Here is a 54,867-nt window from a genome sequence, read left to right as displayed (position 1 = left end):
CCGGCGGCATCCGCTCCAGCAGAAAGGCGCCGAACAGGCCGACAAGCAGCACCAGCCCGATCACCGGCCCGTAGGCATCGCGCCAGTCGAGGAGAGCATCGAGCATCGAGGCTCGTCTACTGTGTTGCAGGGCAAGCGGGAAGCGCCATTTGCAAGCCGCGCTTGAAGCAGGCGCGCGCCGCGCCTAACAGCCGGGCATGAGCACCTATCCCAAGACATCCGCGCTGATGGCGCGTGGCAGCGATTTCCTCGGCTCCGACTACGCGATCATGTGCGGCGCGATGAGCTGGGTTTCGGAGCGTAACCTCGTCTCCGCCATCAGCAATGCCGGAGGCTTCGGCGTGATCGCCTGCGGCGCGATGACACCCGAACTGCTCGACAACGAAATTGCCGAGACGAAGAAGCTGACAAACAAGCCCTTCGGCGTGAACCTGATCACCATGCACCCGGACCTTTTCGACCTGATCGACGTGTGCGCGAAGCACGAGGTCGGCCACGTGGTGCTGGCAGGTGGCCTGCCGCCCAAGGGCAGCGTGGATGCCATCAAGCAGAAGGGCGCGAAGCTGATCGCCTTTGCCCCGATGCTGGCGCTGGGCAAGAAGCTGCTGCGCTCCGGCGCCGATGCCCTGGTGATCGAGGGGATGGAAGCGGGCGGCCACATCGGCCCTGTCTCCACCAGCGTGCTGGCGCAGGAAATCCTGCCCGAACTGGCGGGAGATAATCTCGTCTTCGTGGCGGGCGGAATCGGCAGGGGCGACATGATCGCAGGCTACCTCGAAATGGGCGCGGCGGGCGTGCAGCTTGGCACCCGCTTCGCTTGTGCGACCGAAAGCATTGCCCACCCCGATTTCAAGAAGGCTTTCTTCCGCGCCAGCGCCCGCGATGCCGTGGCATCTGTGCAGGTCGACCCGCGCCTGCCGGTGATCCCTGTGCGCGCTTTGAAGAACAAGGGCACCGAGGAATTCACCGCCAAGCAGCGCGAAGTCGCCGCCGTGCTCGACCGCGAGGAAATCGCCATGGCCGAGGCGCAGTTGCAGATCGAGCACTACTGGGCAGGCGCCCTGCGCCGCGCAGTGATCGATGGCGACGTGGAGAACGGCAGCCTGATGGCAGGCCAGTCGGTCGGCATGGTGAAGGCGGAGGAGCCCGTGGCCGACATCATCGCGCAGCTGATGCAGGAAAGCGAAGCCGCGCTGACGCTGCGCAACAGGGTCTAGCGCGCCAGCCCCAGCAGCACCGCGACGGTCGTGTCCGGGTCGTTCTGCATCACGAAGTGGTCGGTATTCGTTTCGTGATAATCCCAACCGCTTGCCTTCGCCTTTTCGGCAAACCCGGCGAAGGGCGTGGGATCGTAGCCGGTGGCGAAGATGTAGCACTTCTTCGCGATGGCTTTTTCCTCGCCGCTGAAGGGAATGGCCTCCAGTAATGTCAGCAAGGGGTGAAACCCGACGACGCCCGGCACCTGCTCGAAGTCGATCGACCCGATGGGCGTGACGTAGCCCGGCTGGTGGCGCTGGGTGTCGATATACCAGTTGTGCTCGAACTCGCCGGTAATGTCCCACAATGACTGGTCGCTGTCGGGCATGAAGGCATCGACGTAACAGATCGCGTCGATTCGCCTGCCTAGGCGGGAGGCGACGGCGCTGATCACCATGCCGCCGTAGGAATGGCCTGCGATGATGAAACGTTCGAACCCAGCTTCCTCGATTTGATCGCACACATCGTCGACATGGTCGGTCAGCGTGATGCCGGGGTGCAGTTCGCCCTGCCGCGAGCCGAGGCCGCGCAGGGTGCAGTTGAGCACGCGGTGGCCTTCGGCTTCCAGCCTGGCCGGGACTTCGCCCCAGGTGTGGTTTCCACCCCAGGCGCCGTGAACGAGAACGAAATTGGCCATCGGCAATCCTCCTTTTCCTGCACGTTAGGGCCGCCCACGAAAAAGGGGAGGCAGTTTCAAGCTGCCTCCCCAAATTCCGTTCAGCCGATTGGCTGCGAAGACTTACGAGAAAGTCTTCGAGGTACGCCAGCCGGTGGCGTAGGTGTCGGCAGCCATCTTGCCGTAAGGCACGGGCGAGACGATGACCTTGACGTCCAGCTGCTTGTGCGGCTCGACGGTGGTCTTCTCGGTGCCGCCGTTTTCTTCACCCCAGGTGAGCGCAAGCTCGGTGCCCAGCGGAACGTCGGCGTCGACGAAGCCGAGCGACAGGGCCTTCTTCTCGTTCCACGAGTAGCCGGTGAACATCGACTTGCCGATCACGGTGCCGTCGGCATCCTTCACAGCGTCGAAGCTGGAGTTGCCGTAGTTGGCCAGCGGCAGGTCGAAGAACTTGTACTGCTCGCCTTCCGGATCGAACAGCGAACCCATGATCTTCTTCATGTCGTCGGCGTTCCACTCGAAGGTCACCTTCTTGTAGCGATCCTTGGTGCCGTCTTCTTCCATCTTCTTCAGCGCGTCGGCGCCGATGAAGTCATGGTCGAACTTCACGAACGGACCGTACCCCAGCTGGTAGGGGTTGGTGTAGTAGTCCTCGATCGTGTCGCCGATGAACGAACCGGCGATCGAGCCGGTGGCTTCGTAACCGTCGGCGGGCAGCCACTTGCGATAGTCTTCCAGCAGTTCGCCGGTGTAGATCGGAGGCAGCGGGCTGGGGATCCAGCCGGATTCCAGCGTGTTCGACGGGTAGGCGCGGCTGCCGACCGGGATGAGGCCGAATTCTTCGCCGGCTTCGAGGATCTTGTCGCGGACATACTCCTGGTCTTCGTACGGACCCCAGATTTCCAGGCCCGGCGAACCGGCCATGCCGTGGCGCAGGGTGCGGATCGTCTTGTCGCCGATCTTCATGGTCGACATGTTGAAGAACTTCAGCTTGTCCAGCGGTTCGCCGTTCAGCTTCTCGATCACGTCCCAGGCGCGCGGGCCCTGGATCTGGAAGCGCCAGGAAATGCGCTTTACCGGCTTGCCCATCGGACGCGAGGGCGAACGCGGATCGTTGATGATGTCGACGTTGTAGCCGCCCTTTCCGGCCTGGTACATCAGCCAGTTGGCAGCGGGCGCACGGCCCACGTAGACGTATTCTTCTTCGGCGAGGCGGAAGATGATGCCGTCACCGATCACGTGGCCGTAAGGCGTGGTGGGGACGTACTGCTTCGCCTTGTTGACTTCCCAGCCCTTCGACGAGTTGACCATCGTGTCGGACAGGAGCTTACCGGCGTCCGGACCGTTGATGTACAGGTCGAACATGTGGTGCGACTGGTCGAACAGCACGGCGCCGTGCTGCCAGGCCCACTGCTCGTCACGCCAGTTCGAGAATTCGGGTGCGACGACCGGATACACGTAGGCACCGATCTTGTTGTTGCGAAGCTGCTTGACGATGCCGCCGTCAGCTTTCGCCAGCACTTGTTCCAGATTGTCGGCCATTATGGCTCCTCTCCATGGTTGTGAATGAATCACGTATGCGAAATTAGTATGTGGTGCATACAATATTCGGCTACAGGTGCAAGGCGAATCCGCAGCAAAAAGACAGGAGGGGTTTCATGCAGGTCGAAGCGCTGGACCACGTGAACATCATCACCGACGATCTGGACGGCACGGCGAATTTCTATGCCGAGCTGTTGGGCCTCGAACGCCGCGACGCGCCGCCGCCGCTGACGCCGCAAACCGCGCAGTGGATGTTCGATGCAGCGGGGCGGGCGATTTTTCACATCAACTCGCTCGATTGCCAGCGCACCTACGACCGCGAGGTAACGCCCGGCGATGTCACCGGCGCGCTGCACCACGTGGCGCTGCGGCTGACGGGCTACGAGGAAATGAAGGCGCGGCTGGATGCGCGCGGCGCGGACTACCAGGAGAATCTGGTGGAAGCGATTGGCCTGAAGCAGATTTTCACCGCCGATCCCAACAACGTGCTGCTGGAACTCAACTTCTTCGGCAAGTGACTTGCAGGCCATGCAAGTTGATGAAGTACATGCAGGGAGCGGGCTAACTGCATTTCCATAACGCGCGCCGGAAACGCGAAAGCCCCGCACGGCGGCGGGGCTTTTTGATGAGGACGACTGACGGGTTCAAAGAGCGGGTGCGGGGTGTCCGTTATTGGCTGGCGTGTAGGGAAGCAGTTTCTTACTGGCCGCTATTAGGTGCAAATCGGAAAATCCGAAAGAGCGAACCGCTGTTCGCGTTTGAACCATCTGATGCTGCTCGCCGTGTCAGTCAAATATGCTCGATTGCCCTATGTTAGCGTCTCGCCATCGCATTTGGCGCTGCTTAAAACGCCAAGGCGGCTCAGGTTTGCGCGCCGCCCAAAGGCCACGCCGCATTCGCTTGGCATCATCCTGAGCTTCGAAGTATTTCTCTTCGTGATCAAACGCGTATTGCCGGACAACCCAAGCCCAGCCGTTTATGATCAGTTCAAGTTCGATGTTTCGCGTTAATAATCGAGCGCGTTTTGCGACGCCATCCTTGCATTCACCATCCAAGTAATAATGTTTCCTTCCGACTGGCATTTCCTCGGTTAGGTAGGCCATGCAGAGAAGTCTTTTGTACTGGTCGAGTGGGCTGTCAGGTGTGAACTCCTTCACTATCGGAACGACTTGGAGTATTTTGCCACCTATGAGCCATTCAAGCACATTGCGAGCTTCTTCTCCAAAGCGCTGATCCATCTCAGGAGCGTCGATGAACGCCAGCCGGAATGAAACAGATTCGACCCAAGCTTGACGAACCGGATGCCAGACCTTGGCAAGGAAACCATCGCCATCGAAAACCCTTGTGACTTTTACATCCAATGTCTCTGTATCGTCGAGGTTTTCGGGGGCAATGATGAATGACTGGTCGTAGGTCATGGAAAAAGCATCATAACAGCAGCGAATTTCGATGAGTAGCCAAGGCAGGTCTATTAAGCCCGAAAATCGGTTCCTTAGCAGCCAATCGCGATTTCAGGCCACGATTGGCCGGAATAGCAGTCACAGCTTACTGTCACCTATGCAGGACTGCGCCTTATTCGAACGGGCAGTACAGTCGTTCCCCAGATGCTAGCCTACACAAGCGAGTTGAAGCCCACCCCTAAACCGGCACCCCGCCCGCGATCGTCGTGCGGTACATCTCGCGCCGGAAGCCGTCGTAGTCGTTGGGGCCGAGATGCATGGTGGCCGCGTTGTCCCACATGCAGACCATGCCGGGTTCCCACCTCAGGCGGCAGGTGAAGGCGTGCTGGATGGTGTGCTGCACCAGGAAATCGATCAGCGGTTTTGCCTCGTGCGTGGTCATGCCGTCGATCCCGGCGGCGTAGGTGTCGCAGATGTAGAGCGAGGGTTCGCCCGTGTGCGGGTGGGTGCGGACAAGCGGGTGGACGGTGCCCTTGAGGCCCTGTTCGTGCTTTTCGGGGTCGCCGAACTGGATCGCGCCGCCTTCGCGCAGCAGGTTCTGCGTGGCGAAATTGTTGCGCGCACTCATCCAGACTTTCAGCGGGCGCAGCATGTCCTGGTAGACCTTGCTGAGGTGCCGGAAGGCGAGCGCCGTGTTCGTCCAGGTGGTGTCGCCGCCGTAGGGCGGGCCTTCCACCTGCCGCAGCGTGGTGATGCTGGGCGGTTCTTCGAGGAACGGGCTGTCGGTATGCCAGCCGCCGCCGAACAGGCTGGGCGTGACTTCGTCCGCTTCCTTGATGATCGGGTGCACGTCGCGGTGGCCTTCCACCCCTTGCGTGTAGGCATCGACGGCGAATGGGCCGAGGCGGCGGGAAAACTCCTCGTGCTCGGCATGGCTAAGGTGCTGATCGCGCAGGAACACCATCTTGTGCTTCCACAGCGCCTGCTTGAGCGATTCGATGCCCTCGTCCGAAAGGTCGGGCAGGCGCGCGCCGGTGATTTCGGCCCCCATCGCCGCGCCCAGCGGTTCGCAGGTGAAATGCTCCGACTGGAACGGGTGGTTATCGAAATCGCCGCACGGCGCTACGCGAACCTGCCACATGGCCCTGGCCTCCTAACCCAGTGAAATCACCGTCTTGCCGAAGCTTTCCGGCCCCCAGCCATAGGCGTAGGCCTTGTCAGCTTCCTCGAAAGCGAAGGTCTTGCCGACGGGGAAGGTGAGGTGATGCTTGTCGACGAAGGTGTTGAGATCGCTCGCCATGCGGGCGGAGCCGACGAAGATGCCGCGGATCGAGGAGCCGGTGAACATCAGCGCATGAGTATCGGGCGGGGTGCCCTGCGACAGCACGCCGATCAGCGCGATCTCTGCCAGCGGGGCGCAGGCCTTCATCGACTGTTCCAGCGTGCCGGTGCCGCCCACTTCGACGATCTTGTTCGCGCCGCCGAAAGTTTCCTTCACATGGTCGCCCCATTCGGGCGTGGTCTTGTAATTGATGACGTGATCGGCGCCGAGGTCCTTCACCTGCTCCAGCTTCTCGTCGGAGGAGCTGGTGGCAATCACTTCCGCTCCGAACGCCTTGGCCAGTTTCAGCGCAATCAGGGATACGCCGCCGGTGCCCAGCACCAGCACCTTGTCACCCGCCTTCAGCGGATTGCCGCCTTCGAACAGCGCGTTCCACGCGGTGACGCCCGCGCAGGGCAGGCAGGCGGCCTGTTCCATCGTCAGGCTGCGGGCGATGGGAATGACGCCGTGCTCGTCCAGCACCACTTTCTCGGCCAGCATGCCGGGCGCCTTGCCGTCGCCAAGCGCAGGCACGAACTTGGGCGGGCCGTTGTGCCAGCCCTGGAAGAAAGTGCTCTGCACCTCGTCGCCCACGCGCACCGATTTCACGCCTTCGCCCACGGCCACGACCTTGCCCGCGCCGTCCGACAGCGGAATGGAAGGCTCGGTTATCGGGCCGCCGAAATACTTGCCCGCGGCAACCGCGAAATCGCGGTAGTTGAGGGACCAGGCCGTAGGCGCGATCAGGATCTGGCCCGGACCCGGCTCAGGATCGGGCAGCTCGTCCATGTAGAGCTTGTCAAAACCGTCGGCGCCTTCCGGCAGCAACCATGCGCGCATTGTCTCTCTCCCCTGCGACCTGTTCAGTATCAGACTTCCAGCGTTTCCAGCGTGCCGCCGTCAACCGCCCAGTCCTGACCTGTGACATGGCTGGCGGCATCGGACAACAGGAACACGGCGACCTCCGCCATTTCCGCGACGCTGCCCATGCGCCGCTGCGGCACGCGTTTTTCTATCATGCCGCGCTGCTCTTCCGGGATGCGGGCGAGGGCCTCTGTCTCGATGAAGCCGGGGATCACGCAGTTGCAGCGCACCCCGTGCGGCGCCATTTCCATCGCCACCGCGCGGCTGAAGCCCAACAGGCCATGTTTCGAGGCGACATAGGCGGGGTTCATCGCCATGCCGCGCTTCGATGCCATGGAACCTGTGACGAGGATGGAACCGCCCTTTGCCTCGACCATTGCGGGCAGCACTTTCTGCACGGCCCAGAACACGCTGGTAAGGTTGACGCGCAAGGTGTCGTCCCACAGCTCGCCGGGGTATTCCAGCAGCGGGGTAAAGCCGCCCGTCAGGCCCGCGTTGGCGAATAGGCCGGTGATCGGGCCGTTCTGCTCAACTGCACTGTCGAGCGCAGCGTCCAGCTGCTCGCGCTCGCCAACGTCGGCAGCGGCCCAGGCGGCCTTGTCGCCCAGTTCCTTCGCCGCTTCTTCCAACTGCTCCGCCCGCCGGGCGATCAGCGTGACGGAGGCGCCGCGCTGCGCCAGTATCCGCGCCGTCTCCAGCCCGATGCCGGAGGACGCGCCGGTTATGGCGATGTGCTTGCCTTCGAAATCCATGGCCTCTCCCCCTGAGAGCTTACGCTAGGCCCAGTACGCGGGCGGCGTTGTCCTTCATGATGCCGGGCATCACCTCGTCGCGGAAACCCACTTCCTTGGCCGCCGCGATCCACTTGTCCGGGTGGATCAGCGGGAAGTCGCTGCCGAACAGCATCTTCTTCTTGAGCTGGGTGTTGGCGTAGGTGATGACCTGCTTGGGAAAGTACTTGGGACTCCAGCCCGACAGGTCGATGAAGACGTTGTCCTTGTGCAGCGCCATCGAAAGGCTCTGGTCCACCCACGGCCAGCTGGGGTGGGCAAGGATGATCTTCATGTCGGGGAAGTCCACCGCGACATCGTCGATCAGCATGGGCTCGCCGTATTTCAGGCGCATCCCGCCGCCGCCGCGCATTCCAGTGCCCATGCCGGAGTGGCCGGTGTGGAAGATCACGGGCAGCTTGTACTCGTTGATGACCTCGTAGATCGGATAGCCCATCCGGTCTGCCGGGTGCGCGTTCTGGGCGATGCCGTGGAACTTGAAACCCTTCACCCCATGGTTCTCGATCAGGTCGAGCGCCTCGCGCGCGCCGTACTTGCCCTTGTGCGGGTCGATAGAGGCGAAGGGGATGCAGATATCGTCGTTCTTGTTGGCGATCTCCGCCACTTCGTAGTTGGAGACGCGCTTTGCCCCCATGCCGCTCTCGCAATCGACGGTGAACATGCAGAAGGCGATGTTCGTCTCGCGGTAGAGCTCGATGATCTCGGGCATCTTGGGCCGTTCGCGCGGCGCCTTGAAATAGGCGCTGGCGGCGTCGAAGAACTTGCCCATCACCGGGTCTTCGGGATCGTGGCAGGATACCTCGGCATGCACGTGCACGTCGATGGCGCGGACCTTGTTGATATCTACGGGCAAGGCGGTTCTCCGGTTCGAATGCAAAAGAAAAGGCCCGCCCCGGTTCGTCCGGCGGCGGGCCTGTTCGTGTCAGCCGATCACAGCTTCATGATGACCGACTTGGTCTCGAGGTAGGCCTCGATCCCCTCGCGGCCCTGTTCGCGGCCGACGCCGCTTTCCTTGTAGCCGCCGAAGGGGATCGCGGTGTCGATCATGGCGTGGCAGTTCACCCACACCGTTCCCGCCTGCAGCTTGCTGGCGATGCGGTGCGCGGCGCTGGCGTCCTTGGTCCACACGCCTGCGGCAAGGCCGTACTGCGTGTCGTTGGCGTCCTTCACCACTTCGTCGAGGTCCTCGAACCGCTGGGCGACGACGACGGGGCCGAAGATTTCCTCGCGCACGACGCTCATCTGCGGATTCACGTCGGTGAGGATGGTGGGGTTGACGTAGTAGCCATCATCGGACGGCGCATCGCCGCCCATGAGGACGCTGGCACCGTCGCGCTTGCCCGCATCGATGTAGCCCATCACGCGCTCGTGCTGTTCCTTCGACACCAGCGGGCCCATGTGGGCGTCGGGATCGAGCGAGGGACGCGGTGCCCAGAAGTCCTTGGTCTGGGCCATGCCTTCCACCACGTCGTCGAACACGCTCTTGTGCGCGTAGAGGCGCGAGCCTGCCACACACACCTGGCCGGAGTTGAAGAAGATCGCCTGCGAAACGCCCGGCGCTGTCTCCTGCACGTTGACGTCCGGCATCACCACCACCGGGCTCTTGCCGCCCAGTTCCAGCGTGATGTGCTTCAACGTGTCGGTGACATTGCGGTTGATCAGCTTGCCGATCTCGGTCGAGCCGGTGAAGGCCACCTTGTCGACATCGGGGTGCTTCACCATCCGGTCGCCTGCGGTGTGGCCGTAGCCGGTGATGATGTTGACGACGCCTGCGGGAATGCCCGCCTCGGCGATCAGGTCCGCCAGGCGCAGCGCGGTGAGGCTGGTCTGCTCGGCAGGCTTCAGGATGGTGGTGCAACCGGCGGCGAGGGCCGGCGCGATCTTCAAACAGGCCATCAGCAGCGGGAAGTTCCACGGCACGATCTGCGCGCAGACGCCCACCGGCTCCTTCAGCGTGTAGGCGAACATCATGTCGCCCGGCATGGTGTAGGGCGAAATCGTCTCGCCGTTGATCTTGCCCGCCCAGCCCGCGCAGAAGCGGATGTGGGCGGCGGCACCCGGTACGTCGATCGCGCCGGCCATGCCCTTGGGCTTGCCCACGTCGATGGCTTCCAGTTCGGCCAGCTCGTCGGCGTGTTCCTCGATCAGGTCGGCAAGGCGGTTCATGATCTTCTGGCGGGCGACCGGCGGCATGTTGCGCCAGCGGCCATCGTCGAAGGCGGTGCGCGCGGCGGCAACGGCGCGGTCCACGTCCTTGTCGCTGGCTTCGACGATCTTGGAGACGACTTTGCCGGAGGACGGATCTTCGACGTCGATGGTCTCGCCACCGGAGGAATCCACCCATTCGCCGTTGATGTAGAGCTGCGGGCTGCGGCCCAGCGCCTTCTTCGCGGCTTCCGAATATTCGCGCTGGGTACGATCGATCGTGGTCTGTTCGTTCATTGTGGGGCTCCTATCCCGGGAGAATCGAAGAATTGTTGTCTATTATAGCAATCGTGGCGCGCCTTGGCCATGACTATCCGCCGCGCTGTTCCAACTCCTTGTCCTGGTTTGCGCGGAAGATGACGAACTGGCGGATCGCTTCGATCCGGTCCGCAGAAAGGCTCTTGGAAAAGCCGACCATGCCGCGCTGCTCCAGCGCGCCGTCGTGGACGATGGTCTGCCACACCTGCTCGCTCTGCAGCACGGCGCTGCGACGCAGGTCCGGCAGCACCGTGGAGCCGACGGCATTGTCGCCGTGGCATGCCGCGCAGTAGCGACCGTAGTCATAGGTGCCGGAGGCCACCTGCTCCTCGCTGCCGCGGAAGGCGGGCGGGTCCAGCGGCAGGCGCACCAGTTCAGGCTCCGGCGGCAGTTCGCCGCTCGCACCCAGCTTGAACACCAGCAGGCGCGAGATGTTCTGCACCGGCCCGCTCGTCTCGTTCAGGAAGCCGCCGGGTGCCAGCGGCCAGATGCCGCCCCAGCCCGCCAGCACGGCCAGGTACTGTTCGCCGTCGATCATGTAGGTGATGGGCGGGGCCACCACGCCGGTCTGCGCGCGGAAGCGCCAGAGTTCGGCACCGTCGGTGACGGAGTAGGCGGCCATGTTGCCCGCCGCCGTGCCCTGGAACACCAGCCCCCCGCCGGTGGCCAGCGCGCCGCCGTTCCACGGGCCGGGGTACTGCACGCGCCAGCGTTCTTCCTGCGCCACCGGATCCCACGCGATCAGCGCGCCCTTGGTGGCGGCGGCGGAAGCGGCGCGGATTTCGGGGTCTGCGGGCAGGAAGCCTGCCGACTGGTCGATGCCGACGTTGAAGCCGTAGTTGGGATCGGGCTCCCAGTCTTCCTCGGGAACGTAGGGGAAGGCCGCCTCGATCGCGGGGATGAACACCAGCCCTTCTGCCGGGTGGTAGGCCATGGGGTGCCAGTTGTGCCCGCCGCCCGCGCCGGGGGTGGATACGAAGGGCGCGCCGGTGTCGCCATAGCGCGCTTCGGGCACAACGATGGGACGACCTGTCTCCATGTCGATCCCGGTCGTCCAGTTCTGCGCCACGTAGTTATTCGCGCTGATCAGTTCGCCGGTCGCGCGGTCGATCACGTAGAAGAAGCCGTTCTTGGGTGCCTGCATCAGCACCTCGCGCACTTCACCGTCGATCTCGAGGTCGGCCAGCATGATGTGCTGCGTGGCGGTGAAATCCCAGGTGTCGCCGGGCGTGGTCTGGTAGTGCCACACGTACTCGCCGGTGGAAGGGCGCAGCGCCACGATGCTGGAGAGGTAGAGGTTGTCGCCGCCGCCGGGGCTGCGATAGGCCTGGTTCCACGGGGAGCCGTTGCCGACGCCGATGTAGAGCAGGTCCAGCTCCGCGTCGTAGGCCATCGAATCCCACACGGTGCCGCCACCGCCCAGCTTCCACCACTCGCCGTTCCACGTCTCGCGGGCGGCAGCAAGGTGGGCGGGCTCGCTCGCCGCCTCGTCGGGAGCGCCCGGCACGGTGTAGAAGCGCCACAGCATCTCGCCCGTTTCGGCATCGTAGGCGGAGACATAGCCGCGCGTGGTGTATTCCGCGCCGCCGTTGCCGATGATGACCTTGCCGTCGATCACGCGCGGCGCACCGGTGATGGTGTAGGCCATAGACTGGTCGACGGTGACTTCGGACCAGACCTCTTCGCCCGTCGCCCGGTCGAGCGCGATCAGCCGCCCGTCCAGCGTGCCGAGGAACAGCTTGTCGCCCCATGCGGCGACGCCCCGGTTCACCACGTCGCAGCAGGCCTTCACCGCCGTCGCGCCGGGCACCTGCGGATCGTATTCCCACAGCGGCGCGCCGGTGGTGGCGTCGTAGGCTTTCACCTTGCTCCATGCGGTGGTGACGAACAGTTGCCCGTCGATCACCAGCGGGGTCGCTTCCTGCCCGCGGGCGGTATCCATGTCGGCATACCAGGCGAGGCCGAGCTGACCGACGTTGCCGGCGTTGATCTGCGCCAGCGGGCTGTAGCGCTGCTCCGCATAGTCGCGGCCGTAAGTCAGCCAGTTGGCATTGTTGGCGGCGGCGGAAAGCAGATCCGCCCCATCGACCGAACCGACCTGCGCGGGCACGGCCTGCGCCAGTTCCTCGCCGGTGGTCTGGCAGCTTGCCAGTGCGATGCCCATGGCGGCACCGGCCGCCCACTTGCCCAAGTTCATCCTTGCCTCTCCCAAAGCATGTCCCCGCGCTCCCCATGGAAGGCGCGCAATCTTAACTGTCGTTAGTGTTGCCGTGGGCAAGGTGCAAGCGGGACGAAGGGCTGCTCGCGAAGAGAATCCATGTTGCACTTGCACAGGCGCAGCGCCTATGAAAGTCGCCGTCAGTCGAGCGCGAGCCCGCGTCATGACCCTGGCTTTTGCATTTCTTGCTACTGGCCAAGACAGGATTATCCGATGACTTTCAAACTACCCTCCCGCGCCGACCATGTCGGTTCGTTCCTGCGCCCGCGCTCGGTGATCGAGGCGCGCGAGCGCCACGCGAAAGGCGAAATTACCGCCGCCGACCTGCGCGAGGTGGAAGACGCCGCGATTGCCGACCTCGTCACCTGGCAGCAGGACCTCGGCCTCAAGGCCATTACCGACGGCGAATACCGTCGCTTCTTCTTCCACACCGATTTCCTCCTCCAGCTTTCGGGCGTCGAGGAAACCGGCGGGATCACCAAGGCGTTCAAGAACGACAAGGGCGTGGACGTGGAATTCGCGCCGCCCAAGATGGTGATTACCGGCAAGGTGCGCCACGAAAAGCCGATCCAGCGGGCGGACTATGAATACCTTGCCGGCCACGTGAACGCGCCGGGCGCGGTCGCCAAGGTCGCCATTCCCAGCCCCACCATGCTGCACTTCCGTGCAGGCCGCGCAGGCATCCCCGAAGAAGCCTATCCCGACATGCAGGGCTTCTACGACGACGTGGCCAAGGCCTACTCTGAAGAAGTGGCCGACCTGGTGGACGCCGGCTGCCGCTACATCCAGTTCGACGACACCAACCTCGCCTACCTGTGTGACACCGGCCACCGCGACGATGCCAAGGCGCGCGGGATGGACCCCGATTCGATCACGCACGACTATGCGAAGCTGATCAACGCCAGCTTCGCGGGCGCGCCCGATGACCTGGTGCGCACCATGCACCTGTGCCGGGGCAACTTCCGCTCCAGCTGGGCGGCGGAAGGCGGCTACGATCCCGTTGCCGAGGTGATGTTCAACGAATGCGAGATCGACGCCTTCTTCCTCGAATACGACGATGCCCGCTCGGGCGATTTCTCGCCGCTGCGGTTCCTGCCCAAGGGCAAGACCGTGGTGCTGGGCCTCGTTTCCACCAAGCTGGGCGAGCAGGAAAGCAAGGACGACATCAAGCGCCGGATCGACGAGGCGGCGAAGTATGCCGATCTGGACCAGCTGGCCCTCAGCCCGCAGTGCGGCTTTGCCAGCACCGTGCACGGCAACGACATCACCACCCAGCAGCAGGCCGACAAGATCCGCCTGTGCGTGGAAGTGGCCGAGGAAGTCTGGGGCTGATCGACCCGATCGATCGTTCGGAAAAGACAGGAAGGGCGGCCCATGCGGGTCGCCCTTCTTGCGTAACGGGCGGCCTCTCCCAATCGGAAGAAGGCCGCCCGCCCCCTGTTCGAAAGCGTGACGCGAAGGCGAAAATGGGGCGACGCCTTGGACGCCGCCCCCAGTTCCAAAGGCCGGACACGGCAGGGGCTACGCTTCGCAGCGTGTGCCACCACCTTCCGGCCTACGGGTCGCCTCGTGAAATCTTGCCCCCGATTTCGGTCGGCAGTTTGCAAACACGCTGTTGGATGGGCAACCTATGACAAGTTATAGGGCAGTCAGATACATCACCCGGGGGCACCGCATGTCGCCACAACTGGCGGACTTTCTTACCGATCTTTTTGCGACTGCTGCCAGCGGTCAGGCGATGCCGGAATCGGGCGACAGCTATTCGCGGCTGTTCTACCGCTATCTCGATGCGGTGGGGATCGAGCACTGCAACTTCGGCGGGTTCGAACTGGCCAGCGGGCTGGGGCAAGTGAACGAATTCAGCGGTTCGCGCCTGCCCGAGCCGTTCCTTGAGGAATTCGTCGCAGAACTCTCGGCGGATGATTACGCCCTGCTCAAGGCGAAGGAGCTTGGTCCCGACAAGCCGGCCATCGCGTTCAATGTCGGCCTGCCCTGGCTCGATGAACTGCGCGCTTTCAACCCCGGATCGGAGAAGGGGCAGATCGAATGCGCGCGCCACGGGATCGAGGACGGCGTTGCCCTGATCGGGCAGTCGCCGATGGCGCCGGGCTCGGATCGCGAACGGTTCTACGGCTTCGTCTTTGCAGGCACGGACGGCAGCGGCCAGCGGGCGCGGGAGAAATTCCACGAACTGCAGGTCGCCTCCTTCGCCCTGCTCGACAAGATGCGGCCCCAGTTCGAAGCGACGATAGAAGGCTTCGGCTACAACCTGACGGCGCGCGAACGCGAGGTTCTGGGAGCGCTGGCGATGGGTCTCCAGCGCAGCCAGATCGCCCATCGGTTGAACCTCTCGGTCCCCAGCATCGATTTCCACCTGAAGGCGCTGCGAGGCAAGTTGCAGGCGCAGACCCTGGCGGAGGCGGTGGCGAAGGGATATCGCTACGGCATACTCTAGCCGCCGGTCAGCCGGTGATGCCGAAGACGGTGCGCGCGTTGTCTTCCATCAGCATCTTCTTGGTCTGCGCGTCCATGTCCATCCGGTCGTAGGCGGCAACCTCGTCGGAGCTTTGCTGGTAGGGGTAGTCCATCGCATAGAGCACGCGGTCCGGCCCCAGCACCTGCTGGCAGAACTTGATCGCCGGTTCCCAGCCCACGCCGCTGGTGGTGATCCAGATGTTGTTCCTGAAGTAGTGGCTTACAGGGTGCTTCAGCTTCGGCTGGTTGCCGCCGCGCAGGTGGCTGCGCCCGTCGGCGTTCCCCTGCATCCAGTCGAACCGATAGAGGTGCAGCGGCAGGCATTCGCCCATGTGGCCGATCACCAGCTTCAGCTTTGGGAAGCGGTCGAACGCGCCGGAGAAGATCAGCCCCATCGTGTGCAGCCAGACGTCGTGCGGAAAGCCCGCCAGCGCGCCGAAGAAGCCGCGATCCTCGTAATGCGGTGCGTTGTAGGGCGCGGTGGGGTGGATGTAGAGCGCCGCCCCGGTCGCCTCCAGCACCTCGAGGATGGGCCAGTAATCCTGCTCGTCGAGGTAGTGCCCCTGGAAATGCGAATTGAGCACCGCGCCATTGAGCTTCAACTCGCCCATCGCGCGCTCGATTTCCCGGACGCTGCCGGACACGTCACGCGGGTCGAAGGCGGCGCAGGCGCTGAAGCGGTCCGGGTGGTTGCGACAGGCCTCGGCCGCAATGTCGTTCGCCTCGCGCGCCAGCGCATTGCCATCGCCGGGCCGCACCACCTGCACGCCGGGCGCGGTGAGCAGCAGGAGCTGCCGGTCGATGCCGAACTCGTCCATGTGCGAGAGACGAAGGTCTCCCAGATCCTGCAACATGTCCTGCAGGCTCGGCATCTTCGCAAACATTCCCGCCATCTTCAGCGAATCGTCGTACGGTGCATCGCCGCTTTCGAGGTATTCGACCTGCGCCTTCACGAGCGCCGGGAAAGTCCAGGCTTCCTCCGTGGCGATGCGCTTGTACGGCGCCTCGCGGTCGATCTCGCCCGCAGGCGGAGCCAGTCCGATGCGGGTGCGGTGGGAAAAGTCCTCGCGGAAATGACCCTTCAGGCCTTTCTCGCTGCCGTCTTCCAGTTTGCCCGAAGCCATCGCCCGCTCCTGCTCAGAACATCGTGTTGTCGTTCAACGCCTCTTCGGGCACCGGCTGGATCACGTCCCAGTGTTCCACCAGGTAGCCGTCCTGAACGCGGTAGATGTCCACCACCGCGCTGCCACGATCGTCGGGCGCGCGCTTGAAGTGGTAGTGCACGGCCACCAGCGTTCCGTCCTCGCCCTCGTCGCCGTAGATCACCCGCTTCACGTCGTGGGTCATTTCGGGGTTCGCCTGCATGTGCGCGGCCAGCACCTCGATGGTCGGGTCGCGCCCGGTGGGCGAATTGGGATCGTGCTGGATGTAGTCGGGATGCACCCACGCCTCGAACCCGTCGGTCAGGCGGTTCTGGTTGTAGAACACCTCGATGAACCGCTCCGACACTTCGCGGTCGGAAAGGCTGGCGCGGTCCGAGGTGTCCATCGGATCACCCATCGCCGTCGCTTCTTCGCCCGTGTCCATGTCGGGCGGCCCCGTCCCGGCCTGCTCGCAGGCGGCGAGCGCGAGGCCCGCCGCCAGCACTGTCGCCGTGCGCCAGGTCAATTGCCGTACTCGTCTTTCACCATCATGTCGGTGAAGTGGCCGACCTTGAACGCCTCTCCCAGCACGGGGTGGGCGAAGCTCATCTCCACCGGGTGGCGGTTGGGCCAGGTGGTGCGCCATTCTTCCTCGGGCAGGATGCGATCGGGGCCGAGCGGGTTTTCCGGATAGGTCTGGGTCGCGGGCTGGAGGTGCGCGGTGGTCTTCGCCCAGCCGGTCTCGTAGTCGCCCTGCCACTGCATCAGGTAATTGAGGCGCTTGATCTTCCACACGCCGTCTTCGCGCACGTAGTCGTTCTCGTAGATGCCTGCTTCCCAGAACTGCTGCGGCGGTCCTTCGGGCTTCCAGTCCATCGCCTCGTCATGCCAGCCACCGGCCAGCATTCCGCGAAACCGGCCCTTGGCGGTCTTGCGATCCTCGGCCACGGTGATGACCGGCTGGAGCTGGAAGTGATCCAGCAGCAGGCCGTGCACCGGCCCGCGGCGGCCACGGGTGAACAGGTTCTGGAACCAGGTGCCGTAAAGCCGCATCACGCCTTCGGGGCCGACGTACTCGCCCGATAGGAACACCACCACGCCATCGTCGGCAAACAGGCCCGCGACTTCTTCCGGGCGGTTGTAATCGATATAGTAGCCATAGGCCATCTGCAGGCGCTGGATCGCGGCCTCGTCTTCCAGGCGGTGGACGCTCTTTTCCAACGCTGCCAACCGGCTTTCGGTATCACTCATTTGAACTCTCCCCATCTCATTCTTTGTATGCAACACTAACGAATGATACGATCATGAAAAGCCCGTTTAGGGCAGGGAGAGAAAAATGCGCGTCGATCCGGCGGACTACAAAGAGCAATGGCAGGGCCGCGTGGCTTTCATCACCGGTGCGGTGACGGGCATCGGCCTCGGCACGGCGCAGGCCTTTGCCGATGCGGGGATGCGCCTCGCGCTGTCCTACCGCAACGAGGACGACCGGGCGCAGACCGAAAAGTGGTTTGCCGACAAGGGTTACGAGACGCCGCTGTTCTGCAAGCTGGACGTGACCGACCGCGAAGGTTTCGCGAAAGTTGCGCAGCAGGTTGCCGACCATTTCGGTGAGGTGCACGTGCTGGTGAACAACGCGGGCGTTTCCGTGTTCGGCCCGACTGACGAGGCCAGCTACGACGATTACGACTGGATCATGGGCGTCAATTTCGGCGGCGTGGTGAACGGGTTGCAAAGCTTCATGCCGCACCTGAAAGCTGCCCGCGGTCGCCGCCACGTCGTCAACGTTGCCAGCATGGCGGCTTTCCTGCCGGGGCCGCAGGCGGGCATCTACACCGCCAGCAAGTTCGCCGTGCGCGGGCTGACGGACAGCCTGCGCTACAACCTTGCGCCCCACGGCATCGGCTGTTCGCTGTGCTGCCCCGCGCTGACGCGCACCAACGCCTGGGCAAGCGCGCACAAGCGGCCCGAGCAGTTTGCCGAAGCGGGGTTTGCGCCGCCGAAGGAAGGCGAACTGGAGCAGTTCGGCAGCGCTTTCGAGCAGTACGGCATGGACCCTTACGAAGTGGGCGCGAAGATCCTGCGCGGGATGAGCCAGCAGGACGGCCTGATCCTCACCCACCCCGAACATGGCGTGGACCTGACCGAGGAATTCGCCAAGCAGATCGCCGCCCTGCCGGTGGAAGACTGCCCGCCGGGCCGCGCTCATATCGAGAACTTGCGCCGCAAGGCGGGCAAGGACGCCGAGGCCGGGCTGAAAGTGGCGATGGACGATCTGACGTGATTTGTTTTTCGATTGCGCCTCCGCGCAATCGTCCTCGCTAGACGCGCTCCGCTTCGCTGCTCGCCCGCTGCGGGCGGCCATTCGGCCTTGCGGCCCGCTAGTCGCAGGCCGTGTCCCGTGCTTCGCTTGCCAGAGCGCGCTAGGTTCGATCGCGACCAGCGACCGACAGCGCGCGAACGCGCAGCCCGGAGGTGCCGCGCAGTCCGAAGGACAGAGCGAACAGCACCGAGGACGAAGCCGCGGAGGCGGCTTCGCAAACAAACGATCCCAACCCTGGCGCCTCCCCATTGAGGGGCACAGTAAAAATGCTATCGTTCCTACCAAGACGGGGACAATCGAGAGGAATTCGCAGCTATGTGCACGCAGGAACAAGCCAGCAATATGCCGACCATCAACCGCCGCCAGTTCGGCGCGCTGGCAGGGGCGGGGGCGGTCGCGGCCTGTGCTCCGATGGATACGAGTGCGCAGGCGAGCGGCTCCCTGGTGGAGAACACCGTTACCTTCGCAGCCCCCGGCGGCACCTTCGACGGCGTGTTCATCCATCCCGCCAGCGGTTCGCACCCTGCCGTGATCCTGTGGCCCGACATTGCCGGGCTGCGTCCTGCGAAGGTGCAGATGGGCGGGCGACTGGCTGAGGCGGGCTATGCCGTGCTCGTCGCCAATCCCTATTACCGCAGCGTTGCGGGCCAGCAGTTCGAGGATTTCGACGACTGGCGCAACAACGACGGCTGGAACAAGGTGACCCCGTGGCGCGAGAAGAACACGCCCGAAGCGGTGCAGGAAACCGCCCGCGCCGTGGTCGCCTGGCTGGACGCGCAGGACGCGGTCGACAGCTCTCGCGGCATCGGCAACCAGGGTTATTGCATGACCGGTAGCTGGACGATCTTCACCGCCGCTGCCGTTCCCAGCCGCGTGAAAGCCGCTGGCAGCTTCCACGGCGGCGGATTGGTGGGTGACGGGCCGATGGCGCCTGTGAACCTGCTCGATGACATGGCCGACGATGCCGCTGCGATCATCGCCATCGCGCGCGACGACGATGCCCAGGCCCCCGACGCCAAGGTTGCCCTGCGTGCCGCTGCGGAAGAAGCCGAGGCCGATATCGACGTGGAAGTCTACGACGGCGACCACGGCTGGACCGTCCTCGACAGCCCCGTCTACGCCCAAGCCGAGGCCGAGCGCGCGTGGAGCGAACTGCTGGAAATGTATTCCGAGACGCTGTGATCGCCGGCGATCAGGTATTGCGCGAGATCAATGTGAGCCTCGCGCTGCCTGCCTAGTCCTGATCCTCGATGGCCCCGCAAGCGGGGTGACGAGGGGATTAAGTGACTATGGCAAGACGAATTCTGGCAATGGCGATGGGCGCACTCGCGCTGGCGGGCTGCGGCGGCGGGGCGGACCCTGCGGCGGTGGTGGACACCGTGCGGCAGACCGAGCAATCGCAGTTGCAGTCCATCGCCAGCGACGACGTGGTGGGCATCGCGCGCCTCTATGCCGACGATGCGGTGCTGGTGCGACCGGACGGCACGGTGTTGCACGGCGGGGCCGAGATCGGCGCGGAATACGCAGCGCTTATCGACGACCCGAACTTTGACCTGACCATAGAGCCGACCGGCGGCTGGGCCAGCGCCAACGACGATCTCGCCGTGCTCACCAGCCAGGTGCAGTTCACCACCAGCGACCCGGAAACGGGCGAACCGGTGACGCTGCCGATGAACAGCCAGACCGTATGGACCAAGGATCCCGGCGGCAGCTGGATGATCCGCTCCGCCTACAACGTGGCGCAGGAAGTGCAGGCACCTGCCGCCGAGTGATTCGGCGCGGGCCAGTGCGGCAAACAGGCGCGTCGCGGCGACAGGCTGCGGCGCGCCTTTCCATGTCCGGCACCCGGTGACAGCGGTTCGTCGCAAGTGGCGAACACAAGACGCCCCTGGTCCTTCGCCCGCAGCGTTCCGGCGCGGGCGCGCTTGCCCTGGCGACGGCCCCGACGCAGCGTTGCGGCGGGGGCGTGACCACGTTGGGAAGGACCACGCACATGATTACCGTTACCACTCTCGCATCCGGCGCATTGCTGTTCGGACTCGCAGGCCAATCCGCGCATGACGATCCTGACCCGCTCGACCCGGCAGGCATGGAGCAGGTCGCATCCGATCCCGCTCCGGACACGGCGACGGAGGAATTCACCGACGACGAGATCGACGCCTTCGTAGCCTCCGGCCTCGCGATTCGTGCCCTGCGGCAAGACGGCGCGCAGGACCGGGATGCGGTGCAGGCCGAAGCGGAGGCGATCATCGCCGCGAACGGACTGGACCGCGCGATATACAGGGCCATCGGCACCGCCGCACAGGAAGACCCGGCGCTTGCCGCGCGGGTGCAGCGCGCCATCGGGGAAGCGCGGCAGAGCGCCGAAAGCTAGCCGCGCCTAGCCAAACCAGTACGCCGTGCCGCGCATTTCCAGCGAAATGCGCGGGGCGGCGTCTGCGGGCGCGTGCGGGTTGTCGAACGCGCCGTGCGGCATCAGTTGCGCACGCTCCGGATCGCTCTCGCTGGTCTTGAACACCAACGCCTCGCCGGGATGCATGTTCGAATAATGGAACCAGCGGTGCGCCGGGTTGTGCGCCAGCAGGTAGTTCGGGAAACCCCATTCGGGCGAACCGTCCAGCGGATCGAAGATCGCATCGCAATCGATGAGGTCCGCCGCCTCCAGCGAGGTATAGTCGCACAGGCCCAGCGGCACGTCCTGCGGCGGCGGGCTGAGCACGCGCCACACGTTGTACTGCGCGCTGCGTGCGATCGTGCGGCCTACGGGCGCAGTCTGCGCGCGCGCCTTTGCAGCCGCTTCCTTCGCCATGTCGACGTGAACGAAGCGGGCGGGGTGGGAATTGTCGTGCGCGGCATTCGCGCCCGCTTTTTCGGAGAAGCGCAGGATGCCCATGGGTGCCATCGCCACATGGTCGCACCCGACGAGGCCGGTGAGCATTTCGGCAATTTCGCCAGAGTGGACGCGCTTCACCTCGGCAAGGTCGGTGAGGTCGGCCAGCGCGGTTTCGTGTTCGACGAGCGTGAAGCCCTCGACATCGAGCGAACAGTCACGCCCGCGCGCGTCGGCGATGTCCACCTCGACGGGCGCGAGCGGGACGAAGTCCTTCTCGTGCGCGTTGGCATAGAAATAAGGGCGCTTCCCGGTGCGTTCGCAATATCCGATCCGCGCCCTTATCCCGTTCATGTCAGGCGTCCTCGAATTCCTCGGTGTCGATCGTCGGGCGGATCGCGTCGTGATAGCGGTGGCCGTGGACCGTGGAATGATTCACGATCTCGCCCGCCTTCGCGATGGCATCTGCCGGGATGTCGACGGTCGCTGCATGGAAGTTCTCTTCCATGTGCGCGATGGAGGTGGTGCCGGGGATCACGTGGCAGTTGTCGCCCTGTTCCAGCACCCAGCGGTTGGCGAGCTGAGCAGGCGTGACGCCGACCTCTTTCGCCAATGCTTCGAGCTGCTCGATCACCTTGAGGTTCTTCGGCCAGTTCTCGGCATTGAAGCGCGGCATCTTGGTACGCAGGTCCTTCTCCTCCAGCGTGGAGGGATCGCGCAGCACGCCGCCGAACGCGCCGCGGCCCGTGCTGCTGAAGGCGACAAGGGCGATGCCCAGTTCCTTGCAGGTGTCGAGCACGCCGAGTTCCACGTTACGGGTCCACAGCGAGTATTCGGGTTGCACGGCGGCCACGGGATGCACGGCGTGCGCCTCCCGGATGTGCGCGGCATTCCATTCGGAGACGCCGTAGGCCCCGATCTTTCCCGCTTCCATCGCCCGGACCATCGCGCCCACGCTGTCCGCAATCGGCACCTTGGGATCGAAGCGGTGCATGTAGAACAGGTCGATATGGTCGGTCTTCAGCCGCTTGAGGCTCGCATCGAGGTTCTCCTCGATGCTGTCCGGCGCGCAGGAGACGCCGCGCTTCGCGCCGTCCACCACGATGCCGCACTTGCTGGCCAGCAGGAATTCGCTGCGGCGGTGCATCACCGCCTCGGCCAGCAGTTCCTCGTTCTTGCCGCCGCCGTAGATGTTGGCGGTGTCGAGGTGATCGTAGCCAAGGTCCAGCGCCTGGTTGAGCAGCTTTACCTTCACATCGTGTTCGGGCGGGGTGCCATAGGCCCACGAGAGGTTCATGCAGCCGAGGCCGACTGGATGAACCTTACGCCCGGCGAGTTCGCGCTTTGCGAGGGCCATCAGGACCAGCCGTCCTGTTCTTCGAGGCTGGCGGCCAGTTCGCCGATCACGCGGTAGCAATCGAGCACGCCGTGGACCGAGCTGTTCGGCTCGCGCCCTTCGCGGATCGCGGAGATGAATTCGCGGTCCTGCAATTCGATGCCGTTGTTGCTGGGCACGTCCACGCCGGACAGGTCGATGGGCTCGTCCTTGCCGTTGAACAGGTCGTCGTAGCGGGCGAGGTAGGTGCCGGTGTCGCCGATGTAGCGGAAGAAGGTGCCGAAAGGCCCCTCGTTGTTGAACGACAGCGACAGGGTGAGGATCTGGCCCTTGTCGGTCTTCATCTGGATCGACTGGTCCATGGCGATGCCCAGCTTGGGGTGCTTGGGCCCCTGCAGGATGTTGGCCTTCACCACCTTTGCGCCGGTCATGTACTGGAAGATGTCGATGGTGTGGGCGGAGTGGTGCCACAGCAGGTGGTCGGTCCAGCTGCGCGGCTCGCCCTTGGCGTTCTTGTTCTCGCGGCGGAAGAAGTAGGTCTCCACGTCCATCGAAAGGATTTCGAGGTCGCCTGCGTCGATCTGCTGCTTCACCCACTGGTGGCTGGGATTGAAGCGGCGGGTGTGGCCTACCATGCACACGAGGCCGGTTTCTTCCTGCTTCTTTGCCACGGCCTGGGCGTCGGCCCAGCTATCGGCCAGCGGGATTTCGACTTCGACGTGCTTGCCCGCGTCCATCGCCTTGATCGCCTGGTCGGCGTGCATCTGGGTGGGCGTGCAGAGGATGACAGCGTCGATCTCGTCGTTCTCGAGCATTTCCTCGTAATTGGTGGTGGCGTGGCCGATGCCGTACTTGTCGGCCATTTCCTGCGTCTTGTCCTGCGTGCGGCCGACGAGGCTGACGACTTCGACGCCGTCGATGTTCTTCAGGCCGTCGAGGTGCTTTTCACCGAATGCGCCGCCACCGGCGAGTGCGATTTTCATGGGGGGTCTCCCTATCGAGAGTTGATGTCGAGTGGTTCACATAATCAAAGGGCGCCCGCGGCGAATGTTCCGCGGGCGCCCTTCGTCTGTCAGGCCTTGGCGAAGGTGCCGCCGCTCAGCACGCGGCGCGGCTCCAGCGGTTCGCCCGCTGTTTCCTCCGGCTGCAGGATCAGCGCACCCAGCGCCGTGTTCGAGGCCGGGATGTGGTAGAAATTGTAGAGGTCGCGTACCTTTTCCGGCAGCGCGCCGCGCATGATCAGCCACATCACCAGCTCGATGCCTTCGCTGCCCGCTTCACGCAGGTAGTCGATGTGCGGCTTCTTGGAGAGTGCCTCGGGATCGTTGATCAGCTGGTCGATGAAATCGAGATCGAACTCCTTGTTGATGAGACCGGCGCGCGGCCCCTGCAACTGGTGGCTCATGCCGCCCGTGCCCCAGACGTGCACGTTCAGGTCTTCCGGGAAGCTTTCCACCGCAGCGCGGATCGAATCGCCCAGCGCATAGCAGCGCGCGCCCGAGGGCGGCGGGTAAGTGACGACGTTCACGGGCAGCGGGATGACCTTGCACGGCCACTGCTCCGGCTCGCCGAACATCATGGTGAGCGGGATGGTGCAGCCGTGATCCACGTCCATCTCGTTCATGATGCACATGTCGAAATCGTCGAGGATCAGGCTCTGCGCGATGTGCCAGGCGAGATCGGGATGGCCTACCACGTCGGGAACCGGGCGCGGGCCCCAGCCTTCGTCGGCGGGCTTGAACTTTTCCGCGCAGCCGATGGCGAAAGTGGGGATGATGTTCTGGTCGAACGCGGAGGCGTGGTCGTTGTAGACCAGCACGACGACGTCGGGCATGTTCTCGGGCTTGGCGATCCAGTCACGGATGGCCTGGTAGCCCTTGAACACCGGGCCCCAGTAATCGTCCTGCGACTTGCCGGTTTCAACCGCCGCACCCAGCGCGGGGATGTGGCTGGAGGTGATTCCTGTGGTTACGCGGGCCATTAGTATTTCCCCTTGATCGAACGTTGGCCTTCGGGCGAGCGGCCGCCTTCCAGCATCATCTTGGCATAGTCTTCCTGGCTCATCCCGGTCATCGATCCGGCGGCGAACTGGAAGCTCTTCTTATCGGTGCTGAACAGCTTGGCGAGGTAGTAGATGTTGCCGCCGTGATCGATCATCGCGTTGTAATCGCGGTCCATCACGGCCTTCTTGGCCTCTTCCGAGATGTCCCACTCGTCGAGATAGGCTTTCTCGTCGGCGAGGAAGCGTTCGCGGTTCTCGGCCTTCATCAGGCTCATGGCGAACTGGTTGAGGTGGTATCCCTTGCGCGCACGCTGCGCGGTGAACACGCGGGTGCCGGGAATGTCCTCCATCTCGGCAAGGTATTCGTGGATGTTGATCCGCTCTTTCTTCTTTTCGGTCATGTCAGGCTTCCTCAGCGTCTTTCCATTCGTATTCCAGCGGCGCCTCGCGGAATGCGAAGCGGTCGATGTGTTCCTCGATCACGCCGCGCATGCGCACGTTTTCCTCGTGGTCGGCCGTGGTCAGCGTGATGCCGATCCCGTCCTTGTGCGCGGTCATCACGGCATTGGTGTGTTCGGAGAAGGGGAACACGCCCATGCCATCGCCCTCGTCGTAGGTGGTGGCCATCTTGTGGCCCCAGTGCTTGACGAGCTGCTGGATGTAGCGCTCCGGCTTCTCGCACTTCACCATTCCGGTTGCCGTTGCGCTCAATGCCCGCGCTCCGCCAGCACCTTGTTCAGGCGGCCATAGACGCGGCGGGCATTGCCCTCGAAGATCATGTGCTTCTCTTCCGCGGAGATATCCAGCGCGTCGATATACCGCTTGGTATCGTCGAAATAATGGCCCGTCTGCGGATCGATGCCGCGCACCGCGCCCACCATTTCGCTGCCGAACAGGATGTTCTTGTTGTTGATCACGTCGGCCAGCAGGTTGATGCCCGGCTGGTGGTAGACGCAGGTGTCGAAGAACACGTTGTTCATCAGGTGCTGCTCGATATCCGGCTGCTTCAGCATGTCGGCGAGGCCACGATAGCGGCCCCAGTGATAGGGCACCGCGCCGCCGCCGTGGGGAATGATCAGCTTCAGGTCCGGGAAGCGGCTGAACAGGTCGCCCTGCAGCAGCTGCATGAAGGCGACGGTATCGGCGGCGAGATAATAGCCGCCCGTCGCGTGCATCGAGGGGTTGCAGCTGCCCGACACGTGGATCATCGCGGGCACGTCCAGCTCGCACATGGCCTCGTAGATCGGGAACCAGTACTCGTCCGTCAGCGGCGGGTGCTGGAAATAGCCGCCGCCGGGATCGGGGTTCAGGTTGCAGACCACGAAGTTCAGTTCCTCAACGCAGCGGCGCAGTTCGCGCACGCTCTCGCTCATGTCGGACTTCGGGCTCTGCGGCAGCATGCAGCCGCCGATGAAGGTATCGGGGAAGAGCTGGGTGACGCGGTAGATCAGGTCGTTGCAGCGCTTCGCCCACTCACTCGCCACGGCCTGGTCGCCCACGTGCGGGGCCATGGCCGATGCGCGCGGGGAGAAGATGGTGAAGTCCGCCCCGCGCTCCTTGATCAAGCGAAGCTGGTTTTCCTCGATCGTCTGGCGAATCTCGTCGTCCGAGATTTCCGGGTAGGGCGGCGGCTGGGTGCCGTCCTTGTACGCCGCCTTCTGCTCCTCGCGCCAGGCATCGTGGCCCTTGGGCAGGACAGTGTAGTGGCCGTGACAATCGATGATCAGGCTCATCGTCAGTTTTCTCCCTTGAAGTCCGGAGTCGCCCGGATCGCATCCAGTTTAGCAGAAAGTGTCTCGGGTGGCTCCGTCATGTCGAGCCCGCCGAGTTGCGCGTGCCAGGCAACGGTCTGGTCGCTCATCGCGGCAGAGGTGCCCATGGCGCGCAGCATTTCGGCCGCCTCGTACATCTCGGCAGCGCGCCTGCCGCCGTGCTTCAGCATCCGGTCGAGGTTGTAGTCGGCGCGCTCTGCCCAGCTCTGTTCCTTCATGCTGGCATCGAGCGAGGAGAGCACTTCGTCCAGCACGCCCGCCTGCGAGGAGGCGAGCACCATCTCGGCGGTCAGCGCCTCGACGCCTTTCACCATGATGGAGCGGCACAGCTTGATCGCGCTGGCGCGGCCCACGGTGCTGCCCACGGCGCGAACGTCGGTGAAACCGAGCGCCGTCAGCTTCTCCACCGCGTCGTCCGCCTTGTTGCCAGCCACCAGCAGGGGCACGGAAAGGCCGACGTCGACAGGTGCCATGATGGCCACGTCGACATAGCGCACGTTCACCGCCTCGATCGCCTCGGCAGCCATCGCCTTGGTTTGCGGGGCGACCGAATTCATGTCCAGCCACATGGCTTCCTGCGGCAGGTAGGGCGCGTATTCGCGGGCCGCGTCCAGCGCCTGGTCTGCCGTAACGAGCGAGAGGATAACGTCGGCGGTGGCCAGCACCTCCCCGCAGTCCTCGCCCAGCGTCAGGCCCGACTTCGTCATGGCCACGCGGCGTTCGGGCAGGATGTCCCAGCCTTTCGCGCCTTCCCATTTCGCAGCGCGAGCAAATGTTTCTCCGGCCTCGCCGAAGCCGATCAGTGCCACTTTAGGCATTTTGGTTTCCGAATCTTGCGCAGACATCGCTCTCGACGCGGCCTCCTATCAATTGTAAGTGTTGCATACAAGTTTGCAGCGATCCCGAAGGTGCCGCTTGACGAGTGGCTGGGTAGGGGTTCACGCGATTAACACAACAGTTCGAGAGGAGATTTGTTCACATGGGTGTGGTTGTGCAAAATATCGAACGGGCCGATCCCGAAGTCGTGAAGGCGCTGGGCGCCTGCGGCGTGGCCACCGTTCATGAAGCGCAGGGGCGCACCGGATTGCTGGCAAGCTACATGCGCCCGATCTATCCCGGCGCGCGAATCGGCGCGTCCGCCGTCACGATTTCCGTGCCTCCGGGCGACAACTACATGGTTCACGCCGCGATCGAGCAGTGCCGCGAGGGCGACGTGCTGGTTATCGCGCCGACGTCCCCGTGCGAGGACGGCTATTTCGGTGACCTGCTGGCGACCTCCGCACAGGCGCGCGGGGTGAAGGGCCTGATCATCGATGCTGGCATCCGCGACGTGCGCGACCTGAAGGAAATGGATTTCCCCGTGTGGTCCAAGCGCGTGTTCGCGCAGGGCACGATCAAGGCATCGCTCGGCAGCGTGAACGTGGACGTGGTGTGCGCGGGCGCATTTATCCGTCCCGGGGACATCATCGTTGCCGACGATGACGGCGTGTGCGTCACCCGCCGCGAGGACGCCGAAGAAGTGCTGAAGAAAGCGCAGGCGCGCGAGGCCAACGAGGAAGAGAAACGCAAGCGGCTGGAAAGCGGCGAGCTGGGCCTCGACATGTACGGCTTCCGCGACAAGCTGAAGGACATGGGCCTGAAGTGGGTTTGAGATAATGGGCTTTCCGAAGCCATGGTTTTCGGACGCTTACTACCGGTTCATGGTCGCCTCGACCAACATGATCGCGATTGCGATGATGTTGGTCGGTACGCTTTGGGGGTTCTTCGGAGTGGGTGGCGCACTCGTGAAAGATCAGCCGATTACGCTTGAAGCTGTCGCCGGCTTCGGGTTCGCGGCCATCGCCTTCTTCGCGCGGATTGGAATGCTGAAATGGTATCAGTTTTGCTATTATGTTGCCCGAGGGAAAAAGCCTGATGAATAGTGCACCGGTCATGTGGATGCGTGGTGGCACGTCGAAAGGCGGCTACTTCCTCGCATCGGACCTTCCGAGCGATGCCGAGGAGCGCGACGCGTTCCTGCTGGGCGTGATGGGCAGCCCCGATCCGCGCCAGATCGACGGCATGGGCGGGGCCGACCCGCTCACTAGCAAGGTGGCCGTGGTGAGGCGGTCGGAACGCGAGGGCGTGGACGTCGACTACCTGTTCCTGCAGGTGTTCGTGGACCAGGCCATCGTAACCGACGCGCAGAACTGCGGGAACATCCTTGCAGGCGTCGGCCCCTTCGCCATCGAGCGCGGCCTTGTCGCGGCGCGCGGCGCGGTGACGGATGTGACCATCTACATGGAGAACACCGGCCAGATCGCGGTTGCTTCCGTACAGACGCCGGGAGCGATGCCGACCTACGAGGGCGAAGCGAAAATCGACGGTGTGCCGGGCAGCCATGCGCCCATTCCCATCGAGTTTCGCGACACGGCAGGCTCGAGCTGCGGCGCGCTGCTGCCCACCGGCAATCCGGTGGACGAGATCGAGGGCGTGCCCTGTACCCTGATCGACAACGGGATGCCTTGCATCGTCTTCAAGGCGGAGGACGTTGGCGCAACCGGCTACGAAACGCGCGAGGAACTGGAGAGCGATGCCTTCCAGCCCATTCGCGAGAAGATCGAGAAAATCCGGCTCGCCGCCGGGCCGCTGATGAACCTTGGCGACGTGGCTGAGAAGTCGGTGCCGAAGATGACGCTGGTCGCGCCGCCCAAGAACGGCGGGGCCGTAACCACCCGCGTCTTCATCCCGCACCGCGCCCATGCCAGCATCGGCGTGCTGGGGGCCGTCACCGCCGCTACCGCCTGCCTCGTGGAAGGCTCGCCCGCGGCGCAAGTGGCCGACATTCCCGAGGGCGCGGAAAAGACCATGAGCATTGAACACCCCAGCGGCGAGACGACCTGCGTCATGAAAGTAAACGACGCAGGCGAAGTCACCAGCGCGGCCCTGCTGCGCACCGCGCGCAAACTGATGGATGGAACCGTCTATGTCTGATCGTATCACCTCCTGGCACCCCAGCCCCTCGAAACCCGCATACACCCCGCCGCCCGGAGCGGTGGACGCGCACTGCCACGTATTCGGCCCGATGGCGCAGTTCCCCTTCAGCCCCAAGGCGAAGTACCTGCCCGAGGATGCAGGGCCCGACATGCTGTTCGCCCTGCGCGACCACCTGGGGTTCGAGAAGAACGTGATCGTTCAGGCCAGTTGCCACGGCACGGATAACGCCGCCACGCTGGATGCCATCGCGAAATCGAACGGAAAGGCGCGCGGCGTGGCGGTGGTCGATCCTGCCATCGGCGACGATGAGCTGGTCAAGCTGCACGAGGGCGGCATTCGCGGCATTCGCTTCAATTTCCTGAAGCGGCTGGTCGACAATGCGCCCAAGGACAAGTTTCTCGAAGTCGCGTCCCGCCTGCCCAAGGGCTGGCACGTGGTGATCTATTTCGAGGCCGACATCCTCGAGGAAATGAAGCCCTTCATGGCGGCGATACCCGTGCCCATCGTGATCGACCACATGGGCCGCCCGGACGTGACGCAGGGACCGGACGGTCCGGACATGCGCGCCTTCCGCGCCCTGCTCGATTCGCGCGACGACATCTGGTTCAAGCCCACCTGCCCTGACCGGCTCGATGCCATCAAGGAAGGCGGCAAGGGCGACCCGTGGGACAACTTCGCCGCCGCCGTTGCCCCGCTGGTGGCGGACTATCCCGATCGCTGCATTTGGGGCACCGACTGGCCGCATCCCAACATGCAGGACGAGGTGCCGGACGATGGCCATATCGTCGACATGATCCCGCGCATCGCGCCGACGGAAGAATTGCAGCGCAAGCTATTGGTCGAAAACCCGAACCGGTTATACTGGTCCGACTAGAAAAGGCCGGCGCACCAAAGATCCGGCCATGATGGAGAGACCAATGGCTGGAGAAGAGCGCCGCCTCGACCGGGCGCTGTGCGACTGGTTCGCCGACGTAAAAATCCTCGACACCACGATCGGCAGCCTGCTGCGCGATCAGGCGGCCGCCAATCCTGACCGGGACGCGCTGCTGGAAGGCCTGCCGGATGGCACCGTGGGCCGCCGCTGGACCTACGGCGAATTGCTGCACGATGCGGAGCGGCTGGCCAAGGGCCTCGCCGCGCGCTTCCAGCCCGGAGAGCGCGTGGCGATCTGGGCGCCCAACGTGCCCGAATGGGTGCTGGTGGAATATGCCGCCGCGCTGGCGGGCCTGACGGTGGTGACGGTGAACCCGTCCTACCAGAAGCGCGAACTGTCCTACGTATTGCAGCAAAGCACGTCCGCGGCGCTGTTCCTGATCGGCGAGTTTCGCGGCAACCCGATGGCAAAGATCGCGGCAGAAGTGGCTGACGACCTGCCCGCGCTGCGCGAGATCATCGACATGCACGACGAGGCCGCGCTCTACACCGATCCTTCCGGTACGCTGCCGCAGGTCGACACCAACGATCCGGCGCAGATCCAGTACACCAGCGGCACCACCGGCTTCCCCAAGGGCGTGGTCCTCTCTCACCGCAACCTCACCAACAATGCCCGCCTGTTCGTGGAAGTGGGCGACCTGCCCCGCGGCCTCGGCGCGCTGGGGCTGACGCCGCTGTTCCACACCATGGGCTGTTCGATGGGCGTGCTGGGCGCGCTGCAATCGGGCGGGGCCTACTGCCCGCTGCTCGCCTTCGATCCGGGCGCCGCGCTGGACCTGGTGGAGGCGGAGAAGCTGAGCTGGACCATCTGCGTGCCGACCATGGCCGTCGCCATGGTGGCGGCGCAGAAGCAGAAGGCGCGCGACCTTTCCTCGCTCCAGCGCATCGGCATGGGCGGGGCGATGGTCGCCCCTGAACTGGCGCGCAACGTGCGCGACGTGCTGGGGGCCGATACGCTGGTCGCCTATGGCCAGACGGAGAGCAGCCCGCTGATCACCACGGGCAGGCCGGGCGACGATTTCGACAAGATCATCACCACCATCGGCCAGCCCGCGCTGGGCTGCGAAGTGGGCATTTTCAATCCCGACACGAACGAGGTGGTGGGCTGCGGCGAAGTGGGCGAAATCCGCTGCCGCTCCGCCTCCACCATGCTTGGCTACAACGACGATCCCGAGGCGACGGCGGAAACCATCGACGCGCAAGGGTGGCTGCATACAGGCGACCTCGGGACGATGGACGACCAGGGCTACGTGAAGATCACGGGCCGGGTGAAGGAAATGATCATTCGCGGCGGCGAGAACCTGTTCCCCGCAGAGATCGAGAACGTGCTGCTTGAGCATCCCGACGTTGCCGAGTGCGCCGTGGTCGGCGTGCCGGACGACGTGCTGGGAGAGGCAGTCGCCGCCTTCGTGCGCACGGACGATGGCAAGGCGATGGATACAGAGGCCCTGCGCGCCCATTGCCGCAGCCAGATCAGCCCGCAGAAATGCCCCGCGCACTGGATACAGGTGAGCGAATGGCCGCTGACCGGCTCTGGCAAGATTCGCAAGTTCAAGCTGCGCGACGAATGGGTGGCGCAACAGGCTGGCTAATCGCCCTTGCGCTTCCTGCCCTTCCTCCTGCGCCCCATCACGTACCACCCGCAACCGGCGAAGCCGCCAAGGCAAGCCAGCGCAAGGGCGCCGACCCAGGCGATGGCGAGGCCAACGGCCCCGGTGAACGCCAGCAAGAACTGGACAAGGAATTCGAGCACGCTTTGCATGGGCTATTGAAACCGTCGGGACATACCCGCTGTTCCCTCGCGACCGCCTTCGCGGCTAGGACCGGGCCATGACAATCCTCTGCATCGGCCGCGCCACTTTCGATCTTGGCTATGCCTGTCCCTCATATCCGCAGGAGGATGGCAAGCTATCCGCCACGCATTTCTGGGCGGGCGCGGGCGGTTCTGCCCTCAACGGCGCGATCACGGCGCGGGCGCTGGGGAGCGAGGTTCGCCTGTTCACCCTGCTGGGCGCCGGCAGCTTCGCCGAGGCGGTGCGCGGCGAACTGGCGCGCTACGGCGTACCGTTCGAGGATTTCGCCGATCCTGCGGGCGAAGTGCTGCCCGTCTCCAGCATCATCGTGGTGCCGGACGGCGGGACGCGTACGATCATCGACCAGCAACCGCCGCAAGCGGTGGCGCGCGCCGTGCCCGATGCGGCCTGCCTCGACGGGGTGGACGTGGTCTACTGCGACGGCTTCCTGCCCGAGATCGCGGTGCCGCTGGCCAGGGCAGCGCGGGAACGCGGCATCCCGGTGGTGCTGGACGGGGGATCGTGGAAGCCGTGGACCGGCGACCTGATCGCACAGGTCGATCATGCCGTGGTGTCGGAGAGGTTTCACCCGCCGGGGCAGGGCGGGGCGAATATCCTCGATGCCGTGCAGGCGCTCGGCCCCTCGGTGGCGGCAATCACGCGCGGGCCTGGCTTGATTTCGTGGAGCGACGGCGCAGAGCGCCCGGATATCGTGCCGCCGCAGGTCGACGCGGTCGATACGCTAGGGGCCGGGGACATATTCCACGGCGCCTACTGCCACTTCCTTGCAGCGGGCGAGAACGTCGCGGACGCTCTCACCCATGCTGCCGAAGTGGCGGCCCAAAGCTGCCGCCACTTCGGCACACGCGCCTGGATAGAGGCGCGCCGGGCGGCTTAGCCTTCCATCACCATGCGCACGAAGTCGACCGTCTGCCGGGTGGCGGCGGCGAACTCGGTCGCGGTGGCCTGGAAGCTGCCGTATTGCGCGAACTCGTGCGGCTTCATGCCTTCGAACTCGTAGGCCTGGCGGAAGGCGGGAAGCTTCATCAGCTTCTCGATGCTGGCCTTGTTCGGCTCACGCTCGATCGCCTTGGGATCGAACGGGGCCAGCTCGTCTTCCACGTCCATCAGCTGTTTGATGTAGCTGGGCGGGCAGGTGTAGACCATGTCGCTGCCGGCAAAGTCGGAGATGTGACGCGAGACGGTGTTGCCATCTGCGTCCTTCTCCACCCGCATCGAGCATTGCAGCATCTTTGACGGGTGGTCGATCTCCTTGCCGTGCCAGTAGGCGCGCTTCAGCACGGCTTCCTCGCCGTCGCGGATCTCGTCCAGCGACAGATCGATGCCGCGGTGCTCCGCCTGCTTCTTCCAGTCGCCCTTTTCGCCCAGGCGGCTGGACATGTGGGTGATGACGCTGCGCCACTTGGACAGGTCCACGCCCGCGGCCTTGGCGCGCAGCAGACCGGCGGTGACGGCGGCACGGCAGCGCGCGTACTGCGCAACAGCGAAGCTGGTGGTGTTGTTGGTGGAAATGCCGCGCGCGGTCAGCTCCTCCAGCACCTCGTAGCCTTCCTTGGAGCCGGGCAGCTTCACCATCACGTTGTCGCCCTGCTCCGCGATGGAGAGGCCCTGTGCCAGCATGGCCTCGCCATCGGTGACGAAGCGCGGATCGACCTGGCCGGACAGCATGCCGTATTTGTAGCCCGACGCCTCGAACGCGGGGCGAATGGCATCGGCGCCCAGCTTCACAAGGTGCAGGTACATCTTCCAGTACACGCCCTCGACATCGAGGCCGGGGTTCTGGGCAGCGATATCCTTCACCAGCTTCGTCCAGCCCTCAGGGTCGAGCTGCACGGCCTGCAGGGAAAGGGGCGGGTTGGTGGTGACGCCGCGGAAGCCCATCTCGGCGGGGGCATCGGGGTTGTAGAAGCGCGTGAGCTGCGCTTTCCAGTCGTCACGCTTGCCATCGGGCGCGGCGGCGACGGTCTCTTCCTTCCAGCTGGGATAGACCAGCGGCGAACTGTCCCACCAGATTTCGGCATCAGGGTTGGTATCGGCGAGCTTTTCAAGAACGTGCTTGGTCATCGGGATTCTCCAGCGTTTGCTTGCCACGGCCCTTCGCACTGCAAGACGGGCATAGTCAATTACCCGATGCCGATATGGCCACGAATTGCGACATTTTGCCGTATGGCCAAGGGCGCGCGGCTCGTGCGATTATGCTATATACGCCTCAAAGGGAGTCCGCGACATGGTCAACATCCTGCGCAACATCGCATTCGCCACAGCCCTCGCCGCTGCGGGACTGGCAGCGCCCGCCGCCGCCGACGGGATCATGGACGAGCCCCTGCCACGCTTCGAGGATCGGCTGTGTCCCGGCATCATCGGGCTGGACCGCGAATATGCCGAACTGATGGTGACACGGCTGCGCGAGAACGCGGACGCCCTCGGCCTGCGGCTGGCGAGCGAGGAGGCTTGCGAAGCCAACGTGGTCATCGCCTTCGTCGAGGACAGCCGCGAATACCTTGCCGAAATGATGGATCAGCGCGGATACCTGTTCAACGACATGACGCCCTTCCAGCGGCGGCAACTGCTGGAAAGCGCGGACGCCTCCGGCGTGTGGCACCAGGTCGCGGCGCGCACGCGCGACGGGATCAGGGTCGGCCGGCGAGAGAACCTGGCGCAGGTGCCGACGGCGGGCATGTGGCAGGCGCATTCGCGCATCTACCGCCCGGTGCGCCACGATATCACCTACGCCCTCGTCCTGCTGGACCGGGACGAGGCGCGTGGCCTGACGCTGCGACAGCTGGCCGACTACGCCACGCTTCGCGCGCTGGCGACCGAATTCCCTGCCGATGCGGGCGAGGCAGAGGCAAGCATGCTGACCCTGTTCGAGCACGCCGAAAAGCCGGCGGAACTTACCGCGTTCGACCGGGCATGGCTGGAGCGGCTCTACGCGGGACTGCCGAACATTCCGGCATCGACCCGGATGCAGGGGGTGGAAGTGGCGGAGGGCGACTAGGCCCTCGCTACTTTCTGCGCTCAGGCGTTCTTCGCGGTAAAGCGGCCATGCTTGCGATAGCGGACCATCCAGCGATCGAGGAAGAGCGAGAGCGGCTTGGGCGAAATGCCCAGTTTCGCCAGCCCCGGCGTGCCCTTGCTCGCCACGCTGCCTTCCTGAAGCATCGCCAGCTGGTCCGAATTGATCGGCGTCAGCGGGACGGAGGCAAAGACCTTCGCCAGCGGTGAAGGCATGGGGAAGAAGGTACGGTCGCGGCCCTGCCCGTCGGCGATCATCTGGTGGATCTGCATCATGGTGAGCTTGTCGGGACCGGCGGCCTCGTAAGTCTTGCCCCCGTGGGTGCCGGGCTCCTCCAGCGCGGTGGCGACGGCTGCCGCCACGTCGTCCACCCACACCACCTGGAATTCGCTCTCCGCGCCGAACACCGGAATCACCGGCATCATCTGCACGAGGTCGGCAAACATCGGGATAAGACCCGATTCCTCGCCGAACACGACGGAAGGACGGATCACGGTCGCCTTGGGGAAGGCTTCGAGCACCTGCCGTTCGCCATCGCCCTTGGTGCGATAGTACCCCGTTTCGGCTTCCGGATCGGCACCGATGGCGGAAATATAGACGAAGCTGGTGGCGCCCGTTTCGCTGGCCGCGCGCGCGGCATGGCCCGCGCCGTCTGCCTGCAATGCCTGCTGGTTCCCGTCGAACGCGCCGATCAGGTAGACGACTGCGTCCGAGCCTTTAACGCAGGCCTCGATGCTGCGCTTGTCCAGCGCGTTGCAGCGGGCGAACTGCAACTGGCCGAGGTTGGCCAGCGGCTTCAGCTTGAAGGCCTTTTCCGGTTCGCGGGCAGCGATGCGCAAGCGCGCCCCGCGCTCCAGCAGGTCCTGCGCCACGTGGCTGCCGATAAATCCGTTGCCGCCGATCAGGGTAACCAGCTTGCCGTCGAGCGGGGAAGTGCGTGCCATGGTGCGATGAAAGTCCTTGCGCGTGGGGTTAAGTCAAAACCTTCCGCGCCCTTAGCCCGAAAGCGCCGCGCCCTTCAATGCCCCCGATGGTCCCGCCTCGCGTGTTGTGAGGCTGCGCTTCAGGGCGCAGGCGGGAACTGCTTGCGCTCCACCGTCCAGCCAGGGGCCGTACAAAGGCCGCAGTCATCGCCGGTGAAGAGCCGCCCGGCCTCCCGGTCGCCGCGCAATTGCCAGCGGAGCCAAGCCGAACCAGCGCGAGCCCATTCGCCGCCGTCTTCCAGCATCAGCGTTCCGCCGTGTCCCACGGGAAGGTTGGCGAACATGACGGGCACGTGGTCGATACGGGCGAAATCGTCGCTGCCGTTGGGGAAGGCGATGTCCGTGGGGCCGCCAAGGATATAGGCGACGGGCGTGTGCAGGTCGCGCAAGCTGTCCTTGTCGATCTGGACCCCGCTGAGGCCGTTGCCGCCACGGTTGTAGACCCCGCTGCCGAAGGCGATCACGGTGTCGATGCGCGGATCGGTACCTGCCAGCAACGCCTGAAGGCCGCCGCAGCTGTGCCCGGTGGCGGCGACGCGCCCGGTGTCGATCCTGCCGCGCAGCGGGTCGGCCGGCTCGGCGTTCATGCGCGCGGCCCAGTCGAGGGCCGCCAGCATTTGCGCGGTGGAGGTTTCGTCCGGCTGACGCTGCGACGGGGGCGGCAGTGTGCGCGGTCCGCCCATTCCTGCGGGCATGGTGGACACTTCGGAAAGGATGTTCATTTCGCGGCGCGGGGTGCCGTTGGCAATCACCAGGAAGCCGTGGCTGGCGAAATCGCGCAAGGCATGGCTGGCGCTCAGGCCATTGTCGCGGCATCCGCCGTTGCCCCAAAGCACCACCGGCATCGGCTCTTCCGGCAGGGTGCGGGGGCGGTAGATGGTATATCCGGGCGCGTCTTCCCGTGCCTGCGCGATTGCAGGGTAGGGCCCGCTGCCGCCTGCATCGCCGATCTGCCCTGTAATGGCGTCATCCGCTTCTACAGCGTGCAGCGGCAGGTCGACGCGTGATCCCGACTGCCAGCCACGCCGGACATCCAGCACCGGCGGCGGGTCCTGCTTCACCTCCTCCAGGTTGCGCTGGCGCGGGTCGGCGCCGGTGATGACGAACCGCAGCCGGTATCCGGGCTGCACGCGGTGCGACAGCGGCATCATGGCGATCGGCAGGCGAGCCGTTTCCCCGGCGGGAAGAGACGCAACGTCCGCCTCGTATCCGCTGTGCCAGGGCAGCCCCAGGTTGTCCCACGGCGCAGGCCGCGTGGCGCGGTGGGAAATCTTCAGCCGCCCGAAGGACAGGACCTTGGCCTCGCCGCCCGGCGAAAGTTCTTCGAGGTAGACGAAGACGTCGGCATCCTCCCGGTCGGCGGAAAGCTCGACGTGGGCGACAGGGTAGCCGAGCAGGTCGGCTGCGCGGTCGAACGGTTCGCTGGTGTAGGCAAGTCCGTGCTCGGCGAGGCTTTCGGGCCAGAAGGCGAAATAGTCGTCGTTGGCGAGATCGTAGTCGACCACCAGTCTGTCGCTGCCGGGATCGAGCGGGCGGGGCGAGAGGCCAAGGACGCCATCTGCGGCAGGCCCGTTGAGATACCAGGCCTGGGTGGTGGAGCCGGTGCCGGGAATGGTCTCGCCCCGAACGTATTCGCCTTCGTCCGTGCCGCGATCGGCCCAGTAGGTGACAGGCGGCTGGGCCGAGAACCCGTCGTCGATTCCCTTCAGGTGGTAATCGAAATAGCGCGTTATCTCGCCGACGAAATCGAATCCGGGCGGGGGCACACAATGGCTGCCGGGGCCGACCAGCAAGCGGCTGCCCATGTTGCGCGCAGCGATCAGCACCTGGCTGGTCGGCTCGTCTTCCCAGTTGCTCCAGTAATAGGTGGCGATGTCCGCATCGCGGATCCTGTCGGCATATTGCCACACGGCGACTTCGTCCCAGAAGGCATTGCCGGTGTAGGAGGACACGCTGTCGCGGAACGGCATTTCCGCCCACAGGCCCGCCATCGGCGTGTTGCCCGCGTGCTGCGCCACGGCCTCGCGCAGCAGGGCGCCGTCGGTGTCGCCGTCCACCGGGACGCTGGCGAGATCGACCGAGAGCGGCTCGTCCGGGCGCGTGTTGAACTGCGCGGTCAGCCCGCCCCGGCGCACGAAATCGTACTTGTCCCAGTCGGTCGCGCCGATGAACACGGCTTTCAGCGATTCGGGCGCCGCGCCCGCCACCAGCGTTGTCGAGCCGCCGAGATAGGAACAGCCGATCATCCCGGCCTCGCCCGTCGTGTAGGGCTGCGCCGCCAGCCAGCCCAGCAGGTCCGCACCGTCCTGCGCCTCGGTCTGGTCGAGGAAGCCGCGCCGCGCCCCGAAAGAAGCACCCTTGCCGCGAATATCGGCGGTGGCGACCACGTAACCAGCGCGGATCAGCGATCGCATCGCGAGCCGGTCGCTCAGCGCCAGCTCCACGATCTCGCCGTCCTCGTCGAAATAGCGCGCACGGTAAGGGGTGAAAGCGAAGATGACCGGAAGGGGCTCCTGAACCACGCCCTCCTCGGTCGCGGGTCGGTAGATGTTGAGCGCGAGGCGGGTCCCGTCGCGCACGGGCACGTACAGCGATTCCCGTTCGTATTCCGGATAGGGCTGGGCGGATGCGGAGGTGGCGGCAAGCGATGCCAACAGGAGCGCGAAGACCGCCGCCAGCCGGGCGAGCGAGGGGAAGGGCGTGGTCATCGTCAGTCGTTCCCGTCCAGCCATGCCATGATCTCCTCTCTGTTCGCGTCGAGAAGAGGCGGCGCCTCGTGCGTGCCGGGCTGGCCCGGCTCCATGCGGAAGCCGGCGTTCGGCACCGTTGCCGTGCAGCCCTTGGGCAATGCGTCGGTGTCGAGGTCTAGCAGCGAATCCGCCGAACCCAGGTCCGCTGCCTCGTGCACGCCGCGAACCTTGCCACAGGGAATGCCCTCGCCGCTCAGCTCGCGCTCCCACTCGTCTGCCGCGCGGGTGAGGAAGATCTGCTCCAGCTCCGCGTGCATCGCATCGAAATTGGCGCGGCGCGCGTCGGCGGTCGAGTAGCGTTCGTCGGCCAGCCAGTCCTCGCGCCTCAGCTTGCGCGCCAGTGCGGCGAACTGGTTGTCCTGCACCACGCCCAGCGACACGTGCCTGTCGTCCTTCGTCTTGAACAGGGCGGCGGTGGGAAGCTCGCTGTAACCTGTGTTGCCGAGGCGGCGCAGCGGCGATCCGGTGACGAGGTAGGGCGTCAGCGCGGAGGTCATGAAGGACAGGCTGGCATCGATCATCGAGACGTCGATGTAGGCCCCTTTCCCGGTTTGCTGCCGCTGGAACAGTGCGCCAAGGATTGCCACGGCGGCGGTCTGCCCCGTCAACGTGTCGACGATGGGGAAGCCGATGCGCACGGGCGGGTCGCCTTCCGCGCCGCTCAGCATCATCATGCCGCTGGTGGCCTGCACGATATTGTCGATCGCGGGCCAGTCGCGCTGCGGGCTGTCCTGCCCGTAACCGGAGACGGAGCAGAACACGATGTCCTCGCGCAGCTGGCGAACGGCATCGTAGCCAAGGCCCAGCCGGGCGATCACGCCGGGGCGGAAGTTCTCCAGCAACACGTCGCTTTTAGCGACGATGCGGCGCGCGGTTTCGTGGTCCTTCTCGTCCTTCAGGTCCAGCGCGATGCTCTTCTTGCCGACATTGGCCGCGATGAAAGCCGGGCTCATCCCGTCGAATTCGCGGTTCGAGCCGTAATTGCGGAACTGGTCTCCGCGCGGGGATTCGATCTTGATGACCTTCGCCCCCATCAGCCGCAGGATGTGGCTGGCGTAGGGGCCGGCCATCACGTGGCTGAAATCCGCGACGGTTACTCCTGCGAGGGGCTGGTGCGTCACTTCGTGTCTCCGCATTGAACTGTGTCGCGCTCCACCAGGCTCTGGCGAGCGGCGCGATAGGCTGTCATTCCATCTATCCCTACGCGGGAAAGCGCCCGCGCGTTGGCCTGGCCTTCGCGCAGGTAGAGGTCGTCGAACTGCTGCTGGTCCTGCGCGCTGGCGGGCAGGATGGTGATGGTGCTGGCGGCGATCTTCTCGCCAGCGGCCGCGGCGGCGCGGTTTTCTTCGGCAAGGGCGGCTTCCCACACGGCGATGCTTTCTTCGAGGATCGCCCGCTCGCCATCGCTCAGCGTCTGCCAGGCTTCCATGTCCATCGCCCGCGAGGGGTAGGCGCCGCGCGGGATGCGAATGTCGTAGAAGTAGTCGGTGACTTCGCCGAAATGCAGCGATTGCAGCGTTTCGGGCGGGGCTACGACGCCGTCGATCACCCCTTTTGCGAGCGCGCTGTAGACCTCGCCCATCGGCAGGTCGACCGGGTCCGCCCCCAGATTGCGAAGCACCGGCAGCAGCTCGGTGGGCGCCCTAATCCTGAGGCCCTGCAGGTCCTCGAGGCTTTCCACCCTGGCGGTGCTCGTGAGGATGCCGGGCAGCACGCCGCCTTGCAGGGCGAGCAGTTTCAGTCCCTCCAGCTCCTTGTCGAACTGCGGCTCCACGTTCGCCATGCAGCGATAGAGCGCCAGTTGCGATTCGATGGAATCGGCTCCGCTGTAGAAGCCTGTCTGGGTGCGCAGCAGGTGGGTGCCGCCGCGCGTATAGATCGGGGTGATGAGGCCGATGTCGGCCACGCCGTGACGGATCTCGGTCATGGACATGTCAGCCGAAAGCAGCGCGCCGGACCAGATCGGCTTGATCTTCATGTGCCCGCCGGAACGTTCGTGAACGAAGTCGATCCAAGTCTGGTCGGCCCGGCTGAACGGGTGGCTAGGCGGGTATGGCGAAGCGTAGGTCAGCTCGGTCACGCCTTCCGGCACCGGTCGGCTGCACGCCGCCAGCACCAGCAGGGCGAGGAGGGCGAGAAGCCTCATGCCAGCCCCTTCTCGTGCAGGAAGTTCTCGACCATGCCGACCATCCGATCGTGATCCCAGTTGTCGGCATCGACCATGTCGGCATCGATGCGCAGTACCGGCACGCCCGCCTCTTCCAGCGACAGCGCCGTGAGATTGGTGCCCGACTGCGAGAGGCGGTTGTCGGGCGGCAGCAGGATCACGGCGGCATCGATGCCGCAACGCTCCGCCTCTGAGGTCATCCAGCCGTTCATCCACGGCGGCAGGTGCAGCACCTCGTTCATCGAGGCAACGCGGCTGGCCAGTGCTTCCATCGGCTTGCCCTTCAGGTCGCGGATATAGGCTGGCCCGGCAAAGGGCATGTACATCGACCAGACGAAGACCGCGCCCAGCTTCTCCTCCAGCGCCTGGTAGAAGCCCGGATCGTGCCACACGCCGGCACCGATCCACATCAGCCGCAGCCGCTCGTTGCTCGATGCGCCAAGCCCCTTCTCGATCCGCTCGAACACCTCGTCGCGGAACTTCTTCGCATGGGCGACCGCCCAGTCCGATCCGCGGTGCCACTGCGGGATCATGGTGTTGGGCATCTGGTCGGCGATGGAGACGGGGCAGGGGCGCGCTTCGCCGATGGCGCGTGCCGCTTCCCAAATGTAGCCTTCCTGTTCGTTGATCCGCTCCATCAGCCGTTCCAGCCGCGCGGGATCGAACTTTCGCCCGGTCCGCTCCTCCAGGAGGGCGATCAGGTCCTCCATCTCGGACACCATCTGCTCGATCCGGTCGGGCTGGTAGACGCGGTCCCATGCGTCCTTCGAATGGGCGAACCAGTCCACTTCCTTGTGCTCCCAGGCGGGCGCTTCCATCGGATAGAACTCGCTGCCCAGTTCCTTCGCCCACAGCCCGAAGACATGCTGGATGCAGTCGCAGGTGAGCCGCGCCACCAGCACGGTGGGCGTGGGCAAGCCGCCCCACGGCGCCGTTTCCGGCTCGTCCGCCAGGGTGCAGGCAAGGCCGAGCGAGCAGTACTTGCAACTGTTCGCGGGGAAGCCCTTCTTCACCATCGCGTCGAAGTAGCGGCCCGAAAGCTGCTTGGCGGAGATGTAGGCGGACCACCACTGGTTGGTGATGATGGGAATGTCCATCGCGTGGAACAGCTCGTGCGGGGTATCGGCCTGAACGATGGCATAGGGCTCGGCCTCGTCCACGACCCGTCGCTTCAGCTCCTTGCCGAACGCCTTCTGGAAGGCCGTGGCCTCCGACGTGCAGGCCAGTGTCTTGCGGCTGCGCTGGTTGGCGGACTGGCTCATTTGAAAACTCCATCGCTTAACAGCCGCGCGATGTCGGCTGGCGAGAGGCGCGCGATCTCGCGGGCCACCTCGTGCGCGTGTTCCCCGATCGAGGGCGCGCGGAAGGGGGCAAGTGTGTCTCGCGAGAAAGCCATCGGCGTCGCAATATGGCCGAAGGTGCCGAGCACCGCGTGTTCCAGATCCCACAGGGCGGCGCGGCCCGCGATCTGGGGATCGTGGTCGAGCAGGTCCTCGCAGTCCTGCAAGGCACCGGCGGCGATTCCGGCGGCCTGCAATTCCTCGGCGATGGCGCGGTCTTCCCGCATGGAGGTCCATGCCGCAATGTCCGGCCCGGTAATGGATAGCAGGCGCTGGTGTTCGGCTTCGCTGAAGCAGCTGATGGCCACCCACCTGTCTTCGCCCGCAGCTGGGAATACATCCTGGAAGTACACTGCAGGGTCCGCATTGCCGAGGCGGCGGGGGCGCTCTCCGGCCTTGGCCGCTTTCAGGAATTCGCGCATCTGCTGCACGCAGATTTCGTACATCGAGGCATCGATGTGGCACCCCGCGCCGGTTTCGCGGCGGCACTGCAAGGCGGCAGCGACGTGGCCGGCCATTACGAAGGGCACGATCACGTCGCCGTAGGGCACGGCGCCGGGGATCACCGGCTCGCCGTCCGGGTAGCCGGTCAGGTACGTGCGGCCAGACAGCGCGCCGCCGGTGCCGTCGACGCCCCACTCCTTCGCCAGCGGGCCGGTCTGCCCGAACACGCTGCCCGACACCATCACCAGCCCCGGATTGCGCTTCACCAGGCTATCGTAATCGAGGCCGAGCTTGGCCATCGTGCCGGGCGAAAAGTTCTCCACCACAACGTTGGCCCAGTCGATCAGCGGGTCCAGAACCTCGCGCGAGGCGGGTTTCTTCAGGTCGAGCGTCAGGCTGCGTTTCGAGGTGTTGAGATTGGCGAACCACGGCTTGTCGTCGAGGCTGTCGGCGCTGGAGGCCGAGACCTGCACATCGAGGCGGGCAAGGTCGGGGCGGCTGCGGCTCTCGATTTTCACCACTTCCGCGCCAAGATCACCCAGCGTCTTGGTGGTGATCGAGCCGACCAGCGCCCAGGCGAAATCCAGCACTCTCACGCCGGACAGCGGGCCGGACCGTTTGCCCCGTTGAACGGCTGGAGCGCCCTTGGCCGCCCCATCGCGAACCGCAGCGAACCGCTCTGGCAAACCATCCGGGGTATCGAAGAAGTGCCGCGCCTTCAGGTGCTCGTCCTGCAACACGTCCGCGGGTTCGTTCACGACGCATGCGTTGATGCGGCGCCGCCTTCCTTCGGTGGCGATGTCGTGCTTGGTGCGCTGCGCGAAGAACTGCGCCATGGCGGCCTGCCAGCGGTCGCGGGTTTCCTCGGGCAGGGTGGAGCGGTTGTAGGCGAGCCAGTCGACATCGCGCATCGGGTTCTCGACCCCGGTCTCGTCCATCCAGTCCGACAGCGCCTTGTTCGCAGGCGCGCCGAGGCGGCCCGTCATCAGCGCATGGAAGCAGTAGCCGTCGGCCAGTTTCCAGATCACCTGCACCTTGGCCCGGCCATAGGCGATGCAGCCGCCCGCCCGGTCCAGCTTGCGCCGGTCGAACTGCCAGACGAGCACGCCATTCACATTGCGGCTCATGGCGACCTGCTGGATCGAGACGTCGACGTGTTGCCCCATGCCATGCGTGCCGCGTGCGAAATGCGCGGCCATCGCGCCGGCGGCAGCGACCATGTCGGCGTGGAAGGTGCAGGCGTCGCCCGCTTCCTTCACCGGCTTTTCGCCCGGAACGCCCGTCAGTCGCAGCGCGCCGCCCATGGCCGAGGAAACCAGCTCTCCCCCGCGCCAGTGCGAACGGGGGCCGCCCGACCCGAACGGGGTGACGGAGACGTGGATTGCCGTATCGGGAATGGCCAAGTCGGCGGTGCCTTCCAGCCCCACGTCGTCGATGACAAAGCTCGCGCCCTCCACCGGCCCGCCGATTTCGGCGCCGAGCGATGCCAGGTATCTCGCCAGCGGGCGTTCCTGCATGTCGCCGATCACGGCAACCCTGTGGCCTTCGAGGAAGCTCATCGTGTCACCCCTTCCAGGAATGCGGCGATCTCCTCGCGCGCGCCGTCGTTCGCCAGCCAGTCGCGCCGCGTCATCACGAGCGAGGGAATGCCCGCCGCCTCGAGCGCTTCCCTCTCAGCCGGGAGGTGCCAGCACTGGGCCTCGTCCTCCTCGATCCGCCAGAGAATGGCTGCGCTGGCCTGCGAAGTGTGGAGAGACTTCGCCAGCAGGCTTTCCGCATCGGCAAAGCTTCGCGGACCGCGCGGGCGGGTATGCAACTGCTCCCCCAGCGCGGCGAATGGGTCGCGGTTGTCGCCATCGACCAATGGCCCCGGATCAAGCCATTCCTGCGTCAAGGTGGACCCGGCAGGCGCGAAACCCTCTGCCTCGATCACTTCGTGCAGCCGCCCGTCCGGCGGCGGCGTTCCGGCCAGCAGGCATACGGGAGAGCCACCCTTGTCGGTGGACGAACGCTTTTCCTCGTTCGTTCGCGCAATCGCTTCGCCGAGCGCACTGGAATCGACCCCTAGCCGGTCCGCCAGTTCGCGCAGCTTGGCCACGGTGCGCCTGCGGCTGGTGTCGCGGGGTATCTTGCACACGTCGAGGATCAGCGGCTGCGGTCCGCCCAGTTGCCCGCGACGCTGAAGCTCGCAGATGTAGTAGTAGAGCCGCTGCGAAGTGTCGTCGGCGCGGCTGAAGAGAACGTGGTCCAGATCGTCGTATTTCCCTTCCGCCCAAGTCTCCAGCAGCGGGCGTGCCCAGGGCGCGAACTTGCTTTCCAGCCAGCCGCTCGCACGCGGCGTCGCACGATCCGGTTCGAAGGCGAGCACGCCCCTGAACCGGCCGGTGGCGGCCAGCAGGTCAATCGGGAGGTTGGGACCGGCGATAGCAATCATCTTCAGGTTCCGAGCATTTGTGGCAGCCACAGGACCATGGCCGGGAAAAGGACGATCAGCACCAGGTGGAAGAAATCACCCGCGAGAAACGGCAACACGCCGCGAAAGATGCTGCTGATCGAGATGTCCTTGGCCACGCCCTGCATGACATAGAGGTTGATGCCCAAGGGGGGCGTGAGGAAGCCGACTTCCATCGCGCGCACGAGGAAAATGCCGAACCATATCGCCGTCATCCCGGTGCCCTCCACGATGGGAAGCAGGATCGGCGTCATCAGCAGCATCAGGGCGAGGCCATCCAGCACCGTTCCAAGGATGAGCAGCAGGAGTGCCACCAGGAGCAGGGTGACGAATGTGCCGGTGCCCATTCCCTCGACGAGGTTCCCGGCGGCTTCCGCCAGCCCTGTCACGCCGACGAAGGCCGAGAAGATCAGCGCGCCGATCACGATCAGGTAGATGAGGCCGGTAGTGCGCAGCGTTTCATGGAAGGCGTTGAACAGGTTCTCGCGGGTCAGCTTGCGGCGCAGGGCAGCGATCAGCAGCGCGCCCGATGCACCGATGGCAGCCGCTTCGGGCGGGCTGAACCAGCCCAATGCGATGCCGCCGATCACCAGCAGCACCAGCGCCGCGATCTGCCAGATCCGGCCGAGGGCGCGCCAGCGATCCTTCCACTCGGCCCGCTCGCCGGGTGGCGCAAGCTGCGGCCTCAGGCGGACGAGCACGAAGACGACCACGGCATAGATCAGCGCCTGGGTGATCCCCGGAATGATGGCGGCGGTAAAAAGCCGGCCGATGGACTGCTCGGCAATGATGCCGAATACGATCAGCGCGCCCGAGGGCGGGATCATCTGTCCCAGCGTGCCGCCCGCGGCGATGGTGGCGGTGGACAGCCTGTCGTCATAGCCACGCCGCTTCATTTCTGGATAGGCGACAAGGCCCACGGTGGCCGTGGTCGCGAGGCTGGAGCCGTTGATCGCGCCGAACCCGCCGCAGCCAGCGATGGAAGCATAGGCGAGCCCGCCACGCCGGTGCCCCACCAGCTTTGCCGCAGCATCGAAAAGATCCCTGCTGGCATCCACAGAGAAGAAGATGTGCGCCATGAAGAGGAAAAGCGGCAGGGTGCCCAGTTCGTAGCGCGTCAGCGTGTCTACCACCACGACCCCGCCCTTGATCAGCGCAGCCTCCGGACCGAGGATCAGGACAAGGCCGCCCAGACCGACGAGGCCCAGCGCCGTGCCGATCCGCGCCCCTGCGAGCAGCAAGGCGAACAGCACGACGATGCCGACAAGTCCGGTGCCCGCGGTATCGATCATGACTGCACCTTCCTGGCGATCCGCACGGCCAGGCTGGCCGCAGCGACGATCAGGCAGGCATTGGCGAACAGGCGCAGCAGCCGCCACGGCACGCCCAATATCTCGCTTTTCTCATGCGCATCCCACAGGTCCATGGAAATCCATGCGGACCCGATCAGGAGCGCGAGGAAGAAGATTAGCGAAAGGGTGTCGGAAACCTTGTCCGCGATGGCCTGCCCCGCAGGAGAGAGCCGGTCGACGAAAAGCCGCACCCGCGCGTGGGATTGGACGATCGTGGCGATCGTCAGGCCCAGCGCGCCCGACACCAGCACGGCGGCCTGCATCAGCTCGATGGAGCCGGTGACGGGTATGCCGAGGTGACGACCGATCACGGCCAGCGTGTCGATCGCGGTCGCTGCGAGCAGGGCAATGCCGCCGAGCCAGATGGCCGCCTTGAGCGAGCGGCTCATCGTGCCGTCTCCAGCTTGCCGTCGTCTGCAATGCGGATCGGAGGAAGCCCTGCGCGGCTGGTGATCTCTTCTACATAGCGCCGGATATCGTCGGCCCTGTCGCCGTCCGCCAGCACGGGGCGGCCGGGCGCCTCGATGTGAACGGGCACGATGGCCGCTTCGGGCGCCTTGCCGCGCTGGAGGCGCAGCATTCCGATGAAGGCATTGACCGCTTCGGGATGGAAGGGTGCCAGGTGATAAGCGGGGTCGGGCTCGAAACCGAACAGTTCCTTGCGCTTGCGGGCCCATTCGCTGCGCGCTTGGTGGTCTTGATCCGGCGAGAGCGCGCGGGTGACAACGCATCCATTGCCTAGACCGTGGAATATCGGCTTGCCCTTGTGAAACTCCACGCCGCGAAGGATGTGCGCGTGGTGCGAAATTACCGCGTCGGCACCGGCCTCTATCGCCATCTTGGCAAGGACGCGCTCGTAGGGTTCGATGCGGGCGGGGGTGTGCACGACGCCCTTGTGCAGCGCCACGATGACGTGATCGGCACCGTGGCCTCGCGCCTCTGCGATGCCAGCGGCAAGGATGTTGGAAGCCTCCGCCGAGACTCCTTCGATGGGGGCCATCGGGGTGACCTCGGTGCCGTCCTGCGTCGTGAGAGGCAGATAGGAACAGCCTGCGCGCTCCGCCGTGGCCCATGCCGCCTGCGGGCCGATGCAGTTGTAGCTGAGGAGCGCGATCTTCTGTCCGCATGCTTCCGCGCAGGCGGGGCGGCGCGCATCTTCCAGAGTCATCCCCGCGCCGCAGCAGGCGATGCCCAGCCTGTCCAGTTCGGCGACAGTCTCGGCAATGCCTTGCGCCCCGCAATCGGCGATGTGGTTTCCGGCCAGCGTGAGCATGTCGAAGCCCGCCTCGGCAATGGCCTCCAGGTTCTCGATGGGGGCGCCCGGCGCGGGCACGTCGCCTGCAAGTTCCACCGTGCTTGCGGTATGAGGGACTTCGAGGTGACCGATGGCGAGATCGGCACCGCGCAATGCAGAAGCGATACCCGAGAGCCAGTGCCCGGCGTTCGGCTCGTCGAGAACCAGGTCGCCGGTCACGGCCACGGATATCACTTCTGGCATTTTGCGTCCCTGTTTGCGGCCGTTAGAAGCGGACACGCGCCCCGATTGCAAACTGACGCCCGATCGGGTTGGCCGCCGTCGCATCGTAACCGCCGCTGCCGTTACCGCTAGGCGCCAGGTTGACGTAGGGCGGATCGGCATCGAACAGGTTGCGCACCTCCGCCGTCAGTTCAAGGTCGGCCATCGGAATCGCGAAGCTGTCCGCCACGCGCCAGGTCAGCGTCAGGTCCACCGGCGTGAAGCTATCGACGTCCTGCGACGGTGTCACCAGGTTGTTGGTATAGCCACCGACATGGGTCGCCATGACGCGTGCGGAGATCGGACCGTGGTCCCAGTTGGCAAAGGCTCGGGCCTTGAAGCGCAACGGCTGGAAGATGATGTTGAGCTGATCCGTAAGGTTGGCCTGCGGCGCGACGGCGACCTCGTAATCGGTGAGGTAGGTGCCCGACGCGCCCAGCCGCAGCAGGTCGTTGGGGCCTAGGTCGAGCATGTAGTTCACGCTGAAATCGATGCCCCGGGTGATCGACTTGCCGAGGTTGCGCGAGCGGCCATCCACGAACACGTCGATGTTGGAAAGGCTGCCGCCCGGGAATGCCCCGAGGACGTTCACGCCGGAGTCGATCAGGGACTGGATCTGGTCCTGCGCGGCCTGACCTCGAAGGACGACGCCGGTCCCGGCGAACTGCGCTTCCTGGCCGAGGATGGCGAGGTTCGACAGGTTCGCGCTCACCTGGTTGTCGTAGGCGACGTCGAAGTAGGTGAGCGAGAGGCGCAGTCGGTCCACCGGCTCCCAGTCGGCACCGAACGACCACGTGGTCGCGGTTTCGGGGCCGAGGTCGAGGTTGGGTCCCGAGAGGGCCACACCCACGATCGGCGCACCGCCGCCCGGGTTCTGGTAGTTCTGCACGAACAGATTGTTGCTGTTCCCGTAGATCTCGGGGATCGTCGGCGCGCGGAACGACGTGCCGTAGCTGCCGCGCAGCGTCAGGCGGTCGGTCGGCATCCAGTTGACGCCGAACTGCGGGTTCGTGGTGTTGCCTGCATCGCTGTAGCTGTCGTGACGGATGGCGGCGACGAATTCCAGCTCCTCGAAACCGGGCCGCGCGTTGCTGCCGCCGAACAGGGGAAGCAGCATTTCGGCATAGACCGAGTCGACCTTGCGGTCGAAGGTCCGGAACGAGATCTGGTTGGTCGGCGCGCCGCGGGCAACACCGAGGTCGACCGAGAATTCCTGCCGTTCGTAACCGACGGCCAGGCGAACCTCGCCGCCGGGCAGCTCGAACAGCGGCCCGCTGGCGCCGGCTTCGTAGAAAGTCAGCTGCCCGTTGGTGGGCGCGAGGAAGATCTGGTTGAAGATGTTGTCTAGAACGGACTGGCTGGTGCGCCCGCCGCCGTAGGGATCGAACGCGGTATCGGGGTCGGAACTGGCGAGCGCCGCGTTGAGGGCAGCGTTGTTCACACCGTCGTAGGAGCCGGAGAAATCGCGCGTTTCGCCGTAGGCAACAAGCGCCTCGATGGTCCAGTCGAACGGCAGTTCGACGCGCAGGCCGGGCGAGATCTGCCAGCTTTCGGCCGAGCCTTCCGACTTGGTGAGATCGACGTCGTCAGCGAAGCTGTAGTCGATCTGATAGCTGGTGCCGGTAAAGCCCGGCGGGCGCACGAAGAACGCGTTGGTTTCGGGCACGGTCAGCCGGGTGGAAGGCCGCGCGCTGAGCCGGGTGAATTTACGCTTGGAATAGAACCCGTCGTAGAAAATCTCGAGCCAGTCGGTCAGTTCGAAGGTGCCGGTCGAGTTGAATGAATCGTATTTCTGCTCGGGGATCAGGTCCTGCCCGATCAGGCCGTCGCAAAGGTTGGCAGTGCCCGCCACGATGGCGCCGGCATTGGCCTGCGTGTACTGGTCGGGCAGGGCATAGGTGGTGCCGTTGGCGATCAGCGTGCCCGGCGCGCAGCGGGTAACGCGGTAGTCGTTGCCGCCAAACGGCGTCTGGTCGGAAACGAAGAAATCCCGGTCGTCGCCGCTCAGGTTGGAGCGTTCGACATGCTCGTAGGCGAACATGACCTGTCCGCGATCGAAGCGGAAGCCGGCGGCCGCGCCGACAGACCATTCGTCGAATGCGCCGTCCTCCGACGTGCCGTAGCGACCGAACGCCTCGACCCCGTCGAGCGAGCGGCGCGGGATGATGTTCACCACGCCCGCCACGGCATCGGAACCGTAGATGGCCGAAGCGCCATTGGCGACGACGTCGATCCGCTCCACGCCCAACGTCGGCAATACCGATGGGTCGGTCGAGCGGCTGTTGTTCACCACGCGGTGGCCGTCGATCAGCACCAGCGTTGCATAGGGACCGATCCCGCGCAGGTTCACGCTGTTGCCGTAGGTGATGTTGCCCGAACCGCCGGCCTGCCCGCGCGAGTTCTCGGAAACGCCGAGATCGAAGACCTGCGGCAGTTCGCGAATCACGCGGTCGATGGTGACGGCGCCGGAATTCTCGATCTCGTCCCGGCCTAGCACGGTCGCAGTGGCACCGACGGGTGCTTCCCCGGTGCTGACGCGGCTGCCGGTGACGATGATGACTTCTTCGCCATCGACCTCGTTGTCCTGCTCCTGCCCCATCGCGGGGGTTGCCAGGCAGGCTGCGGCCACCGAGGCGCCGCAGTAGAGCGCGTTACGGAACGCCGCGAAACTTTTCTTACCCCTGGTCATAGCTTCTCTCCCAAATCCGCCCGAAACTTGCTGTCCGGTTCGCGAATAATGACGGACCCTCGGCCCGCTGCGGCCCGTTGTTTCCCGCTGGGGCGCGTCATCCGCAAGCGAAAAGTGGATGACGAAATTGTTGACAATATCATTGGCAAGGTGTCAGTTTCCGGACATGGACGAAATTGCCAAGGCCTTGCCCAAAAGCGGCCCGCCCGCTCCCGAAATTGCCGACTGGATCCGCTCGCAGATCCGCGCCAGCCGCTTCGTGCCGGGGCAGCGCCTGGTGGAGGTCGACATCATCCGCCGAACCGGGGGAAGCCGCTCGAAGGTGCGCGAGGCGTTCCAGCGGCTGGCTGCCGAGGGCCTGCTGGAGATCGAGGAATTTCGCGGCGCTTCGGTGCGCGAGGCGTCGCTGGAGGAAGTGAGCCAGCTTTACCGCGCCCGTGCGGCACTGGAAGGTATCTGCGCTGCCGATTTCACTCGCGTGGCCACGGACGACGACAAGCAGCAATTGCGCGAAATTGCCGAGAAGATGGAGACCTGCGTTGAGGCAGGGTCGGCGGAACAGTTCGGCAAGCTCAACTCCGATTGGCATTCGATGATCATGCGCGTCACCGGCAACCACGTGATCGCGGAACTGGTCTCGCGCCTCAACACGCCGGTCCATCACCTGCTGTTCCAGAGCTTCTATCGCGGCAACCGGATGACGAAGGCCATTGAGGATCACCGCGCGATCCTGGATGCGATCATGAACGACGATCCCGAAGGGGCGGAGAAAGCGATGCGGCAGCACGTCGAAAACGGGCTGGAGTTCCTTACCTCGCTCGACAAGGCGCTGTTCGGCAACTGACGGTTCGCGGCGAACGCAGGCTATTTCTCCTCCACCCAGTCGCGCGTGATGCTGCGGGTGGCGAGCAGCATCAGGATGCCCGCCACGATGTAGAGCGGCAGGGCGGTAAGGATCGAGATGCGCAGCGATTCATCGCCGTAGACAGGCGCGTAAATGTCCGAGATCAGGCCGAGCGCGTAGATCCCGCCGCCAAGGCCGATCAGGTTGTTGATGAGAAGGAAGATTGCCGAGGCCGTCGCCCGCGCGCGAGGCTCCACCAAGTGCTGCACCGCCGTCAGCACGGGGCCGAACCAGACGTAATTCAGGCCCTGCGGAATGAGGAACAGCAGGAAGGCCGCGACAAGGCTGTCTGTCAGCACGCCGGCGGCATAGATCGGCGCGCCCACGATGAAGGCGATGGCGGGCAGGCGCGGATACCACTTGCGGTTGCTGCCCAGCCTGTCTGCCAGTGCGCCGCCCGCCAGCATCCCCGTCACCCCGCCGATCAGCAGCACGCCGCCGGTAAACAGCGCCGCGCCCCACAGGTCCAGCTCGAAACTGCGGATCAGGAAGCTGGGTTTCCAGAAGCCGATGCCATAGCCGAGCATCGAGCTGAAGGCCGCGCCGAAGGCCATGAACCAGAACGAGGGTTTCTTCGCGAGGATCAGGAACACCGACCCAATCGACTGCCCACCGTGCGAGCTCGCATCGGAGCTTTCCGGCCTCGGCACGTCCTTCACCAGCAGCTTGAACACAGGCGCGATCAGAATGCCTAGGCCGCCCATCACGAAGAAGGCCACGCGCCAGTCGATCGTCGAGGCGATCCAGCCGCCGCCCATCACCCCGATGGCGCTGCCGATGGGAATGCCGAGCGAATAGATCGCCAGCGCCGTCGCCCGGCGGCGCGGCGGGAAGTAGTCGCCGATGATGGCATAACTGGGCGCGACGCCGCCCGCCTCCCCCACGCCCACGCCCACGCGGGCGAGGAAGATGTGCAGGAAGTTCTGCGCCATGCCGCACAGCGCGGTGAACGCGCTCCAGAACACCAGCGCGATGGTGATGACCCAGCTGCGACTGGTGCGGTCTGCCACGGCGGAGAGCGGCACGGCCAGCGTGGAATAGAGGACGGCGAAAGCGAGACCGCCGAGCAGACCCATCTCGCTGTCCGACAGGCCGAGGTCGGCCTGGATCGGCGCCGCCAGAATCGACAGCATCATGCGGTCGAGGAAATTGAAGATGTAGACCAGCAGCAGCATGGCCAGGACGATGCTGGCCCTTGCCGGAAGTGCTCGTGCCGGAGCGTCTGCGGTTTGCGTCATGCTGCGTAGTCCTGGATAGGGAAATGGTCGGAGGCCGGATCGGCGGACCCGGCCTCCTTTCGCCCGAAACAGCGCGTCCCGAGAGATGGAGTGGGGCGCGGCGTTGTGGAGCGAAAGGGTGTCATGCGAAGGGCCGCTCCTCGGCCCAGCCCATGTCGGGCATCGCAGTGGAAACGGTGTCGGGATATCGCGCATCGCGCTTCTCCCTGAAGGCAGCGATGCCTTCGCGCACGTCGGCAGATCGCCCGCGCGAAGCAAAGACGCGGCTGTCCACGCGGTGCATGTCCATCGGATGCGCCATCGTCTGACCCTGCCACATCAGTTGCCGGGCCAGCGCCACCGAAACGGGCGCGGAGGCGGAGGTCATTTCCAGCGCCTTTTCCTTCGCGGCATCCAGCAGGGCTTCGGGCGCATGGAGCGACTGGACCAGTCCTGCCTCCACTGCTTCCTGAGCGCCGAAGACGCGGCCCGAGAATGTCCAGTCGAGCGCCTTGGCCATTCCCACGATCCGCGGCAGGAACCAGCCGGAGCAGGCTTCCGGCGTCACCCCGCGGCGGGAGAACACGAAGCCGTAGCGCGAATCCTCGGCAGCCATGCGCCAGTCCATCGGCAGTTGCATCGTCGCCCCGATGCCAACCGCCGCCCCGTTGGACGCGGCGATCACCGGTTTCAGGCTGCGGAAGATGCGCAGCGTCACCATGCCGCCGCCGTCGCGGTCCGGCCCACCCACGTCTTCGCGGCCCGTACGCTTGTCGTAGTCGAAAGTGTCGCCCCCGCTGCCGAGATCGGCTCCGGCGCAGAACGCACGGCCGGAACCTGTCAGAATCACCGCGCGCACGGCGTCGTCCGCATCGGTCAGGTCAAACAGCGCAAGCAGGTCCCTGATCATGGCCGGATTGAAGGTGTTCATCTGGTCCGGCCGGTTGAACGTCGCCACCGCCAGTCCGCTGTCGATCGCCAGATCGAGGGTCTGAAAATCAGCCATCCAGTTTCTCTCCATAAAGCGCGCGGGCGTCCTCTTCATAATCGGGGTAGCTCGCCTTCAGCGAGGCGAGATTGAGCAGCATGGTCGCGACCGGGCGCTGCCCGCCGGGGCGGAAGATGCGGTATTCGACCCACAGCGACTCGGTTTTGCGGCTGCCGGTGCGGGCGATCACCTCACGGGTGATCTCGTAGGTTTCGCCGACGAGCAGCGGCCCGTCGCGCAGGCTGATTTCCTGGTCCGCGAACAGGCCGACGCTGGGGCGGCGCACGGCGAACGGCTCGTGGTCGGCGATGGAGTTCGCCAGCACGGAGATCATTTCGAACGGCAGTTCGCGCTCGAACCGTGTGTTGCGTTCGGTGATGGCCTCCAGCTTGTCGGCCAGGCTGAAGGGGTAGAGGTCGCCCATGTGCGTGTCGCGATCCATCGTGACGGCCTTGCGCGAGGTGCGCGTGCCGACGGGCACGTCTGCCACCAGCACGGGATCGGCCAGCGGCTCCAGCCTTGCGAGGCGGGCGCGCAGGAAACTGAGCGGGGCATCCGGGCCGACCGACATGGAGCCGGTGAGAACTTCCGTGCCGTCCTCTTTCTCCATGCGGATCGCGGCGTAGTCGGGCCGCTCTTCGTCCACGCTCGCCAGGCCGCGTACGGCTTCGCCCTCGAACACGGGCGCGCGGTAATGGGCGGAGATGCAGCCGGTGCGCCGCCATTCCTCGCCCCACAGGGCTTCGGCCAGCGGTTCGAACTGCGAGAAATGCGTCGGCCCCTCTATCGTGCCGCCGGAAAAGCCCAGCTTCTGCGCGGTGCCATCGTCGTGGATCGACGCGCTGCCCGAAACCGATTGCGCGCCCAGCATCTGGCGCGGGCGACGGTATGGCCCCGTCAGCGTGTCGCCGTCGCGCACGATATCGGTCCTGAACCCCGTCATGCCAGCAGGGCCGGCAGGCGCTGGGCGGCGATGC

Annotated in this window: 54 protein-coding genes (2 of these 54 running past the window's edge); 16 read left to right on the top strand and 38 right to left on the bottom strand. The window is 65.1% G+C overall.

Annotation, left to right across the window (positions count from 1 at the left end; all coding sequences use genetic code 11):
• Positions 1 to 106, bottom strand: partial view of an SLC13 family permease gene (locus ABFX23_RS09265; RefSeq protein ID WP_346032812.1) — the 5' portion only. Its footprint begins 1,700 nt before the window's first position; only the first 106 of its 1,806 coding nucleotides appear in the window; the start codon lies at positions 104 to 106; its stop codon lies off the left edge, out of view.
• Positions 107 to 197: 91 nt separating this feature from the next.
• On the opposite strand from ABFX23_RS09265, the gene ABFX23_RS09260 reads away from it, so the two are divergent.
• Positions 198 to 1,217, top strand: coding sequence for an NAD(P)H-dependent flavin oxidoreductase (locus ABFX23_RS09260; RefSeq protein WP_346032811.1), 1,020 nt, complete (start codon positions 198 to 200; stop codon positions 1,215 to 1,217).
• Here ABFX23_RS09260 and ABFX23_RS09255 read toward each other — a convergent pair.
• Positions 1,214 to 1,894, bottom strand: a complete 681-nt coding sequence (locus tag ABFX23_RS09255) for an alpha/beta fold hydrolase (protein ID WP_346032810.1) — start codon at positions 1,892 to 1,894, stop codon at positions 1,214 to 1,216. The two genes, ABFX23_RS09260 and ABFX23_RS09255, sit on opposite strands and share 4 nt — an antisense overlap.
• A 102-nt stretch (positions 1,895 to 1,996) precedes the next feature.
• Positions 1,997 to 3,415 (bottom strand): vanillate/3-O-methylgallate O-demethylase, encoded by a 1,419-nt coding sequence (gene ligM, locus ABFX23_RS09250; RefSeq protein WP_346032809.1) that lies wholly within the window; start codon positions 3,413 to 3,415, stop codon positions 1,997 to 1,999.
• Positions 3,416 to 3,531: 116 nt separating this feature from the next.
• Between ligM and ABFX23_RS09245 the strand changes: the two genes are divergently transcribed.
• Entirely contained in the window at positions 3,532 to 3,933 is a 402-nt protein-coding gene (locus ABFX23_RS09245; protein WP_346032808.1) for a VOC family protein, read from the top strand.
• Between the two features lie 267 nt (positions 3,934 to 4,200).
• Here ABFX23_RS09245 and ABFX23_RS09240 read toward each other — a convergent pair whose 3' ends face one another.
• From ABFX23_RS09240 to ABFX23_RS09210, 7 genes are all read right to left on the bottom strand, one after another.
• Positions 4,201 to 4,833 (bottom strand): thermonuclease family protein, encoded by a 633-nt coding sequence (locus ABFX23_RS09240; protein WP_346032807.1) that lies wholly within the window; start codon positions 4,831 to 4,833, stop codon positions 4,201 to 4,203.
• A gap of 220 nt (positions 4,834 to 5,053) precedes the next feature.
• A complete protein-coding gene (locus tag ABFX23_RS09235) occupies positions 5,054 to 5,956 on the bottom strand; it encodes a TauD/TfdA dioxygenase family protein (RefSeq protein ID WP_346032806.1) in 903 nt (300 codons plus the stop codon).
• Between the two features lie 12 nt (positions 5,957 to 5,968).
• On the bottom strand, positions 5,969 to 6,976 hold the full coding sequence (locus tag ABFX23_RS09230) for a zinc-dependent alcohol dehydrogenase family protein (RefSeq protein ID WP_346032805.1): 1,008 nt from the start codon (positions 6,974 to 6,976) through the stop codon (positions 5,969 to 5,971).
• A 29-nt stretch (positions 6,977 to 7,005) separates the two neighbouring features.
• Positions 7,006 to 7,752, bottom strand: a complete 747-nt coding sequence (locus ABFX23_RS09225; RefSeq protein ID WP_346032804.1) for an SDR family NAD(P)-dependent oxidoreductase — start codon at positions 7,750 to 7,752, stop codon at positions 7,006 to 7,008.
• 19 nt (positions 7,753 to 7,771) lie between these two features.
• On the bottom strand, positions 7,772 to 8,644 hold the full coding sequence (locus tag ABFX23_RS09220; RefSeq protein ID WP_240624636.1) for an amidohydrolase family protein: 873 nt from the start codon (positions 8,642 to 8,644) through the stop codon (positions 7,772 to 7,774).
• A gap of 77 nt (positions 8,645 to 8,721) precedes the next feature.
• Entirely contained in the window at positions 8,722 to 10,233 is a 1,512-nt protein-coding gene (locus tag ABFX23_RS09215) for an aldehyde dehydrogenase family protein (RefSeq protein ID WP_346032803.1), read from the bottom strand.
• Positions 10,234 to 10,306: 73 nt separating this feature from the next.
• On the bottom strand, positions 10,307 to 12,451 hold the full coding sequence (locus ABFX23_RS09210; protein ID WP_346032802.1) for a PQQ-dependent dehydrogenase, methanol/ethanol family: 2,145 nt from the start codon (positions 12,449 to 12,451) through the stop codon (positions 10,307 to 10,309).
• A 234-nt stretch (positions 12,452 to 12,685) separates the two neighbouring features.
• On the opposite strand from ABFX23_RS09210, the gene ABFX23_RS09205 reads away from it, so the two are divergent.
• Positions 12,686 to 13,804 (top strand): 5-methyltetrahydropteroyltriglutamate--homocysteine S-methyltransferase, encoded by a 1,119-nt coding sequence (locus tag ABFX23_RS09205; protein WP_346032801.1) that lies wholly within the window; start codon positions 12,686 to 12,688, stop codon positions 13,802 to 13,804.
• Positions 13,805 to 14,147: 343 nt separating this feature from the next.
• Positions 14,148 to 14,927 (top strand): response regulator transcription factor, encoded by a 780-nt coding sequence (locus tag ABFX23_RS09200; RefSeq protein ID WP_346032800.1) that lies wholly within the window; start codon positions 14,148 to 14,150, stop codon positions 14,925 to 14,927.
• 7 nt (positions 14,928 to 14,934) lie between these two features.
• Here ABFX23_RS09200 and ABFX23_RS09195 read toward each other — a convergent pair whose 3' ends face one another.
• From ABFX23_RS09195 to ABFX23_RS09185, 3 genes are read right to left on the bottom strand one after another with little or no spacing between them, the layout of a single operon-like run.
• A complete protein-coding gene (locus ABFX23_RS09195; RefSeq protein ID WP_346032799.1) occupies positions 14,935 to 16,071 on the bottom strand; it encodes an amidohydrolase family protein in 1,137 nt (378 codons plus the stop codon).
• Between the two features lie 13 nt (positions 16,072 to 16,084).
• On the bottom strand, positions 16,085 to 16,615 hold the full coding sequence (locus ABFX23_RS09190) for a nuclear transport factor 2 family protein (RefSeq protein WP_346032798.1): 531 nt from the start codon (positions 16,613 to 16,615) through the stop codon (positions 16,085 to 16,087).
• Positions 16,612 to 17,340 (bottom strand): nuclear transport factor 2 family protein, encoded by a 729-nt coding sequence (locus tag ABFX23_RS09185; protein WP_346032797.1) that lies wholly within the window; start codon positions 17,338 to 17,340, stop codon positions 16,612 to 16,614. Before ABFX23_RS09185 ends, ABFX23_RS09190 begins: the two co-directional genes overlap by 4 nt.
• Positions 17,341 to 17,425: 85 nt before the next feature.
• On the opposite strand from ABFX23_RS09185, the gene ABFX23_RS09180 reads away from it, so the two are divergent.
• The 4 genes from ABFX23_RS09180 to ABFX23_RS09165 all read left to right on the top strand — a co-directional run bounded on the left by ABFX23_RS09180 (position 17,426) and on the right by ABFX23_RS09165 (position 20,783).
• On the top strand, positions 17,426 to 18,370 hold the full coding sequence (locus ABFX23_RS09180; RefSeq protein ID WP_346032796.1) for an SDR family NAD(P)-dependent oxidoreductase: 945 nt from the start codon (positions 17,426 to 17,428) through the stop codon (positions 18,368 to 18,370).
• A 381-nt stretch (positions 18,371 to 18,751) separates the two neighbouring features.
• A complete protein-coding gene (locus tag ABFX23_RS09175; protein ID WP_346032795.1) occupies positions 18,752 to 19,591 on the top strand; it encodes a dienelactone hydrolase family protein in 840 nt (279 codons plus the stop codon).
• Positions 19,592 to 19,698: 107 nt separating this feature from the next.
• On the top strand, positions 19,699 to 20,181 hold the full coding sequence (locus tag ABFX23_RS09170) for a YybH family protein (RefSeq protein WP_346032794.1): 483 nt from the start codon (positions 19,699 to 19,701) through the stop codon (positions 20,179 to 20,181).
• Between the two features lie 221 nt (positions 20,182 to 20,402).
• The gene (locus tag ABFX23_RS09165) at positions 20,403 to 20,783 is read left to right on the top strand and encodes a DUF4168 domain-containing protein (RefSeq protein WP_346032793.1); all 381 of its coding nucleotides are present in this window, start codon (positions 20,403 to 20,405) and stop codon (positions 20,781 to 20,783) included.
• A 6-nt stretch (positions 20,784 to 20,789) separates the two neighbouring features.
• On the opposite strand, the gene ABFX23_RS09160 is transcribed toward ABFX23_RS09165, so the two are convergent.
• From ABFX23_RS09160 to ABFX23_RS09125, 8 genes are all read right to left on the bottom strand, one after another.
• Complete coding sequence (locus ABFX23_RS09160) at positions 20,790 to 21,593, bottom strand: CmcJ/NvfI family oxidoreductase (RefSeq protein WP_346032792.1); 804 nt, start codon at positions 21,591 to 21,593, stop codon at positions 20,790 to 20,792.
• A 1-nt stretch (position 21,594) separates the two neighbouring features.
• Positions 21,595 to 22,596, bottom strand: coding sequence for an aldo/keto reductase (locus ABFX23_RS09155; RefSeq protein WP_346032791.1), 1,002 nt, complete (start codon positions 22,594 to 22,596; stop codon positions 21,595 to 21,597).
• Entirely contained in the window at positions 22,596 to 23,558 is a 963-nt protein-coding gene (locus ABFX23_RS09150; protein ID WP_346032790.1) for a Gfo/Idh/MocA family oxidoreductase, read from the bottom strand. Before ABFX23_RS09150 ends, ABFX23_RS09155 begins: the two co-directional genes overlap by 1 nt.
• 89 nt (positions 23,559 to 23,647) lie before the next feature.
• The gene (locus ABFX23_RS09145) at positions 23,648 to 24,556 is read right to left on the bottom strand and encodes a class III extradiol dioxygenase subunit beta (protein ID WP_346032789.1); all 909 of its coding nucleotides are present in this window, start codon (positions 24,554 to 24,556) and stop codon (positions 23,648 to 23,650) included.
• Positions 24,556 to 24,978: a protocatechuate 4,5-dioxygenase subunit alpha gene (gene ligA, locus ABFX23_RS09140; protein ID WP_346032788.1), complete on the bottom strand. Its 423-nt coding sequence runs from the start codon at positions 24,976 to 24,978 to the stop codon at positions 24,556 to 24,558. Before ligA ends, ABFX23_RS09145 begins: the two co-directional genes overlap by 1 nt.
• Before the next feature lies 1 nt (position 24,979).
• Complete coding sequence (locus ABFX23_RS09135; RefSeq protein ID WP_305957932.1) at positions 24,980 to 25,288, bottom strand: DUF2218 domain-containing protein; 309 nt, start codon at positions 25,286 to 25,288, stop codon at positions 24,980 to 24,982.
• Positions 25,285 to 26,310 carry an amidohydrolase family protein gene (locus ABFX23_RS09130; protein WP_346032787.1) on the bottom strand — a complete coding sequence of 342 codons (1,026 nt, stop codon included), beginning with the start codon at positions 26,308 to 26,310 and terminating at the stop codon, positions 25,285 to 25,287. Before ABFX23_RS09130 ends, ABFX23_RS09135 begins: the two co-directional genes overlap by 4 nt.
• Before the next feature lie 2 nt (positions 26,311 to 26,312).
• The gene (locus ABFX23_RS09125) at positions 26,313 to 27,167 is read right to left on the bottom strand and encodes an NAD(P)-dependent oxidoreductase (RefSeq protein ID WP_346032786.1); all 855 of its coding nucleotides are present in this window, start codon (positions 27,165 to 27,167) and stop codon (positions 26,313 to 26,315) included.
• A 161-nt stretch (positions 27,168 to 27,328) separates the two neighbouring features.
• On the opposite strand from ABFX23_RS09125, the gene ABFX23_RS09120 reads away from it, so the two are divergent.
• The 5 genes from ABFX23_RS09120 to ABFX23_RS09100 are packed head-to-tail and all read left to right on the top strand — an operon-like array spanning position 27,329 to position 31,850.
• Positions 27,329 to 28,000, top strand: coding sequence for a 4-carboxy-4-hydroxy-2-oxoadipate aldolase/oxaloacetate decarboxylase (locus ABFX23_RS09120; protein ID WP_346032785.1), 672 nt, complete (start codon positions 27,329 to 27,331; stop codon positions 27,998 to 28,000).
• A gap of 49 nt (positions 28,001 to 28,049) precedes the next feature.
• The gene (locus ABFX23_RS09115; RefSeq protein WP_346032784.1) at positions 28,050 to 28,271 is read left to right on the top strand and encodes a hypothetical protein; all 222 of its coding nucleotides are present in this window, start codon (positions 28,050 to 28,052) and stop codon (positions 28,269 to 28,271) included.
• Positions 28,264 to 29,322 carry a 4-oxalomesaconate tautomerase gene (locus ABFX23_RS09110; protein WP_346032783.1) on the top strand — a complete coding sequence of 353 codons (1,059 nt, stop codon included), beginning with the start codon at positions 28,264 to 28,266 and terminating at the stop codon, positions 29,320 to 29,322. Before ABFX23_RS09115 ends, ABFX23_RS09110 begins: the two co-directional genes overlap by 8 nt.
• Positions 29,315 to 30,199: an amidohydrolase family protein gene (locus tag ABFX23_RS09105; RefSeq protein ID WP_346032782.1), complete on the top strand. Its 885-nt coding sequence runs from the start codon at positions 29,315 to 29,317 to the stop codon at positions 30,197 to 30,199. Before ABFX23_RS09110 ends, ABFX23_RS09105 begins: the two co-directional genes overlap by 8 nt.
• 43 nt (positions 30,200 to 30,242) lie before the next feature.
• Positions 30,243 to 31,850, top strand: coding sequence for an AMP-binding protein (locus ABFX23_RS09100; RefSeq protein WP_346032781.1), 1,608 nt, complete (start codon positions 30,243 to 30,245; stop codon positions 31,848 to 31,850).
• Here ABFX23_RS09100 and ABFX23_RS09095 read toward each other — a convergent pair.
• On the bottom strand, positions 31,847 to 32,020 hold the full coding sequence (locus ABFX23_RS09095; RefSeq protein ID WP_346032780.1) for a hypothetical protein: 174 nt from the start codon (positions 32,018 to 32,020) through the stop codon (positions 31,847 to 31,849). The genes ABFX23_RS09100 and ABFX23_RS09095 overlap by 4 nt on opposite strands.
• Before the next feature lie 68 nt (positions 32,021 to 32,088).
• On the opposite strand from ABFX23_RS09095, the gene ABFX23_RS09090 reads away from it, so the two are divergent.
• Positions 32,089 to 32,949 carry a PfkB family carbohydrate kinase gene (locus ABFX23_RS09090; RefSeq protein WP_346032779.1) on the top strand — a complete coding sequence of 287 codons (861 nt, stop codon included), beginning with the start codon at positions 32,089 to 32,091 and terminating at the stop codon, positions 32,947 to 32,949.
• On the opposite strand, the gene ABFX23_RS09085 is transcribed toward ABFX23_RS09090, so the two are convergent.
• Positions 32,946 to 34,136, bottom strand: coding sequence for a transaldolase family protein (locus ABFX23_RS09085; protein ID WP_346032778.1), 1,191 nt, complete (start codon positions 34,134 to 34,136; stop codon positions 32,946 to 32,948). The two genes, ABFX23_RS09090 and ABFX23_RS09085, sit on opposite strands and share 4 nt — an antisense overlap.
• Before the next feature lie 163 nt (positions 34,137 to 34,299).
• Here ABFX23_RS09085 and ABFX23_RS09080 point away from each other — a divergent pair, with 163 nt between their 5' ends.
• A complete protein-coding gene (locus tag ABFX23_RS09080) occupies positions 34,300 to 35,070 on the top strand; it encodes a hypothetical protein (RefSeq protein ID WP_346032777.1) in 771 nt (256 codons plus the stop codon).
• Positions 35,071 to 35,090: 20 nt separating this feature from the next.
• Here ABFX23_RS09080 and ABFX23_RS09075 read toward each other — a convergent pair whose 3' ends face one another.
• The 11 genes from ABFX23_RS09075 to ABFX23_RS09025 all read right to left on the bottom strand — a co-directional run bounded on the left by ABFX23_RS09075 (position 35,091) and on the right by ABFX23_RS09025 (position 50,781).
• Positions 35,091 to 36,032, bottom strand: a complete 942-nt coding sequence (locus tag ABFX23_RS09075; RefSeq protein ID WP_346032776.1) for a complex I NDUFA9 subunit family protein — start codon at positions 36,030 to 36,032, stop codon at positions 35,091 to 35,093.
• A 119-nt stretch (positions 36,033 to 36,151) separates the two neighbouring features.
• Positions 36,152 to 38,803 carry a CocE/NonD family hydrolase gene (locus tag ABFX23_RS09070; protein ID WP_346032775.1) on the bottom strand — a complete coding sequence of 884 codons (2,652 nt, stop codon included), beginning with the start codon at positions 38,801 to 38,803 and terminating at the stop codon, positions 36,152 to 36,154.
• Positions 38,782 to 39,942, bottom strand: a complete 1,161-nt coding sequence (locus ABFX23_RS09065) for a CaiB/BaiF CoA transferase family protein (RefSeq protein WP_346032774.1) — start codon at positions 39,940 to 39,942, stop codon at positions 38,782 to 38,784. Before ABFX23_RS09065 ends, ABFX23_RS09070 begins: the two co-directional genes overlap by 22 nt.
• Positions 39,939 to 40,967: a TRAP transporter substrate-binding protein DctP gene (gene dctP / locus ABFX23_RS09060; RefSeq protein ID WP_346032773.1), complete on the bottom strand. Its 1,029-nt coding sequence runs from the start codon at positions 40,965 to 40,967 to the stop codon at positions 39,939 to 39,941. Before dctP ends, ABFX23_RS09065 begins: the two co-directional genes overlap by 4 nt.
• Complete coding sequence (locus ABFX23_RS09055) at positions 40,964 to 42,250, bottom strand: 2-hydroxyacyl-CoA dehydratase subunit D (RefSeq protein WP_346032772.1); 1,287 nt, start codon at positions 42,248 to 42,250, stop codon at positions 40,964 to 40,966. The genes dctP and ABFX23_RS09055 overlap by 4 nt, the downstream gene beginning before the upstream one ends.
• Positions 42,247 to 44,331, bottom strand: coding sequence for a CaiB/BaiF CoA-transferase family protein (locus ABFX23_RS09050; RefSeq protein WP_346032771.1), 2,085 nt, complete (start codon positions 44,329 to 44,331; stop codon positions 42,247 to 42,249). The genes ABFX23_RS09055 and ABFX23_RS09050 overlap by 4 nt, the downstream gene beginning before the upstream one ends.
• Complete coding sequence (locus tag ABFX23_RS09045; protein ID WP_346032770.1) at positions 44,328 to 45,206, bottom strand: hypothetical protein; 879 nt, start codon at positions 45,204 to 45,206, stop codon at positions 44,328 to 44,330. The genes ABFX23_RS09050 and ABFX23_RS09045 overlap by 4 nt, the downstream gene beginning before the upstream one ends.
• A gap of 2 nt (positions 45,207 to 45,208) precedes the next feature.
• Positions 45,209 to 46,516, bottom strand: a complete 1,308-nt coding sequence (locus tag ABFX23_RS09040) for a TRAP transporter large permease (RefSeq protein ID WP_346032769.1) — start codon at positions 46,514 to 46,516, stop codon at positions 45,209 to 45,211.
• Positions 46,513 to 46,965 (bottom strand): TRAP transporter small permease, encoded by a 453-nt coding sequence (locus tag ABFX23_RS09035; RefSeq protein WP_346032768.1) that lies wholly within the window; start codon positions 46,963 to 46,965, stop codon positions 46,513 to 46,515. Before ABFX23_RS09035 ends, ABFX23_RS09040 begins: the two co-directional genes overlap by 4 nt.
• Positions 46,962 to 48,074, bottom strand: coding sequence for a CapA family protein (locus ABFX23_RS09030; protein ID WP_346032767.1), 1,113 nt, complete (start codon positions 48,072 to 48,074; stop codon positions 46,962 to 46,964). Before ABFX23_RS09030 ends, ABFX23_RS09035 begins: the two co-directional genes overlap by 4 nt.
• A 22-nt stretch (positions 48,075 to 48,096) precedes the next feature.
• On the bottom strand, positions 48,097 to 50,781 hold the full coding sequence (locus tag ABFX23_RS09025) for a TonB-dependent receptor plug domain-containing protein (RefSeq protein WP_346032766.1): 2,685 nt from the start codon (positions 50,779 to 50,781) through the stop codon (positions 48,097 to 48,099).
• Between the two features lie 166 nt (positions 50,782 to 50,947).
• Here ABFX23_RS09025 and ABFX23_RS09020 point away from each other — a divergent pair, with 166 nt between their 5' ends.
• Complete coding sequence (locus tag ABFX23_RS09020; protein WP_346032765.1) at positions 50,948 to 51,625, top strand: GntR family transcriptional regulator; 678 nt, start codon at positions 50,948 to 50,950, stop codon at positions 51,623 to 51,625.
• Between the two features lie 20 nt (positions 51,626 to 51,645).
• Here the strand turns inward: ABFX23_RS09020 and ABFX23_RS09015 are convergent, their stop codons facing one another.
• From ABFX23_RS09015 to ABFX23_RS09000, 4 genes are all read right to left on the bottom strand, one after another.
• The gene (locus tag ABFX23_RS09015) at positions 51,646 to 52,923 is read right to left on the bottom strand and encodes a spinster family MFS transporter (RefSeq protein ID WP_346032764.1); all 1,278 of its coding nucleotides are present in this window, start codon (positions 52,921 to 52,923) and stop codon (positions 51,646 to 51,648) included.
• 121 nt (positions 52,924 to 53,044) lie between these two features.
• Positions 53,045 to 53,908 carry a crotonase/enoyl-CoA hydratase family protein gene (locus ABFX23_RS09010; RefSeq protein WP_346032763.1) on the bottom strand — a complete coding sequence of 288 codons (864 nt, stop codon included), beginning with the start codon at positions 53,906 to 53,908 and terminating at the stop codon, positions 53,045 to 53,047.
• On the bottom strand, positions 53,901 to 54,833 hold the full coding sequence (locus ABFX23_RS09005; protein WP_346032762.1) for a hypothetical protein: 933 nt from the start codon (positions 54,831 to 54,833) through the stop codon (positions 53,901 to 53,903). The genes ABFX23_RS09010 and ABFX23_RS09005 overlap by 8 nt, the downstream gene beginning before the upstream one ends.
• Positions 54,830 to 54,867, bottom strand: partial view of an NAD(P)H-dependent flavin oxidoreductase gene (locus tag ABFX23_RS09000; RefSeq protein ID WP_346032761.1) — the 3' end only. It continues 973 nt past the right edge of the window; only the last 38 of its 1,011 coding nucleotides appear in the window; its start codon lies beyond the right edge, outside the window — the gene reads right to left on this strand; it ends in the stop codon at positions 54,830 to 54,832. Before ABFX23_RS09000 ends, ABFX23_RS09005 begins: the two co-directional genes overlap by 4 nt.

Origin of the sequence: Erythrobacter westpacificensis, from assembly GCF_039542285.1 — a bacterium.
GTDB classification, from domain to species: Bacteria; Pseudomonadota; Alphaproteobacteria; order Sphingomonadales; family Sphingomonadaceae; genus Alteraurantiacibacter; species Alteraurantiacibacter westpacificensis.
The sequence above is the reverse complement of the archived record's forward strand: the minus strand, read 5'-3'. Positions and strand labels throughout refer to the sequence as shown.

Bases quoted from the DNA above. Each gene is read 5' to 3' on its own strand.
- ABFX23_RS09010 (WP_346032763.1), bottom strand. From the start codon at position 53,908: ATGGCTGATTTTCAGACCCTCGATCTGGCGATCGACAGCGGACTGGCG.
- ABFX23_RS09050 (WP_346032771.1), bottom strand. From the start codon at position 44,331: ATGAGCTTCCTCGAAGGCCACAGGGTTGCCGTGATCGGCGACATGCAG.
- ABFX23_RS09110 (WP_346032783.1), top strand. From the start codon at position 28,264: ATGAATAGTGCACCGGTCATGTGGATGCGTGGTGGCACGTCGAAAGGC.
- ligA (WP_346032788.1), bottom strand. From the start codon at position 24,978: ATGACCGAAAAGAAGAAAGAGCGGATCAACATCCACGAATACCTTGCC.
- ABFX23_RS09175 (WP_346032795.1), top strand. From the start codon at position 18,752: ATGCCGACCATCAACCGCCGCCAGTTCGGCGCGCTGGCAGGGGCGGGG.
- ABFX23_RS09205 (WP_346032801.1), top strand. From the start codon at position 12,686: ATGACTTTCAAACTACCCTCCCGCGCCGACCATGTCGGTTCGTTCCTG.
- ABFX23_RS09090 (WP_346032779.1), top strand. From the start codon at position 32,089: ATGACAATCCTCTGCATCGGCCGCGCCACTTTCGATCTTGGCTATGCC.
- ABFX23_RS09225 (WP_346032804.1), bottom strand. From the start codon at position 7,752: ATGGATTTCGAAGGCAAGCACATCGCCATAACCGGCGCGTCCTCCGGC.
- ABFX23_RS09095 (WP_346032780.1), bottom strand. From the start codon at position 32,020: ATGCAAAGCGTGCTCGAATTCCTTGTCCAGTTCTTGCTGGCGTTCACC.
- ABFX23_RS09070 (WP_346032775.1), bottom strand. From the start codon at position 38,803: ATGGCTGGACGGGAACGACTGACGATGACCACGCCCTTCCCCTCGCTC.
- ABFX23_RS09100 (WP_346032781.1), top strand. From the start codon at position 30,243: ATGGCTGGAGAAGAGCGCCGCCTCGACCGGGCGCTGTGCGACTGGTTC.
- ABFX23_RS09055 (WP_346032772.1), bottom strand. From the start codon at position 42,250: ATGAGCCAGTCCGCCAACCAGCGCAGCCGCAAGACACTGGCCTGCACG.
- ABFX23_RS09120 (WP_346032785.1), top strand. From the start codon at position 27,329: ATGGGTGTGGTTGTGCAAAATATCGAACGGGCCGATCCCGAAGTCGTG.
- ABFX23_RS09230 (WP_346032805.1), bottom strand. From the start codon at position 6,976: ATGCGCGCATGGTTGCTGCCGGAAGGCGCCGACGGTTTTGACAAGCTC.
- ABFX23_RS09255 (WP_346032810.1), bottom strand. From the start codon at position 1,894: ATGGCCAATTTCGTTCTCGTTCACGGCGCCTGGGGTGGAAACCACACC.
- ABFX23_RS09045 (WP_346032770.1), bottom strand. From the start codon at position 45,206: ATGATTGCTATCGCCGGTCCCAACCTCCCGATTGACCTGCTGGCCGCC.
- ABFX23_RS09085 (WP_346032778.1), bottom strand. From the start codon at position 34,136: ATGACCAAGCACGTTCTTGAAAAGCTCGCCGATACCAACCCTGATGCC.
- ABFX23_RS09200 (WP_346032800.1), top strand. From the start codon at position 14,148: ATGTCGCCACAACTGGCGGACTTTCTTACCGATCTTTTTGCGACTGCT.
- ABFX23_RS09165 (WP_346032793.1), top strand. From the start codon at position 20,403: ATGATTACCGTTACCACTCTCGCATCCGGCGCATTGCTGTTCGGACTC.
- ABFX23_RS09210 (WP_346032802.1), bottom strand. From the start codon at position 12,451: ATGAACTTGGGCAAGTGGGCGGCCGGTGCCGCCATGGGCATCGCACTG.
- ABFX23_RS09215 (WP_346032803.1), bottom strand. From the start codon at position 10,233: ATGAACGAACAGACCACGATCGATCGTACCCAGCGCGAATATTCGGAA.
- ABFX23_RS09260 (WP_346032811.1), top strand. From the start codon at position 198: ATGAGCACCTATCCCAAGACATCCGCGCTGATGGCGCGTGGCAGCGAT.
- ABFX23_RS09170 (WP_346032794.1), top strand. From the start codon at position 19,699: ATGGCAAGACGAATTCTGGCAATGGCGATGGGCGCACTCGCGCTGGCG.
- ABFX23_RS09080 (WP_346032777.1), top strand. From the start codon at position 34,300: ATGGTCAACATCCTGCGCAACATCGCATTCGCCACAGCCCTCGCCGCT.
- ABFX23_RS09240 (WP_346032807.1), bottom strand. From the start codon at position 4,833: ATGACCTACGACCAGTCATTCATCATTGCCCCCGAAAACCTCGACGAT.
- ABFX23_RS09115 (WP_346032784.1), top strand. From the start codon at position 28,050: ATGGTCGCCTCGACCAACATGATCGCGATTGCGATGATGTTGGTCGGT.
- ABFX23_RS09035 (WP_346032768.1), bottom strand. From the start codon at position 46,965: ATGAGCCGCTCGCTCAAGGCGGCCATCTGGCTCGGCGGCATTGCCCTG.
- ABFX23_RS09005 (WP_346032762.1), bottom strand. From the start codon at position 54,833: ATGACGGGGTTCAGGACCGATATCGTGCGCGACGGCGACACGCTGACG.
- ABFX23_RS09075 (WP_346032776.1), bottom strand. From the start codon at position 36,032: ATGGCACGCACTTCCCCGCTCGACGGCAAGCTGGTTACCCTGATCGGC.
- ABFX23_RS09030 (WP_346032767.1), bottom strand. From the start codon at position 48,074: ATGCCAGAAGTGATATCCGTGGCCGTGACCGGCGACCTGGTTCTCGAC.
- ABFX23_RS09185 (WP_346032797.1), bottom strand. From the start codon at position 17,340: ATGAGTGATACCGAAAGCCGGTTGGCAGCGTTGGAAAAGAGCGTCCAC.
- ABFX23_RS09180 (WP_346032796.1), top strand. From the start codon at position 17,426: ATGCGCGTCGATCCGGCGGACTACAAAGAGCAATGGCAGGGCCGCGTG.
- ABFX23_RS09195 (WP_346032799.1), bottom strand. From the start codon at position 16,071: ATGGCTTCGGGCAAACTGGAAGACGGCAGCGAGAAAGGCCTGAAGGGT.
- ABFX23_RS09145 (WP_346032789.1), bottom strand. From the start codon at position 24,556: ATGGCCCGCGTAACCACAGGAATCACCTCCAGCCACATCCCCGCGCTG.
- ABFX23_RS09020 (WP_346032765.1), top strand. From the start codon at position 50,948: ATGGACGAAATTGCCAAGGCCTTGCCCAAAAGCGGCCCGCCCGCTCCC.
- ABFX23_RS09040 (WP_346032769.1), bottom strand. From the start codon at position 46,516: ATGATCGATACCGCGGGCACCGGACTTGTCGGCATCGTCGTGCTGTTC.
- ABFX23_RS09150 (WP_346032790.1), bottom strand. From the start codon at position 23,558: ATGAAAATCGCACTCGCCGGTGGCGGCGCATTCGGTGAAAAGCACCTC.
- ligM (WP_346032809.1), bottom strand. From the start codon at position 3,415: ATGGCCGACAATCTGGAACAAGTGCTGGCGAAAGCTGACGGCGGCATC.
- dctP (WP_346032773.1), bottom strand. From the start codon at position 40,967: ATGAGGCTTCTCGCCCTCCTCGCCCTGCTGGTGCTGGCGGCGTGCAGC.
- ABFX23_RS09130 (WP_346032787.1), bottom strand. From the start codon at position 26,310: ATGAGCCTGATCATCGATTGTCACGGCCACTACACTGTCCTGCCCAAG.
- ABFX23_RS09235 (WP_346032806.1), bottom strand. From the start codon at position 5,956: ATGTGGCAGGTTCGCGTAGCGCCGTGCGGCGATTTCGATAACCACCCG.
- ABFX23_RS09160 (WP_346032792.1), bottom strand. From the start codon at position 21,593: ATGAACGGGATAAGGGCGCGGATCGGATATTGCGAACGCACCGGGAAG.
- ABFX23_RS09025 (WP_346032766.1), bottom strand. From the start codon at position 50,781: ATGACCAGGGGTAAGAAAAGTTTCGCGGCGTTCCGTAACGCGCTCTAC.
- ABFX23_RS09245 (WP_346032808.1), top strand. From the start codon at position 3,532: ATGCAGGTCGAAGCGCTGGACCACGTGAACATCATCACCGACGATCTG.
- ABFX23_RS09155 (WP_346032791.1), bottom strand. From the start codon at position 22,596: ATGGCCCTCGCAAAGCGCGAACTCGCCGGGCGTAAGGTTCATCCAGTC.
- ABFX23_RS09125 (WP_346032786.1), bottom strand. From the start codon at position 27,167: ATGCCTAAAGTGGCACTGATCGGCTTCGGCGAGGCCGGAGAAACATTT.
- ABFX23_RS09105 (WP_346032782.1), top strand. From the start codon at position 29,315: ATGTCTGATCGTATCACCTCCTGGCACCCCAGCCCCTCGAAACCCGCA.
- ABFX23_RS09015 (WP_346032764.1), bottom strand. From the start codon at position 52,923: ATGACGCAAACCGCAGACGCTCCGGCACGAGCACTTCCGGCAAGGGCC.